At 73.1% G+C, this 56,524-nt stretch carries 51 protein-coding genes, 1 pseudogene and 2 riboswitches (2 of these 54 running past the window's edge); of the genes and pseudogenes, 36 read left to right on the top strand and 16 right to left on the bottom strand.

The window, feature by feature from the left end:
• From MOV08_RS14270 to glgX, 4 genes are all read right to left on the bottom strand, one after another.
• Positions 1-1,887, bottom strand: partial view of a M4 family metallopeptidase gene (locus tag MOV08_RS14270; protein ID WP_275307681.1) — the 5' portion only. It extends 378 nt beyond the left edge of the window; the window shows 1,887 of its 2,265 coding nt (coding positions 1-1,887); its start codon is at positions 1,885-1,887; its stop codon lies off the left edge, out of view.
• Positions 1,888-2,242: 355 nt separating this feature from the next.
• On the bottom strand, positions 2,243-4,162 hold the full coding sequence (locus MOV08_RS14265; protein WP_275307680.1) for an ABC transporter ATP-binding protein: 1,920 nt from the start codon (positions 4,160-4,162) through the stop codon (positions 2,243-2,245).
• Complete coding sequence (locus MOV08_RS14260; protein ID WP_275307679.1) at positions 4,159-6,024, bottom strand: ABC transporter ATP-binding protein; 1,866 nt, start codon at positions 6,022-6,024, stop codon at positions 4,159-4,161. The genes MOV08_RS14265 and MOV08_RS14260 overlap by 4 nt, the downstream gene beginning before the upstream one ends.
• A gap of 158 nt (positions 6,025-6,182) precedes the next feature.
• The gene (gene glgX / locus MOV08_RS14255) at positions 6,183-8,447 is read right to left on the bottom strand and encodes a glycogen debranching protein GlgX (protein ID WP_275307678.1); all 2,265 of its coding nucleotides are present in this window, start codon (positions 8,445-8,447) and stop codon (positions 6,183-6,185) included.
• Between the two features lie 314 nt (positions 8,448-8,761).
• Here glgX and MOV08_RS14250 point away from each other — a divergent pair, with 314 nt between their 5' ends.
• The 7 genes from MOV08_RS14250 to MOV08_RS14220 all read left to right on the top strand — a co-directional run bounded on the left by MOV08_RS14250 (position 8,762) and on the right by MOV08_RS14220 (position 15,676).
• Complete coding sequence (locus tag MOV08_RS14250) at positions 8,762-10,075, top strand: L,D-transpeptidase (RefSeq protein ID WP_275307677.1); 1,314 nt, start codon at positions 8,762-8,764, stop codon at positions 10,073-10,075.
• A 201-nt stretch (positions 10,076-10,276) separates the two neighbouring features.
• Complete coding sequence (locus MOV08_RS14245; protein ID WP_078875743.1) at positions 10,277-11,506, top strand: L,D-transpeptidase; 1,230 nt, start codon at positions 10,277-10,279, stop codon at positions 11,504-11,506.
• A gap of 73 nt (positions 11,507-11,579) precedes the next feature.
• Positions 11,580-12,347 (top strand): enoyl-CoA hydratase/isomerase family protein, encoded by a 768-nt coding sequence (locus MOV08_RS14240; RefSeq protein WP_039632643.1) that lies wholly within the window; start codon positions 11,580-11,582, stop codon positions 12,345-12,347.
• Positions 12,348-12,622: 275 nt separating this feature from the next.
• Positions 12,623-13,162, top strand: coding sequence for an ATP-binding protein (locus MOV08_RS14235; protein ID WP_275298592.1), 540 nt, complete (start codon positions 12,623-12,625; stop codon positions 13,160-13,162).
• Positions 13,163-13,540: 378 nt separating this feature from the next.
• Positions 13,541-13,963 (top strand): hypothetical protein, encoded by a 423-nt coding sequence (locus MOV08_RS14230; protein ID WP_039632642.1) that lies wholly within the window; start codon positions 13,541-13,543, stop codon positions 13,961-13,963.
• Between the two features lie 64 nt (positions 13,964-14,027).
• The gene (locus tag MOV08_RS14225; RefSeq protein ID WP_275307676.1) at positions 14,028-14,801 is read left to right on the top strand and encodes a DsbA family protein; all 774 of its coding nucleotides are present in this window, start codon (positions 14,028-14,030) and stop codon (positions 14,799-14,801) included.
• Positions 14,798-15,676 carry a cytochrome c biogenesis CcdA family protein gene (locus MOV08_RS14220; protein ID WP_275307675.1) on the top strand — a complete coding sequence of 293 codons (879 nt, stop codon included), beginning with the start codon at positions 14,798-14,800 and terminating at the stop codon, positions 15,674-15,676. Before MOV08_RS14225 ends, MOV08_RS14220 begins: the two co-directional genes overlap by 4 nt.
• A 17-nt stretch (positions 15,677-15,693) precedes the next feature.
• Here MOV08_RS14220 and MOV08_RS14215 read toward each other — a convergent pair whose 3' ends face one another.
• The 4 genes from MOV08_RS14215 to MOV08_RS14200 form a co-directional block, all read right to left on the bottom strand.
• Entirely contained in the window at positions 15,694-16,062 is a 369-nt protein-coding gene (locus MOV08_RS14215) for a hypothetical protein (protein ID WP_039632635.1), read from the bottom strand.
• A gap of 181 nt (positions 16,063-16,243) precedes the next feature.
• Complete coding sequence (gene nadE, locus MOV08_RS14210; RefSeq protein ID WP_039632633.1) at positions 16,244-17,074, bottom strand: ammonia-dependent NAD(+) synthetase; 831 nt, start codon at positions 17,072-17,074, stop codon at positions 16,244-16,246.
• Positions 17,075-17,172: 98 nt separating this feature from the next.
• Entirely contained in the window at positions 17,173-17,727 is a 555-nt protein-coding gene (locus MOV08_RS14205; protein WP_039632631.1) for a glycoside hydrolase family 25 protein, read from the bottom strand.
• A gap of 213 nt (positions 17,728-17,940) precedes the next feature.
• Positions 17,941-19,182, bottom strand: a complete 1,242-nt coding sequence (locus MOV08_RS14200) for a glycosyltransferase (protein WP_275307674.1) — start codon at positions 19,180-19,182, stop codon at positions 17,941-17,943.
• 248 nt (positions 19,183-19,430) lie between these two features.
• Here MOV08_RS14200 and MOV08_RS14195 point away from each other — a divergent pair, with 248 nt between their 5' ends.
• Both MOV08_RS14195 and MOV08_RS14190 read left to right on the top strand, forming a co-directional pair.
• Positions 19,431-20,177, top strand: coding sequence for a response regulator transcription factor (locus MOV08_RS14195; protein ID WP_039632627.1), 747 nt, complete (start codon positions 19,431-19,433; stop codon positions 20,175-20,177).
• 37 nt (positions 20,178-20,214) lie between these two features.
• On the top strand, positions 20,215-21,678 hold the full coding sequence (locus MOV08_RS14190; protein ID WP_052287446.1) for a sensor histidine kinase: 1,464 nt from the start codon (positions 20,215-20,217) through the stop codon (positions 21,676-21,678).
• A gap of 95 nt (positions 21,679-21,773) precedes the next feature.
• On the opposite strand, the gene MOV08_RS14185 is transcribed toward MOV08_RS14190, so the two are convergent.
• Both MOV08_RS14185 and MOV08_RS14180 read right to left on the bottom strand, forming a co-directional pair.
• Positions 21,774-22,733 (bottom strand): M56 family metallopeptidase, encoded by a 960-nt coding sequence (locus MOV08_RS14185; protein ID WP_275307673.1) that lies wholly within the window; start codon positions 22,731-22,733, stop codon positions 21,774-21,776.
• Positions 22,730-23,167, bottom strand: a complete 438-nt coding sequence (locus MOV08_RS14180) for a BlaI/MecI/CopY family transcriptional regulator (protein ID WP_039632621.1) — start codon at positions 23,165-23,167, stop codon at positions 22,730-22,732. Before MOV08_RS14180 ends, MOV08_RS14185 begins: the two co-directional genes overlap by 4 nt.
• A 115-nt stretch (positions 23,168-23,282) precedes the next feature.
• Between MOV08_RS14180 and MOV08_RS14175 the strand changes: the two genes are divergently transcribed.
• The 4 genes from MOV08_RS14175 (at position 23,283) to MOV08_RS14160 (ending at position 25,987) form a co-directional block, all read left to right on the top strand.
• A complete protein-coding gene (locus MOV08_RS14175; protein ID WP_275307672.1) occupies positions 23,283-24,011 on the top strand; it encodes a DedA family protein in 729 nt (242 codons plus the stop codon).
• Between the two features lie 105 nt (positions 24,012-24,116).
• Positions 24,117-24,776 carry a phosphatase PAP2 family protein gene (locus MOV08_RS14170; RefSeq protein WP_275307671.1) on the top strand — a complete coding sequence of 220 codons (660 nt, stop codon included), beginning with the start codon at positions 24,117-24,119 and terminating at the stop codon, positions 24,774-24,776.
• A complete protein-coding gene (locus MOV08_RS14165) occupies positions 24,773-25,537 on the top strand; it encodes a phosphatase PAP2 family protein (RefSeq protein WP_275307670.1) in 765 nt (254 codons plus the stop codon). The genes MOV08_RS14170 and MOV08_RS14165 overlap by 4 nt, the downstream gene beginning before the upstream one ends.
• A gap of 153 nt (positions 25,538-25,690) precedes the next feature.
• Positions 25,691-25,987 (top strand): hypothetical protein, encoded by a 297-nt coding sequence (locus MOV08_RS14160; protein WP_039632613.1) that lies wholly within the window; start codon positions 25,691-25,693, stop codon positions 25,985-25,987.
• A gap of 106 nt (positions 25,988-26,093) precedes the next feature.
• Here the strand turns inward: MOV08_RS14160 and MOV08_RS14155 are convergent, their stop codons facing one another.
• The 4 genes from MOV08_RS14155 to gcvT form a co-directional block, all read right to left on the bottom strand.
• Positions 26,094-27,476, bottom strand: coding sequence for an L-serine ammonia-lyase (locus MOV08_RS14155; RefSeq protein WP_039632611.1), 1,383 nt, complete (start codon positions 27,474-27,476; stop codon positions 26,094-26,096).
• A 326-nt stretch (positions 27,477-27,802) separates the two neighbouring features.
• Positions 27,803-29,062, bottom strand: coding sequence for a serine hydroxymethyltransferase (gene glyA / locus MOV08_RS14150; protein WP_275307669.1), 1,260 nt, complete (start codon positions 29,060-29,062; stop codon positions 27,803-27,805).
• 66 nt (positions 29,063-29,128) lie between these two features.
• Positions 29,129-29,506 (bottom strand): glycine cleavage system protein GcvH, encoded by a 378-nt coding sequence (gcvH, locus tag MOV08_RS14145; protein ID WP_275307668.1) that lies wholly within the window; start codon positions 29,504-29,506, stop codon positions 29,129-29,131.
• 151 nt (positions 29,507-29,657) lie between these two features.
• Positions 29,658-30,776 (bottom strand): glycine cleavage system aminomethyltransferase GcvT, encoded by a 1,119-nt coding sequence (gene gcvT / locus MOV08_RS14140; RefSeq protein ID WP_275307667.1) that lies wholly within the window; start codon positions 30,774-30,776, stop codon positions 29,658-29,660.
• Between the two features lie 33 nt (positions 30,777-30,809).
• Positions 30,810-30,927: riboswitch (glycine riboswitch) on the bottom strand.
• Positions 30,928-31,023, bottom strand: a riboswitch (glycine riboswitch).
• Between the two features lie 276 nt (positions 31,024-31,299).
• On the opposite strand from gcvT, the gene MOV08_RS14135 reads away from it, so the two are divergent.
• The 9 genes from MOV08_RS14135 (at position 31,300) to MOV08_RS14095 (ending at position 42,123) form a co-directional block, all read left to right on the top strand.
• Entirely contained in the window at positions 31,300-32,097 is a 798-nt protein-coding gene (locus MOV08_RS14135) for an AAA family ATPase (RefSeq protein ID WP_275307666.1), read from the top strand.
• Between the two features lie 124 nt (positions 32,098-32,221).
• Complete coding sequence (locus MOV08_RS14130) at positions 32,222-33,067, top strand: enhanced serine sensitivity protein SseB (RefSeq protein ID WP_078875741.1); 846 nt, start codon at positions 32,222-32,224, stop codon at positions 33,065-33,067.
• Positions 33,068-33,120: 53 nt separating this feature from the next.
• Positions 33,121-33,909 carry an enhanced serine sensitivity protein SseB C-terminal domain-containing protein gene (locus tag MOV08_RS14125; protein ID WP_039632603.1) on the top strand — a complete coding sequence of 263 codons (789 nt, stop codon included), beginning with the start codon at positions 33,121-33,123 and terminating at the stop codon, positions 33,907-33,909.
• 400 nt (positions 33,910-34,309) lie between these two features.
• Positions 34,310-35,308 (top strand): ABC transporter permease, encoded by a 999-nt coding sequence (locus tag MOV08_RS14120; RefSeq protein ID WP_039632600.1) that lies wholly within the window; start codon positions 34,310-34,312, stop codon positions 35,306-35,308.
• Between the two features lie 79 nt (positions 35,309-35,387).
• Positions 35,388-37,136, top strand: coding sequence for an ABC transporter substrate-binding protein (locus MOV08_RS14115; RefSeq protein WP_275307665.1), 1,749 nt, complete (start codon positions 35,388-35,390; stop codon positions 37,134-37,136).
• A 78-nt stretch (positions 37,137-37,214) separates the two neighbouring features.
• The gene (locus tag MOV08_RS14110) at positions 37,215-38,225 is read left to right on the top strand and encodes an ABC transporter permease (protein WP_039632596.1); all 1,011 of its coding nucleotides are present in this window, start codon (positions 37,215-37,217) and stop codon (positions 38,223-38,225) included.
• On the top strand, positions 38,222-39,346 hold the full coding sequence (locus tag MOV08_RS14105) for an ABC transporter ATP-binding protein (RefSeq protein ID WP_275307664.1): 1,125 nt from the start codon (positions 38,222-38,224) through the stop codon (positions 39,344-39,346). Before MOV08_RS14110 ends, MOV08_RS14105 begins: the two co-directional genes overlap by 4 nt.
• Positions 39,347-39,588: 242 nt before the next feature.
• Complete coding sequence (locus MOV08_RS14100; RefSeq protein ID WP_275311777.1) at positions 39,589-40,614, top strand: ABC transporter ATP-binding protein; 1,026 nt, start codon at positions 39,589-39,591, stop codon at positions 40,612-40,614.
• 99 nt (positions 40,615-40,713) lie between these two features.
• Positions 40,714-42,123, top strand: a complete 1,410-nt coding sequence (locus tag MOV08_RS14095; RefSeq protein WP_275307663.1) for a M1 family metallopeptidase — start codon at positions 40,714-40,716, stop codon at positions 42,121-42,123.
• A 4-nt stretch (positions 42,124-42,127) separates the two neighbouring features.
• Here the strand turns inward: MOV08_RS14095 and MOV08_RS14090 are convergent, their stop codons facing one another.
• Positions 42,128-42,760 carry a trimeric intracellular cation channel family protein gene (locus MOV08_RS14090; RefSeq protein ID WP_039632589.1) on the bottom strand — a complete coding sequence of 211 codons (633 nt, stop codon included), beginning with the start codon at positions 42,758-42,760 and terminating at the stop codon, positions 42,128-42,130.
• A gap of 116 nt (positions 42,761-42,876) precedes the next feature.
• Here MOV08_RS14090 and MOV08_RS14085 point away from each other — a divergent pair, with 116 nt between their 5' ends.
• Positions 42,877-43,755 (top strand): thioesterase family protein, encoded by an 879-nt coding sequence (locus tag MOV08_RS14085; RefSeq protein WP_039632587.1) that lies wholly within the window; start codon positions 42,877-42,879, stop codon positions 43,753-43,755.
• A gap of 205 nt (positions 43,756-43,960) precedes the next feature.
• A complete protein-coding gene (locus tag MOV08_RS14080; protein ID WP_275307662.1) occupies positions 43,961-45,130 on the top strand; it encodes a cysteine desulfurase family protein in 1,170 nt (389 codons plus the stop codon).
• Between the two features lie 11 nt (positions 45,131-45,141).
• On the opposite strand, the pseudogene MOV08_RS14075 reads toward MOV08_RS14080, so the two are convergent.
• Positions 45,142-45,712 (bottom strand): annotated as a pseudogene (locus MOV08_RS14075) (N-acetylmuramoyl-L-alanine amidase).
• Positions 45,713-45,849: 137 nt separating this feature from the next.
• On the opposite strand from MOV08_RS14075, the gene mnmA reads away from it, so the two are divergent.
• From mnmA to ligA, 12 genes are all read left to right on the top strand, one after another.
• Complete coding sequence (mnmA, locus tag MOV08_RS14070; RefSeq protein WP_039632583.1) at positions 45,850-46,977, top strand: tRNA 2-thiouridine(34) synthase MnmA; 1,128 nt, start codon at positions 45,850-45,852, stop codon at positions 46,975-46,977.
• 549 nt (positions 46,978-47,526) lie between these two features.
• Positions 47,527-48,117, top strand: coding sequence for a nitroreductase family protein (locus tag MOV08_RS14065; RefSeq protein WP_275307661.1), 591 nt, complete (start codon positions 47,527-47,529; stop codon positions 48,115-48,117).
• A complete protein-coding gene (gene albB, locus MOV08_RS14060; protein WP_039632579.1) occupies positions 48,077-48,394 on the top strand; it encodes an albonoursin biosynthesis protein AlbB in 318 nt (105 codons plus the stop codon). The genes MOV08_RS14065 and albB overlap by 41 nt, the downstream gene beginning before the upstream one ends.
• 35 nt (positions 48,395-48,429) lie before the next feature.
• The gene (locus tag MOV08_RS14055; RefSeq protein ID WP_078875740.1) at positions 48,430-49,149 is read left to right on the top strand and encodes a tRNA-dependent cyclodipeptide synthase; all 720 of its coding nucleotides are present in this window, start codon (positions 48,430-48,432) and stop codon (positions 49,147-49,149) included.
• Positions 49,150-49,327: 178 nt separating this feature from the next.
• On the top strand, positions 49,328-50,056 hold the full coding sequence (locus MOV08_RS14050; protein ID WP_039632575.1) for a VC0807 family protein: 729 nt from the start codon (positions 49,328-49,330) through the stop codon (positions 50,054-50,056).
• Positions 50,057-50,243: 187 nt separating this feature from the next.
• Positions 50,244-51,620 (top strand): NADP-specific glutamate dehydrogenase, encoded by a 1,377-nt coding sequence (gene gdhA / locus MOV08_RS14045; RefSeq protein ID WP_052286734.1) that lies wholly within the window; start codon positions 50,244-50,246, stop codon positions 51,618-51,620.
• A gap of 101 nt (positions 51,621-51,721) precedes the next feature.
• Positions 51,722-52,264, top strand: coding sequence for an LOG family protein (locus tag MOV08_RS14040; RefSeq protein WP_275307660.1), 543 nt, complete (start codon positions 51,722-51,724; stop codon positions 52,262-52,264).
• A gap of 34 nt (positions 52,265-52,298) precedes the next feature.
• The gene (locus MOV08_RS14035; RefSeq protein WP_039632571.1) at positions 52,299-52,988 is read left to right on the top strand and encodes an SDR family oxidoreductase; all 690 of its coding nucleotides are present in this window, start codon (positions 52,299-52,301) and stop codon (positions 52,986-52,988) included.
• Between the two features lie 100 nt (positions 52,989-53,088).
• Entirely contained in the window at positions 53,089-53,553 is a 465-nt protein-coding gene (locus MOV08_RS14030) for a MarR family winged helix-turn-helix transcriptional regulator (RefSeq protein ID WP_258018238.1), read from the top strand.
• A gap of 131 nt (positions 53,554-53,684) precedes the next feature.
• Positions 53,685-55,085 carry an MFS transporter gene (locus tag MOV08_RS14025; RefSeq protein ID WP_275307659.1) on the top strand — a complete coding sequence of 467 codons (1,401 nt, stop codon included), beginning with the start codon at positions 53,685-53,687 and terminating at the stop codon, positions 55,083-55,085.
• A gap of 90 nt (positions 55,086-55,175) precedes the next feature.
• The gene (locus tag MOV08_RS14020; protein ID WP_275307658.1) at positions 55,176-56,189 is read left to right on the top strand and encodes a methionine synthase; all 1,014 of its coding nucleotides are present in this window, start codon (positions 55,176-55,178) and stop codon (positions 56,187-56,189) included.
• Between the two features lie 30 nt (positions 56,190-56,219).
• Positions 56,220-56,524, top strand: the 5' portion of a protein-coding gene (gene ligA / locus MOV08_RS14015) for an NAD-dependent DNA ligase LigA (RefSeq protein WP_275307657.1). Its footprint extends 1,912 nt past the window's final position; 305 of the gene's 2,217 nt are visible here — the first part of the coding sequence; the start codon lies at positions 56,220-56,222; its stop codon lies off the right edge, out of view.

Genomic DNA, 56,524 nt, shown 5'->3' with positions numbered 1-56,524 from the left:
CGCGGTCCCGGTCTTCTGCGCCGCGTCGGTGACCGTCACGGTGACCGTGCTGGTGCCGGCGGTGGTCGGGGTGCCCGAGATCAGGCCGGTGGAGGCGTCGACGGACAGCCCGGCGGGCAGCCCGCTGGCCGCGTACGACAGCGAGCCGGTGGTGCCGCTGCTGGCCTTGATCTGGAGGCTGGCAGCCTGGCCGACGGTGCCGGTCTGGTTGCCCGGGTTGGTGACGGAGACCCCGCCGTCCGGGACCCGGGAGCCGACGTTGACCGCCGCCCAGGTGTTGGCGACCGTGTTGTACGAGGCGCTGCCCTGGCCGAAGAGGTCGGCCGCGGCCTGGAGGGTGGCGGTGCGGGCGCCGGCGTAGTCGGTGTTGGCGCTCATGTACTGGCTGAGCGCCTTGAACCACACCTTCTCGGCGTTGGCCCGCCCGATGCCCGGCACCGGCAGGTTGTCGTAGGTCGGGCTGTCGTAGTGGACGCCGTTGATGTCCTTGGGGCCGCTGCCCTCGGACAGCAGGTAGAAGTAGTGGTTGGCGACACCGGACGAGTAGTGGACGTCCTTGTTGCCGACGGTGCTCGACCAGTAGTCGGCCGAGGCGCCGTCCTTGGAGGGCTTGTCCATGTAGCGCAGCGGGGTGCCGTCGCCGTTGATGTTGATCTTCTCGCCGATGAGGTAGTCACCGGGGTCGGCGGGGTTGTTGGCGTAGAACTCCACGGCGGTGCCGAAGATGTCCGAGGTCGCCTCGTTGAGGCCGCCGGACTCGCCGCTGTAGGTGAGGTTGGCGGTGGCGGCGGTGACGCCGTGCGACATCTCGTGGCCGGCCACGTCCAGCGCGGTCAGCGGGGCGGCGTTGTTGCTGCCGTCGCCGTACGTCATGCAGAAGCAGCTGTCGTCCCAGAAGGCGTTGACGTAGCTGTTGCCGTAGTGCACGCGGGAGTAGGCGCCGACGCCGTCGCCGCGGATGCCGGTGCGGCCGTGCACGTTCTTGTAGTAGTCCCAGGTCTCCTGGGCGCCGTAGGCGGCGTCCACGGCGGCGGTCTGGGCGTTGCCCGGGGTGCCGTCGCCCCAGGTGTCGTCGGCGTCGGTGAACAGCGAACCGGTCCCGGACGAGCCGTGGTTGAGGTTGTAGGTCTTGTGGTTGCCGCGGGTGGTGTCGGTCATCGTGAAGTTCGGCGCGGAGCCGGAGGTCCCGATGGTGACCTTGCCGCTGTACTCGCTGTTGCCGATGCCGTTCTCGATGCCCTGGTACTGGAATATCTTCGCGCCGGTGTCGGCGTCGGTGATGACGTGCAGCTGGTTGGGCGTGCCGTCGTCCTGGAACCCGCCGACCACCGTCTCCCAGGCCAGCCGCGGGGTGCCGTCGGCGGCCCAGACCACCTTGCGCGGGGCCTGGTCGGCCGCGGTCCTCGTCGAGCCGAGGGACTTGGCGGAGGAGACCGCCTTGGCCGCGGCGGTGGCCGGGGCGACCTTCGCGGTGGTGGAGGCGACGGCGAGGGCGGCCTTGGTGGCCTTGGTGGTGCTCTTGACCGCACCGCCCTTCGCGGTGTGCACGACGAGGTCGCCGCCGAGCACCGGCAGCCCCGCGTAGGTGCGGTCGTAGCGGGTGTGCGTGGTGCCGTCGGCGTCCTGCTCGACGTCCTTGACGACCAGCTTCTCCTTGGCGCCGAGGTGCAGCCGCTGGGCGGTGGCGGCCGTGGTGGCGCCCGCCTTCCGGATCAGCTCGGCCCGCTGGGACGGGGTGAGCTTGACGGGCAGCGCACCGGCCAGGGGGGCGGCGTGCGGGGCCGGGCGGGCCGCGGGGGTGCCGTGCGGGCTGGCCGCCGCGCCGGTGCCGGTCTGGACGCCGACGGCCAGCAGTGCGGTGACCGCGACCAGCGCGCCGGTCGCCACGGCACGCCGCTGCGGGGTGGGTCTATGGGGGGTGCTTCTCACACGGACTCCTTCTGCGGGGCCGCGGCACGACGGGAGCGGCCAAGGGGGGACCGGGCGGCTGAGCGGCCGTCCGGGCAGAGCGAGGCAGAACTCGTGGAGCGTGTGTGGGGGGTTGACGAGCTGGTGGTACGGGGGCACGGCCGTCCGGAGCGGTGCTGTGGGGGTCCGGGTGGCGGTTGCCGGGAAGAGTGCCACCACTGGTGAGTGGTTGTCAGGTGCCGTTCAACTAATTGGCCGGAAAACGTCCGTTGGGCGAAATCGACGTCCGGAAACCGGACGGTCGGCCGGGTATCGGGCCGGCCCGGGCCGTCGCTCAGGACACGCTCGTCCGCCAGGCCCGGTGCAGCGCCGCATACCGGCCGCCGTCGGCGATCAGCGCGGCCGGGGCGCCGTCCTCGACGATCCGGCCGTCGGACATCACCAGCACCCGGTCCGCGGACTCCACCGTGGACAGCCGGTGCGCGATCACCAGCGCCGTCCGGCCGCGCAGCACCGCGCCCATCGCCCGCTGCACCGCCCGCTCGCCCGGTATGTCCAGCGAGCTGGTCGCCTCGTCCAGGATGAGCACCGCCGGATCGGCCAGCAACGCCCGGGCGAAGCCGACCAGTTGACGCTGGCCTGCGGAGAGCCGGCCGCCGCGCCTGCGGACGTCGGTGTCGTAGCCCTCCGGGAGCGCGACGATGAAGTCGTGCGCCCCGATCGCCCGCGCGGTCCGCTCGATCTGCGCGCGGTCGGCATCCGGATTGCCCAGCGCGATGTTGTCGGCGACCGTGCCGGAGAACAGGAACGCCTCCTGGGTGACCATCACCACCGCGCGGCGCAGCTCCGCGCCGGACAGCTCGCGCAGATCGACCCCGTCCAGCGTCACCCGGCCCTCCGTGGGGTCGTGGAAGCGGGCCAGCAGCCTGGCGAGGGTGGACTTGCCGGCCCCGGTGGCGCCGACCACCGCGACGGTGGTGCCGGCCGCCAGGGCGAGGTCGAACCGCGGCAGCACCTCGCCGCCCGTGCGGTACCCGAAGCGGACGCCGTGGAAGGCCACTTCGCGGCCGGGGCGGTCGGGGGCGGCGGGCGGCAGCGCACGCGGAGCGGTGGGCTCGGCGACCGTCGGCCGCTGGGCCAGCAGCCCGGCGATCTTCTCCAGGGAGGCGGCGGCGGACTCGTAGGCGTTCAGGAACACGCCCATCCGGTCGAGCGGGTCGTACAGCCGGCGCAGGTAGAGGGTCGCGGCGGCCAGCACACCGAGGGCGAGCCCACCGGTGACGACGCGGTAGGCGCCCCACAGCACGATCGCGGCCAGCGCGGCGTTGGCCACCGCGCGGGAGCCGACGACATAGCGCGCCATCTCCAGGATCGCGTCGCCGTTGAGCCGCCGGTGGCGGGAGTTCAGCGCGGCGAAGGCGGCGTCGTTGGCCCGCTCGCGGCGGAACGCCAGCACCGGCCGGATGCCGTTGAGGGTCTCCGCGAACCGCACGATGACCGCCGCGGTGGCGGTGGACTTGGCGAGGTACGCCCGCTGCGAGCGGTGCTGGAAGGAGCGGACCAGGAGCGCCAGCGGCACCGCCGAGAGCAGCGCCGCGGTGCCCAGGCCGACGTCCAGCCAGAACAGCAGGGCGGTGACGTACAGCGCCGCGAGGACGACCGTGACCAGTTCCTGGAGGCCCTCTTCGAGGAGTTCGCGCAGCGCCTCGACATCCGTGGTGGCGCGCGATATCAACCGGCCGGAGGTGTAGCGCTCGTGGAAGTCCAGGCCGAGGGCCTGGGAGTGCCGGAAGATCCGGCCGCGCAGGTCCAGCAGCACGTCCTGGCCGGCCCGGGCGGAGAGCCGGACGAAGGCCCACTGGAGGCCGCCGGCGGCCACCGCGCACAGCACGGCCACCGTCACCAGGACGACCAGCGGGCCGCGCCCGCCCGCCCGCAGGGCCGGCACCACCCGGTCGAGGGCGTAGGCCACCAGCAGCGGGCTGGCCTGCGCGGCGGCCTGCTGGAGCAGCAGCGCGGCGGTGGCGGCGGCCACCCGGCCGCGGTGCGGGGCCAGCAGCGACCCCAGGAGGGCCCGGGAGGCGCCCTTCGGGGTGGGCAGCAGATCCGCCTCGAAGGCGTCCGGCGCGTCGTCAGGCGGGCGCCGCCCGTCCGCGGCGGGCCGCCCGGTGCGGTGGCCGGTGCGGTGGCCGGCGTCGCCGGTGGTGTCGCTGTCCGGGCCGTCGGCCGGCCGGTCGGTCTCCGTGGTCGTCATCGCGCGCCCTCCCCCTCCTGTCGCCCGGTGCCGCCGCGCCCCGGGTCGCCGGACATCAGCGCCGCGTACTCCGCGTTCTCCCGCAGCAGTTGGTGGTGGGTGCCGACGGCGGCTATCCGGCCGCCGGACAGCAGCGCCACCCGGTCGGCCAGCAGCACCGTGGACGGCCGGTGGGCGACCACCAGCGCCGTGGTCGTCGCCAGGACGTCCCGCAGCGCCGCCTCCACCCGGGCCTCGGTGTGCACGTCGAGCGCGGAGAGCGGGTCGTCGAGGATCAGGAACCGCGGCCGGCCGACCACCGCGCGGGCCAGCGCCAACCGCTGCCGCTGCCCGCCCGACAGGCTCATCCCCTGCTCGCCGACCCCGGTGGCGGCGCCCTGCGGCAGGGCGGCCACGAACTCCTCGGCCTGCGCCACCCGCAGCGCCCGCCGCAGAGCCGCCGGGTGGTCCGCCTCCGGGCCGTCCGCCGCGCCCATCAGGACGTTCTCCGCCACCGACGCCGAGAAGAGGGTCGGCTCCTCGAAGGCCACCGCGACCAGCGCCCGCGCCTCCTCGCGGCTGAGCGTGGCCAGATCCCGGCCGCCCAGGGTGATCCGGCCCGCGGTGGGGTCGTACAGCCGCGGCACCAGCGCCGTCAGGGTGGTCTTGCCGCTGCCGGTCGCCCCGACCAGCGCCATCGTCTCCCCGGGCCGGACGTGCAGATCGACGCCCCGCAGGGTCGGTGGGGCGTCGGGGGTGGCGTCCGGATAGCGGAACTCCACCCCCTCGAAGACCAGCCCCCCGCCGCCCCGTTCGCCCTCGGCGGCGGCTGCGTCGTTCGTGCGCCGCCACGGCCCGCCCTCCTCCACCGCCGGCTCGTCCAGCACCTCGAAGTACCGGTCGGCGGCCGTCGCCGCCGCGCTGCTCATCGCCAGCAGGAAGCCGATCGAGTCCACCGGCCAGCGCAGTGCCAGCGCCATCGACAGGAAGGCGACGAGGGTGCCGGCGGACAGCTGCCCGTCGGCCACCTGGACCGTGCCGAGCACCAGCGCGGCGCCGAACGCCACCTCCGGAAGCAGGGTGTTGACGCCCCATATGGCGGCCAGCAGCCGGGCCTTGCGCAGCTCGGTGGTGCGCACCGCACGGGCCAGCTCGCGGAACGCGCGGGCCTGGCTGCGGTGCCGCCCGAAGCCCTTGATGATCCGGATGCCGAGCACCGACTCCTCGACGACCGTGGTCAGATCGCCGACCTGGTCCAGGGCCCGGCGCGCGACCCGCCCGTACTTGGCCTGGAAGACCGAGCACACCGCCATCAGCGGCAGCACCGGCGCCAGCAGCACCAGCCCCAGCAACCACTGCTGGGCCAGCAGCAGCACCCCGCCCACCGCGATCGTCACGCCGTTGACCAGCAGGAACAGCAGCGGGAAGACCAGGAACAGACGTAACAGCTGGAGGTCCGTGGTGGCCCGGGAGAGCAGCTGCCCCGACGTCCAGCGATCGTGGAAGGCCACCGGGAGCCGCTGCACATGGCGGTAGAGGGCGTCGCGCATCGCCGCCTCCACCGCCGCCGTCGGCCGCGCCACCAGCCACCGCCGCAGCCCGAACAGCAGCGCCTCGGCGACCCCGAGCAGCAGCAGATACCCGCCGCCCAGCCACACCCCGCCGGCGTCCCGGTGCGCCACCGGCCCGTCCACCAGCCACTTGAGCACCAGCGGAACGACCACCGAGAGGCAGGACGCGACCACCGCCACGCACGCGGCGGTGCACAGCCGGGCCCGCACCGGCCGCACGAACGGCCACAGGCGTAACAGCGAGCGCACCGCGGAGCGCCGCACCGCTCCGGTCCGCTCGTCACCGGACGTCGAACGCGTGGTCGTGGTCATCACCCGCGAGAGTACGGCGCACCACCGACAGTGCTCATGCGGTTTTGGCGCGAGCGTCCGGAACGGATCGGAACGGGGCGCGACGGGCCGGTAATCCCCGTTACCGACAAGAAAGATGATGGTGCATCAGATTCTGGGGATCGGCCGGACCGCGGGCGTCACCCCGGCACCGCACGGAACAGCAGCACCGTCCGCCCCGGCACCGTGAGCCCGGCGCCCGCCGCGAACGTCCCCGATTCCGGGCGGCGTTCGGCCGTCCCGTCCGGAGGCGGCTCGACCGACGTGTCCACCAGGAGCGCGTACGACCCGGCCCAGGGGAGGCCGGGCAGGACCACCGACCGGGGCTCGGCGCCGGCGTGCAGGACGGCGAGGAAGCTGTCGTCGGTGACCCGGACGCCGCGGGCGTCGCGCTGCGGGATGTCGTTGCCGGAGAGGTACATGGCCAGGGTGGCACCGGGGGCGTACCAGTCCGCCTCGGTCATCTCGGTGCCGTCCGCGCCGAACCACGCCAGATCGCGCAGGCCGCCGCGGCGCTGCGGGCGGCCGGAGAAGAACGCCCGGCGGCGCAGCACGGGGTGGGCGCGGCGCAGCGCGATCAGGCGGGCGGTGAGGGCGGCCAGGCCGCGCCAGTGGGGGTCCTCCAGCAGCGACCAGTCGAGCCAGCCGGTGGGGTTGTCCTGGCAGTAGGCGTTGTTGTTGCCGTGCTGGGTGCGGCCCATCTCGTCGCCGGCGACCAGCATCGGCACCCCGGTGGACAGCAGCAGGGTGGTCAGCAGGTTGCGGAGCTGGCGGCGGCGCAGCGCGAGGACGTCCGGGGCGTCGGTCTCGCCCTCGGCGCCGCAGTTCCAGGCCCGGTTGTCGTGGGTGCCGTCGCGGTTGTCCTCGCCGTTGGCCTCGTTGTGCTTGTGCTCGTAGCTGACCAGGTCGCGCAGGGTGAAACCGTCGTGCGCGGTGATGAAGTTGACCGAGGCGTACGGGCGCCGGCCGCCCCAGGCGTAGAGGTCGCTCGACCCGGAGAGCCGGTAGCCCAGGTCGCGGACGTCGTGCGTGGCGCCGCGCCAGAAGTCCCGGACGGTGTCCCGGTAGCGGTCGTTCCACTCCGTCCACAGGGGTGGGAAGGCGCCGACCTGATAGCCGCCGGAACCGACGTCCCACGGCTCGGCGATGAGCTTGACCCGGCGCAGCACGGGGTCCTGGGCGATCACCGCCAGGAACGGGGAGAGCATGTCCACGTCGTGCATCGAGCGGGCCAGCGCCGCCGCCAGGTCGAAGCGGAAGCCGTCCACCCCCATCTCGGTGACCCAGTAGCGCAGCGAATCGGTGATCAGGCGCAGCACGTGCGGCTGGACGACGTGCAGGGTGTTGCCGCACCCGGTGTAGTCGGCGTAGCGGCGGCGGTCCCCCTGGAGGCGGTAGTAGCCGCGGTTGTCGATGCCGCGGAGGGAGAGCGTCGGCCCCCTCTCGCCGGCCTCGGCGGTGTGGTTGTAGACGACGTCCAGGATCACCTCGATGCCGGCGTCGTGCAGCGCCCGGACCATCCGCTTGAACTCGCCGACCTGCTGGCCGCGGGTCCCGGTGGCGGCGTAGCCGGCGTGCGGCGCGAAGTAGCCGAGGGAGTTGTAGCCCCAGTAGTTGCGCAGCCCCCGGCGCACCAGGTGGTCCTCGTGCGCGAACTGGTGGACCGGCAGCAGCTCGACGGCGGTCACCCCGAGCCGGGTCAGGTGCGCCAGCGCGGCCGGGTGGGCCAGCCCGGCGTAGGTGCCGCGCAGCCGCTCCGGGATGCCCGGGTGGCGCATGGTGAAGCCCCGGACGTGCAGCTCGTAGAGGACGGAATCCGGCCAGGGCGTCTTGGGCCGCCGGTCGTCCCGCCACTCGTCCTCGCCGTCGCCCTCCTCGCCGACCACCACCCCCTTGGGGACGTACGGCGCCGAGTCGCGGTCGTCCCGCACGGTGTCGGCTATGTGCTGCTCGGGCCAGTCCCGGACGTGCCCGTAGAGCTGGGCGGGCAGCGCCGGTCCGGTGGGGCCGGCCTCGATACGGGCGCCGAAGTCGCCGTCCACGGCGCGGGCGTACGGGTCGAGCAGCAGCTTCGCCGGGTTCCAACGGGCACCGGTCCAGGGGTCCCAGCGGCCGTGCACCCGGTAGCCGTAGCGCTGTCCGGGGCGGACGCCGGGCAGGAAGCCGTGCCAGATCTCGTGGGTCAGTTCGGTGAGGGGGCAGCGGGTCTCCTGGTCCTCGTCGTCGAAGAGGCACAGTTCGACGGCCTCGGCACCGCCCGCCCACAGGGCGAAGTTGGTGCCCGCCACGCCGTCCGGCCCGGTGCGGCAGCGGGCCCCCAGGGGCGTCGGGCTGCCGGGGCGGACATCCGCGGGCGGGGCGAGCGGTTCGTCCGCCACCGCCTCCTGCTCGGGTGCGCTGGACACGTGCCGGCCTCCTGCGGCTCGGGGCTGGCGACGGCGTCCCGGGCCCGGAGGTGTCCCGGCCGGGCGCGGGGCCGCCGCCCGCGGTGCGGTGCACGATGGTGCACCGTTGTTCTGCCCGCAACCGGGCGTTGCCGCACGCTTCCCGCTGCCGTGGGCTTCCCGCCCCCGGCTCCCGGGCCGTTTCGGGCGGGGACCCGCCCCGGCCCGCGCGTCCCGCGCCACCGGCTCGCCCCGGCCCGCGAACCGGAGCGTCCATGACATTCCTCTTCGCGGCATACCGACCAACTTGCGAATCATCCGTCACAATCCGGCATATGACCGGCCATCAGTATCACCGACCAGGGGGCGACACCGGCGGCCGCAGCGCGGACCGCGCACCGGCGGGCGCCCCGGCGGCCCGCCGCGCGCCCTGTAGGACGGCGACGCCCCGGCCGTCCCGTCTGCGCCGCGCCGCCCGCGCCCTGCTGATCGCGCTCACCGGCGCGGCGACCCTGACCGGCTGCGCCGACCGGGACCTCTTCCTCGGCGGCGCCCCGCCCGCCCCCGAGGAGGCGATCCGGATCCTCCCCGGCGACGGCGCCCGCGGCGTACGGGCCAACGGCCGGCTGGAGGTCCGGGTTCCGGAGGGCCGCCTGGAGCGGGTGGAGGTCAACCGCGCCGGCGGCAACGGCCGGCAGCCGGTCGCCGGCCGGATCTCCCGGGACGGCACGATCTGGCGGCCGGTGACCGACTCCCTCGAACTCGCCTCCCGGTACACCGTCGACGCGGTCGCGGTGGACGGCGCCGGCCGCCGCACCACCCGGCACACCACCTTCAACACCTTCGCGCCCCCGCACCGCCTCATCGGCTTCTACTCGCCGGAGAGCGGCGCCACGGTCGGCACCGGCCTGATCTTCTCGCTGGTCTTCAACCGCCCGGTCCTCGACCGCGCGGCCGTCGAGCGCGCGGTCACCGTCAGCGCCCGACCCGCCGTCGAGGTCGCCCCCCACTGGTTCGGCCACCGGAGGCTGGACTTCCGGCCCCGGGAGCGCTGGCGGCCGGGCACCCGCCTCACCGTCCAGCTGCGGCTGCGCGAGGTGCGGACCGGACCGGGTGCCTACGGGATCCAGCACAAGACCCTCCACTACCAGGTGGGCCGCGACCAGGTCAGCACCGTCGACGCCGCCCGGCACACGCTGACCGTCCGCCGCGACGGCAAGGTGGTGGCCACCCTGCCGGTCACCGCGGGCAACGCCGACAACCCCACCTACAACGGGACGATGGTGATCCTGGAGCGCCACGCGGTGACCCGGATGGACGGCGACACCGTCGGCTTCGGCGCCGAGTACGACATCCCGGACGTGCCGCACGCCATGCGGCTGACCCGGTCCGGGACCTTCCTGCACGGCAACTACTGGGCCCGGCGGGAGGTCTTCGGCGGGCTCAACACCAGCCACGGCTGCGTCGGACTGCGGGACGTCCGGGGCGGCGGCCCGGACACCCCGGCCGGCTGGCTCTACCGGAACTCGATCGTCGGCGACACCGTGGAGGTCCGCAACTCCCCGGACCGCACGGTCGCCCCCGACAACGGCCTGGGCGGCTGGAACATGCCCTGGGCCGCCTGGCGGGCGGGCAGCGCGCTGCACTGAACGGACCCCCGCCGGCGCGCCCGCGGAACACCCCCGGGCGCTCGTACGCATGCCCGCGCACCCACCCGTCACTCGGGACTAAACGGTGACCTCCAGGGGGAGTTCACTGTCGGTGCGGTGTGGTTATGTAGCGGCACGCATCCGGTCGACGGCGCTCGGGAGCGGGGGACCGGGGGCCGTGCGAGGGGGAAGGGGCCAGTCGTGAACGTCCAGCCGATGGCGGGGGAGCCGGTGCGTCGGAGGCGGGCGCGCCGCGCGGGCGCACCGCTCGCGCTGCTGCTCGCTCCGCTGCTGCTGTCGGTCTCCGCCTGCGGGGGCGACGAGGGGGCCGCGTCGCCCGGGCGGACCGGGGCGGACACCGCCGCCTCGCAGGCCGCCGTGGTGATAGCGCCCCAGGACGGCGCGCGGGAGGTGGCCACCAGCGGCGCCCTGAAGGTGACCGTCCGGAAGGGGACCCTGCGGTCCGTCAAGGTCACCGACGCCAAGGGCAATGCGGTCGACGGGAAGATATCCGGCGACGGCGCCCTGTGGCGGCCCGACAGCCACCTCGGCTCCTCGACGCGGTACACCGTCGACGCGGTGGCGGTGGACGCCCGGGGCCGACAGGCCGCCGAACACGCCACGTTCACCACGCTCGTCCCGAAGAACACCTTCATCGGCCAGTACAGCCCGGAGAACGGCCAGCGGGTGGGCGTCGGGATGCCGGTCTCGATCCGCTTCAGCCGCGGCATCACCCGCCCCCGGGCCGTCGAGAAGGCCATCACGGTCACCGCGCGGCCCGCGGTCCCGATCGCCGGCCACTGGTTCGGCAACGACCGCCTCGACTTCCGCCCCCGTGCGTACTGGGCACCGGGCACCAAGGTCACCCTCCGGCTCGACCTCGACGGCGTCGAGGGCCGCCCGGGCGTCTACGGCACCCAGGCCAAGGAGGTCTCGTTCACCATCGGCCGCAGCCAGGTGAGCACCGTGGACGCCCGGACCAAGCAGATGACCGTGGTCCGCGACGGGAAGACGCTGCGGACCGTGCCGATCACCGCGGGCGCCCCGGGCACCGAGACCTACAACGGCCAGATGGTGATCAGCGAGAAGCACCCGGTGACGCGGATGAACGGGGAGACCGTCGGCTACGGCGGCGAGTACGACATCAAGGACGTCCCGCACGCCATGCGGTTGAGCACCTCCGGCACCTTCATCCACGGCAACTACTGGTCGGGCCGGGACGCGTTCGGCACCCGCAACGCCAGCCACGGCTGCGTCGGCCTCTACGACCAGCGCGGCGGCGGCGACTCCGGCACCCCGGCGGCCTGGTTCTACCGCAACTCGCTCATCGGCGACGTCGTCATCGTCAAGAACTCCCACGACCGCACCATCCAGCCCGACAACGGCTTCGGCGACTGGAACCTCTCCTGGGAGCAGTGGCGGGCGTCATAGGGGCCCGCGGTCCGGGCGGAAGGACGGTCGGGGTGGGGCGGCGCGCCGCGTTAACGCGTACTAACCTGCCCGCATGACTGTGCATCTTGAGGTCGCCGACGGCGTCGGCACCATCCGCCTGGACCGCCCGCCGATGAACGCCCTGGACGTCGCCACCCAGGACCGGCTCCGCGAACTGGCCGAGGAGGCCGGCCGCCGCGACGACGTCCGCGCCGTCGTCCTGTGGGGCGGCGAGAAGGTGTTCGCGGCCGGCGCGGACATCAAGGAAATGCAGGCCATGGACCACGCCGCCATGGTCGTCCGGTCCAAGGCCCTGCAGGACTCCTTCACCGCGGTGGCCCGGCTCCCCAAGCCGGTGGTCGCCGCGGTCACCGGCTACGCCCTCGGCGGCGGCTGCGAACTGGCGCTCTGCGCCGACTTCCGGATCGCCGCGGAGAACGCCAAGCTGGGCCAGCCGGAGATCCTGCTCGGCCTGATCCCGGGCGCCGGCGGCACCCAGCGGCTGGCCCGGCTGGTCGGCCCGTCCAAGGCCAAGGACCTGATCTTCACCGGCCGCCACGTCAAGGCCGACGAGGCGCTGGCCATCGGCCTGGTGGACCGCGTGGTCCCCGCCGACGAGGTCTACGCGCAGGCGCACGCCTGGGCGGCGCGACTGGCGTCCGGGCCGGCGCTGGCGCTGCGGGCCGCCAAGGAATCCGTCGACGCCGGTCTGGAAACCGACATCGACACCGGGTTGACGATCGAACGCAACTGGTTCGCGGGGCTGTTCGCGACCGAGGACCGGGAGATCGGGATGCGCAGCTTCGTCGAGGAAGGGCCCGGCAAGGCCAAGTTCCTCTGAGGTTCTTGGTGTTGACGGGGCGTATGGGGTTTGGCCGGTACCGCATGCCTCGTGTGGGCGAATTGCGGAAAACTCCGTTGCGCCTTAATGGGGCCTTATCGGCGACCCTCATCGCCCCGTCGTCCATGGGGAGTTACCGCAGGCCAGCGCGGTAGCGCCGCCTTCCTGCTGCCGTTGGCATATGTCCAGGGAGAGGCGTGGAGGCCCTGATTCCGGACAATGGATTCCGAAGGTTCCGCCCCCCAACGCGGCGCCGAACGGCCATCATGGAGGGCATGGCGGGCCTCGATGGAATGGAGCAGCCGCGGCCGCGGAGCGGTCCGGCCGCGCGCTGGGGGACCCCCGGCGCGGACGGGGAAGCACCCCCGGCTCCCACGGAACCGGTGCCTGCCGCCGCCGTGCCGGCCGGACTCGACCTGGTCGGCGACCCGACCCTGGGTGAGGTCAGGCTGCCCTCCCGCCCGCAGTCCGCGCGCACCGCGCGCCGGCTCACCGCCGCCATCCTCCTCAAGCAGTGGTCCCTCTCGCCGCAGCTCGCCGAGCACTCCGTGCTGCTGGTCTCGGAGTTGGTCGGCAACGCCGTGCGGCACACCGGCGCCCGGACGTTCGGGCTGCGGATACTGCGCCGCCGTGGCTGGATCCGGGTGGAGGTGCGCGATCCCTCGCGCGGCCTGCCGTGCCTGATGCCGGTCCAGCCGATGGACGTCAGCGGCCGGGGGCTCTTCCTCGTCGACAAGCTCTCGGACCGCTGGGGCGTGGACCTGCTGCCGCGCGGCAAGACGACCTGGTTCGAGGTCCGGGTCACCGACCGCTGACCGCGTCCGCGCCCGCCGCCTCGCGCACCGGCCCCGAGGACGGGACTGGGGCCCTCCCGCGGGATGCCGCGGGGTGAGCCCCAGTGCCCGGCCGTCCGCGGGCGGAAGGGGAGGCCCGCGCGACCGGCGGCGACCACTCCCCGCCGTCGGCCGGGAGTGCCTCCCACGCCGCAGGGCGGGGGGAGGGTCGCCGCGGACGACTATGGCAGGCCGGCCCGCCGTCGACCAAAGGCCGCAAAGCGGAAATGAGTGGATATACCGCCATTGGCGGAGGGGTGCTCGGGAGGTGAGCTCTGCCACCGCGGTCGCCCCGGCGCCGGCAATCCGTAGGATGGGATGTTCCGAACGACACGGACCGACGGCGACAGGGGAGGGACCATGCACCGGCTGCGCCGCTCGGCGACGCTGACCCTGCTGCTCCTCCTCGCGGTCACCTTCGGCCCGCTGCTCTGCCGGATCGGCGGCGACCAGGCATGGCTCGCCGGCCGTGCGGCGGCCGTGGCCGAGTTCTGGCGGGGCGCTCCCGCGGAGCCGGCCGCCACGTTCGCCGCGCACCCTGCCGCCACCGCCCCCATCGCGGTGGCCGACACCGCCAAGAACTGCTCCGGCCGCCATGCGCCGAGCCCCGGCGAGGCCGCCCCGCTGCCCGCCCCGCACCGCGCCGAGCCGCTCGCCCCGGACGTCACCGCCCCCGGGCCGCTCGCCGCCGACCTGCCGCACTGTTTCGCCCTGGCCCGCCCGCCCACCGGCGCCGCGCCCACCCCGGACCACACCGCGCTCCTGCCCGTACTGCGGATATAGGCCGCCCGGCCACCACCCCGGCTGCCCCGTGTCCCACATCCCTCCGTACGTCAGGAGCTTTCGCATGCCCGCTTCCGCTTCCCCTGCCCGCAAATTCGCCGCCGTCGGCGCGGTCCTCGCGCTCGTGGTGGCGGTGATCGCCATCGCCGTCGCGGTCGGCAAGGCCGTCGAGAACGACCGGGACACCCCGGCCGCCTCCCCCGGCGTCGCCTCCACCGCACCCCAGGAGAACGCCGACCAGCAGAAGCTGTACGACGAGCTGGCCACCCGCACCAGCCGCCGCACCGCCGGCGACCCGCTCGCCGTCGGCAAGCCGGACGCCCCGGTCGTCCTCGTCGAGTACGCCGACTACCAGTGCTCGTTCTGCGGTCGCTTCACCCGTGAGACCCAGCCGGCGCTGGTCAAGAAGTTCGTCGACGCCGGCACCCTGCGCATCGAGTTCCGCAACTTCCCCGTCTTCGGCGCCGACTCCGAGCGCGCCGCCCGGGCGTCCTGGGCGGCCGGCCGGCAGGGGAAGTTCTGGCAGCTGCACGACGAGCTCTACGCCAAGACCCGCAAGGGCGACGCGCTCGCCGAGGACAAGCTGGTCGAGATGGCCCGCACCGCCGGCGTGCCGGACCTGGAGAAGTTCCGCACCGACCTCAACGGCCCGGACTCCGCGGCGGCCCTGAAGAAGGACCAGGACGAGGGCTACCAGCTCGGCGTGCAGTCCACCCCGTCCTTCCTGGTCAACGGCCGCCCGATCGCCGGCGCGCAGGAGACCGCGGTCTTCGAGCAGGCCATCGAGCAGGCCGCCGCGGCAGCCGGCAAGCACGGCGGCGCGGGGGCCGGGAAGTGACCGCCGACATCGGATACCTCGCCGCGTTCCTGGGCGGCGCGCTGGCGCTGATCAGCCCGTGCAGCGCCCTGCTGCTCCCGGCGTTCTTCGCCTACTCGCTGGCCAGCCCCGGCCGGCTGCTGGCCCGCACCGGGGTCTTCTACCTCGGGCTGGCCACGACGCTGGTGCCGCTGGGCGCCGCCAGCACGGCCGCCAGCCGCCTCTTCAACGGCCACCGCGACCTGCTGATCGCGATCGGCGGCTGGGTCGTGATCGCGCTCGGCCTGGCGCAGATCCTCGGCCTGGGCTTCGCCTCCCGGCGCGCCCAGGCCGCCGCCGCCAGGATCACCCCGCGCACCGCGCTCTCCACGTTCCTGCTCGGCTGCGTCTACGGCCTGGCCGGCTTCTGCGCCGGGCCGATCCTCGGCGCGGTGCTGACCGTGACCGCGGTCAGCGGTTCCCCGGTCTACGGCGCCTCGATGCTCGCCGTCTACGCGCTGGGCATGGCGCTGCCGCTGTTCCTGCTGGCCCTGCTGTGGGACCGCTTCCGGCTCGGCACCCGCGGCTGGCTGCGCGGTCGCGAACTCGCCCTCGGCCGGCTGCGGCTGCACACCACGTCGCTGGTCTCCGGCCTCTTCTTCATCGCCATCGGCGTGCTCTTCCTGCGCTTCAACGGCACCAGTGCGCTGCCCGGGATCCTGGACGCGGACACCGAGGCCCGGCTGGAGGAGTGGGCGGCCCGCCTGGGCAACGGCGTCCCCAACGCGCTGCTGCTCGCGGTGGTCGCGCTGGTCGTCGCCGCGGTGCTGGGCCGGATCGCGCTGCGGCCGGCCCGGAAGCGGGACACCGCGGAGGAACGCCCGGGCGCCGGGCCCGAGGGCTCGGACACGGCCTAGGACCGGGCCGAGTGGGCCTACGCGCTCAGCCGGCGGTGCCAGTCCGGGTGCGGCCGGGGGCGCGGGCGGGCGTACGGGCGGACGTGCGGATGGTGCGCGTCCGCCCGGCGCCGGCGGTCGTTGCACAGCAGGCATTTGCCGTAGCCCGGCGGAAGCGGGTCTTCCGGGTCGCCGTGCAGGGGGTCCACCGCACCGTTGGGGTGCAGGGCACAGCCCGTCGGGCCGGTGGTCCGGTCGCCCAGCGAGCTGGCGGCGGTCAGCGCCTGGCGGAGGACGTCGACGAGCTGGTCGGCGTCCCGCCGGGTCGGCGCGGCGCGGAGCGCGGAGGCGAGGTCGGAGGCAGTGGTCAGCGCGGTCTGGAGTTCGTGCAGGCGGGCGTCTCCCATGTCGTGGAGAGTAGGCGGCCCCACTGACAGTTGATCTTCCGATCGCACTTCGTGGCTTCCCATGGCGGCATGCATGCCCGCGCAGGCCCACGTTTTAGCACCGGTCCGGTGACCGCTCCCTGGCCGGAGCATGACCAATGCGTGCCGGGGCGCGCCCGCGGACGGCCGCGCCCCGCCCGTCTCAGGGCGCGATCGGAAGCGCCCGCTTGTGGGCGGTGAGGCGGTAGCGCCGGGCGATCGCCTCGAAGGCGGCCTCCTCGACGGGCCGGCCCTCCAGGAAGTCGTCGATCTGGTCGTAGCTGACGCCGAGCGCGTCCTCGTCGGGCTTGCCCGGGTCGAGGGTCTCCAGGTCGGCCGTCGGGACCTTGTGGACCAGCTCGGCCGGGGCGCCCAGCGCCTGCGCCACGGCGCGCACCCGGCGCTTGGTCAGCCCGGTCAGCGGGACCACGTCGGCCGCGCCGTCGCCGAACTTGGTGAAGAAGCCGGAGACCGCCTCGGCGGCGTGGTCGGTGCCCACGACCAGGCCGTGCTCGGCGCCGGCCACCGCGTACTGGGCGATCATGCGCTGGCGGGCCTTGATGTTGCCGTGGACGAAGTCCTGGTGGCGGGCGTCCCGGAAGGTCACGCCGCCGGCCACGGCAGCGGCCAGCGCCGCGTCGCTGGCCGGGCGGACGTCGACGGTCAGCAGGCGGTCGGCGCGCAGGAACTCCACCGCCCGCTGTGCGTCCTTCTCGTCCGCCTGCTCGCCGTAGGGCAGCCGCATCGCGTAGAAGGTCGCCTCGTGGCCCTCGGCGCGGGCCCGCTCCACGGCGAGCTGGCAGAGCCGGCCCGCGGTCGTCGAGTCGACCCCGCCGCTGATGCCCAGCACCAGGGAGCGCAGACCCGTCGACGTCAGCTGCGCTGTGAGGAAGGACACCCGGCGCTCGATCTCGTGCGCGGCGTCGAATTCCGCGGGCACCTGGAGTTCGCGGGCTATCTCCTGCTGCAGGGCCTTGGCCGCCGGGTCCGTCACGGGTGCTCCTTTTGCGTTTCGTCACGCACTGTTCGCCCGCCGCGCGATCGTGTCACGCGGAGTGTCCGCCAGGCGTGTCCGGATACTGCCGGAGAATTTTATGCGGGATGCGCCCACTTCTTGAGCTCGGCCTTGCTGTCGAATGCCGCGACGTTCTTGTCCAGCGGCGAATCGGTGTACTGGTGGAGCCGCCATTTCGCCTTGATCCGCGGATGCCCGGCGGTGACGTAGTCGGCGATCCACAGTCCGTCCGCGGCATACGACGTGGTGTCGCGGTTCAGCCAGAAATCGCGGTTGCAGTAGAGCAGCACGCGGTGGGTGGGCCGCAGTTTCTTGATCTCCAGGAGGAACTGGTCCTTCTGGGCGTTGCTGGCGTAGGTGCCGGAGCCGGTGGTCTCCCAGTCGGCGGCCAGGAGGTCGCCCTGGACCGACGCGCATTGCTCCACGAAATAGCGGGCCTGGGCGGCGATGTTCCCCGGCCACAGGAAGTGGTAGAAGCCGACCACCGCACCCGCCTCCCGGGCCCGCGCCGCCTGTGCCGACTGGTGCGGGTTCACATAGGAACGGCCCTCGGTGGCCTTGATGAGAACGAAGTCCAGTCCCTTGGCCGAATATCCGGTGTTGTAGGAGCTGACATCTACGCCGTGCAGCATGAGCGGCCTCCTGCCCGTCGGACTTGCGGAATGCGAAGCGTCATCTGCTCGAAGCGGCTGCCGCCCCCTCAGCAGTTCAGCATGTTCACGATCGGAGACGCCAGATCGCCGCGCCGAAGTTCCCTATGGAACAGGCGAGTTGAGTAACGCGCGACGCGCATGGGGCGGGTGGTGCGGGTGGGGCTGTGGCCGTCGGCCCGCCCGCTGGCCGTTTCAGGCCCGCCCGGCCCGCCGGGGCAGCGTCCGCGCCCGGGACCGGGCCAGGCCCAGCGCCCTGCGCACGGACCGGGAACGGCGGGTGGCCCGCAGCTCCTCGACGAGCACCCGGTAGCGCTCGGCGAGCGGCTCAGGGCCGTGCCGGCGGGCGCTCTCCCGCGCGGCGGTGCCCATCGCCCGACGGTGCTCCGGGTCCCCGGCCAGGTCCAGCAGCGCCCCGGCCAGCGCCCGCCCGTCGTCGCACGGCACCAGCAGTCCGCCCCCGCCGCCCTGGATCAGCTCGGTGGGGCCCGGCGGCCGGCCGGTGCCGACGACCGGGACGCCGCGCCGCATCGCCTCGACCAGGGCCGGACCGGACGCCTCGGTGTCCGAGGCGGAGGCGGCGATCGAGGCCCCGGCGAACTCCGCCCCGTCTGGCGTCCGCGGCCCGGCCAACTCGGCCCGGCCGGCCAGCCCCAGCCCGTCGATCAGGTTCCGCAGCCGGGCGCGTTCCGGGCCCTCGCCGTGGATCCGCAGCCGCCATTCGGGGTCCTTGGCGCAGACCGCGGAGAACGCCGCCAGCAGGAGGTCGAAGCGCTCGCCGGGGACCAGCCGGCCGGCCGCCACGATGATCCGCGTACCGCCGTCCGCGTCCACGTCCACGCCGGTGTCGGCGTTGGCGTCCGGCGCGGGGACGACGGCCGGCACCGCCAGCACCCGCACCCCGGGCAGCGGCAGCTCCGCCCGCCAACGGGCCGCCTCCGCCTCGGTGGTGGCCACCAGCGCGTCCAACGCCCGGTAGGGGTCGGCGAGTTCGGCCCGCAGCAGGCCGCTGTGCGTGTCGTACCGCAGCGGCTCCTGGGCGATCCGCAGGGCCCGCCGGGGGCCGAAGCGGGCCAGGTAGACATTGACGCCGCTGCGGGTCCCGACGACCACGTCCGCGTCGCAGCCGCGCAGGAACTCCGCGGCCCGCAGATCGGTCAGCCGGCTGTACTGGTGGTGGTGCCGGTCGGCGATCGGGACGTCCACCGCCGGCTCGCCGAACAGCGGGTGCGCCATGTCGTCGCTGCCCACCCGGGTGTCCACCAGCGGCACCAGCCGCACCCGGGGGTCCACCGCGCACCGCGGGACCTCCCGGTGCCGCAGCATCGAGACCAGCTCCACGTCGTGGTGATCGGCGAGCGCGGCGGCGAGCGCGAGCGTGCCGCGCAGGGTGGCGCCGACGGCATACGCGTTGTGCAGCAGGAGCGTGATCTTCATGCGCCGTCTTCCGGTGGTGCGCTGTTTCCGGGGGTCGCGCCCAGGGGCCGTACCCGGGGCGCCGGGCCGTGCGGGTGACCGGCCGGGCCGGTCCCGCGGCCGGTCCCCGCGGGTGGCCCGTCCGGCACCGGCCACCGTGGCGGGACCGGGTAAGCCCCGGGCGTGCCCCGGGTGAGAGAGCGGTAAGAAACCGCCCGGCGGCCCGACCACCCGTCGGTCCTCACAGGGGCCCTTGGCAGACTTGCCGGGTGACCCACTCCGTGCTGCTCGCCGAGGACGACCGCCCCATCCGCACCGCGCTGGAACGCGCCCTGACCCTGGAGGGGTACCGGGTCACCGCCGTCGCCGACGGCATCCAGGCGCTGGCCGCCGCCCACCGCGAGCGGCCGGACGTGATCCTGCTCGACGTGATGATGCCGGGGATCGACGGCCTCCAGGTCTGCCAGGTGCTGCGCGCCGAACAGGACCGCACCCCGGTCCTGATGCTGACCGCCCGGGTCGAGACCGCCGACCGGATCGCCGGCCTGGACGCCGGGGCCGACGACTACGTCGTCAAGCCCTTCGAGGTCGAGGAGGTCTTCGCCCGGATCCGGGCGCTGCTGCGGCGCACCGCGGAGCCACCGGCGCGGGCCGGCGCCGACGGCACCGGGCCGGGCGAGCCCGGCGAGGGATACGACGCCCGGGCGGCGGAGAGCGGCGTGGTCGAGGCGGCCGACCTGCGGATCGACGGCCCCTCCCGGCGCGCCTGGCGGGGCGCGCGCGAGCTGGAGCTGACCCGCACCGAGTTCGAGCTGCTGGAGCTGCTGGTCCGCAACGCCGGCATCGTCCTGGACCACTCGACGATCTACGACCGGATATGGGGCTACGACTTCGGCCCCGGCTCCAAGAACCTCGCGGTCTACGTCGGCTATCTGCGGCGGAAGGTCGACGTGCCGGGCAGCCGGCCGCTGATCCACACGGTGCGCGGCGTCGGTTACGTCCTCCGGGAGGACTGACGTGCCCGGGCGCCGTGGCCTGCTCGCCCGGCTGCCGATGGCCCGGTGGGCCGCCCGGTGGCTGCCGGCCCGGCTGTGCGCCCGTACACCGGCCAGTCTGCGCACCTCCTTCGCGCTGGCCTTCGCCGCCGGCGCCGCCGGGGTGACCGTCCTGGTCGGCTTCCTCAGCTACGACTCGGCCGCCCGGCTGGTGCGGCTGGACGAGAAGTCGGTCTTCACCGAGGTCGTCCGGGACCTGCGGGCCCAGGTGCGGGAGCGTCCGTACTCCCCGGCCGACTACACCGCCGTCCCCGACCCCGGTGGGCCGCGCGACGAACTGGCCGGCGCCACCCGCACCGACGTCCAGGTCCTGGCCGCCGGCGGGCGGATCGTCGGGGCCGGGCACCCCGCGCTGCCGGCCGGGGACCGCGAACGGCGGGTGGCCGCCCGGCGGGACGCCGGAGGCCACGAGGAGCGGGTGGTCGTCCTCGGCGACGCGGAGTACCACATGGCCACCGTGGCGCTCGGCGGCGGGCGCGGTGCCGTCCAGGTCGCGCGGAAGCTCAGCGGCACCGAGGACCTGCTCTCCGCGCTCCAGCAGCGCACCGTGCTGCTGGCCGCCGCGGTGATCGCGCTGGCCGGCGCCGTCGGCTGGTGGCTGGCGCGCCGGATCACCGGGCGGTTGGTCCGGTTGACCACGGCCGCCGAGAGCGTCGCCGGGCACGGCCGGGTGGACGTCGTGGTGCCGGTCGCCGGCCGGGACGAGGTGGCCCGGCTCGGCCGGGCCTTCGACGACATGCTGGGCCGGCTGACCACCGCGGTGCGCGACCAGCAGCGGCTCGTCCAGGACGCCGGGCACGAGCTGCGCACCCCGCTGACCTCGCTGCGCACCAACATCTCGCTGCTCAAGCGCTTCGAGGAGCTGCCGCCGGACGCCCGCGAGGAACTGCTCGCCGACCTGGCCGGCGAGGCCCGCGAACTGACCGACCTGGTCAACGAACTGGTCGCGCTGGCGGCCGGGCAGCGCGACGACGACCCGCCGTCGGACGTCCAGCTGGCCGAGGTCGCCGGCCGCGCGGCGGCCGCGGCCCGCCGCCGCACCGGCCGCGAGATCATCGTGCGGGCCGTCCGCCCGGCGGTCGTCGAGGGCCGTCCGGCCGCCCTGCAGCGGGCGGTCGGCAACCTCCTGGAGAACGCCGCGAAGTTCGACGCCGACGGCACCGCGCCCATCGAGGTCGTGGTCACCGGCGCCCGCGTCGAGGTCCTCGACCGCGGCCCGGGCATCGCCGACTGCGACCTCACCCGGGTCTTCGACCGCTTCTACCGCGCCCCGGCCGCCCGCGGGCTGCCCGGCTCCGGGCTGGGCCTGGCCATCGTGCGGGAGATCGCGGTGGCGCACGGCGGCCGGGCCTTCGCCGCCGCCCGCCCCGGCGGCGGTGCCCGGCTGGGCTTCACGGTGGGCGACGACGACCCGGACCGGCCGCCGCAGGGAACGGCCGAGGACGCCGGCGGGGCGGTATGACAGTCGCCGCTCCCGCTGCCGGGGCCCGGCAGCGGGAGCGGCGACGGGGCAGCGACGGGGCAGCGACGACCGGCGCCCGAGGGGCGCGGCCCGGCCTAACGGCCCGGCTGCTCCCCCTGGGCCGTCTCCACGGTCTGGTGAAGGTCGGCCGCGGCGTCCACCGCGCCCGCCGCGGAGAAGGCGACGCAGGCCAGCAGGGTGGCGGCTATCAGCCGGCGGCCACCCGGCAGGGACCGGCCGCGCGGGCGGTCCGCCGCGCGGTCGGAGCCCAGCAGGGCGGCGACCCGGCGGGGGACCGGGCCGGTCGTGGCGGCCGGCGCGGCGCTCGGGCGGGGCGCCGCGGCGTGCGTGCGGGCGGCCAGCGCCGCGCGGCCGATGGCCCGGGCGGTGACCTGCCGGTCGCCCACCCGGGCGGCGGCGGACTCGTCGGCCCAGCGCTCCAGCGCGTACGCCAGCGGGGACCGCAGCTCGCGCAGCAGCGGGTGGCAGACCGCGGCCAGCTCGGCGGCCAGCAGGAAGAGGTGGTGGCGGCCCGCGAGGTGGGCGCGCTCGTGGGCGAACAGGGCCTCCCGCTCGGCGGGCGGCAGCGCCCGCAGCATCCCCGCGGTGACCACCACCCGGCCCGGCCGGCCCGGGAGGGCGTAGGCGTCGGGCGCCGCCTCCGGCAGGACGCACAGGTCGCCGGCGAGGCCGTGGGCGTCGGCGGCGCGCCGGGCGGCGCGCAGCTCGGCGCGGTGCCGCAGGGCGCGGCGGGCGACCGCGAACGCGCAGCAGGCCAGCAGCGCCCCGGCGACCGGGGCGGCCGGGACGGTCACCACCGCGTCGCCGCCCGGCAGCGCCCGCTCCAGGTGGCCGAAGGCGGCGACCGGCGGCAGCCGCAGCGCCCCGGCGGCCGTGAGCAGCCCCAGGGCCGCGGCCGTGCAGGCGGCCAGCGCGGCGGCGCAGCCCGCCAGCAGCCAGGCCGCGGCGCGCGGCGGCAGCGACTCGGCGAGCCGGCGGGCGGTCGGCACCGCCAGCAGCGGCATCACCAACGGGAGCCAGACGGCGAAGATCATGGCGTGGTCCCGGACCCGGGGTGCCGGCCGTCGACCGTGCCCGCCGCCCCCTGGGTGCCCGCCGGGTCCGCCTCGTCCAGCAGCGAGCGGAGCAGCTGCTCGTCCTCGCTGGTCAGCTCCGAGACGAAGCGGGCGAGCGCGGTGGTGCGGTCGTCCTGTTTGTCCAGCTCGCTGCGCATCCGTCGGGCGGTCAGGCCGGCGGAGTCGTGTATCGGCGAGTAGGCGAAGCCGCGGCCGGCCCGGGAGCGGGACACCGCGCCTTTGTCGTGCAGCCGGCTGAGGATGGTGGTGACGGTTGTCCGGGCGAGCCGGCCGCCCAGTTCGCCCTGCACCTCGGCAGGGGTCAGCGGTCCGTCGGCCGCCCACAGGGCCGCCAGCACGCTCGCCTCCAGCTCGCCGGCGGGGCGACGAGCCGCGGGTGATGTCTCCGACATGGAACGCCCTCCACCATTCCTTCGTCTACAGTTCTGTAGACCGTCTACTGGGCTGTAGACGGTCGGGTCGGCCCGCTGGGCGGACCCGGAACCCATTATGGGAGGGGCCACCGACATGGCCGTAGCGTCCGCGGCACTGCACGTCAGCAGCACCGTCACCCAGGCGGTCAACGTCCTCGACGCCGGCTCGCTGCTCGCCGCCTTCGGCGCGCTCGGCGTCGCCGTCGTCCTGTTCGCCGAGACCGGCCTCCTGGTCGGCTTCTTCCTGCCCGGCGACTCCCTGCTGTTCACCGCCGGCCTGCTGTGCGCGCCCGGCGTCGGCGGCGCCGTCCACCTCTCGCTGCCCCAGGTCCTGCCGGCCGCGGTCGTCGGCACCCTCATCGGCTCCCAGACCGGCTACTGGATCGGCCGGCGCGGAGGTCGCGCGCTGCTCGCCCGGGGCCGCTCCCGCAAGCTCCAGGAGGGCGCCGCCCGCGCCGAGGAGTACCTGGCGCGCTACGGCCACGCCAAGGCGATCGTGCTGGCCCGCTTCGTGCCCGTCGTCCGCACCGTGCTCAACCCGCTCGCCGGAGCGCTGAACGTGCCCGTCCGCACCTTCACCCTCTGGCAGGCCACCGGTGGCCTGATCTGGACCCTCGGTCTCACCCTCGCCGGTTACGCCCTGGGCGCCTCGGTGCCCAACGTCGACCGGTACCTGCTCCCGGTGGTCGGCCTGGTGATCCTGGTCTCGCTGGCCCCGATCGCCCTGGAAGTGCTCCGTTCCCGCAAGCGGGGCGGGTCCGGCGGGCCGGAATCGGCGCCCACCGATGGGACGGATCACGCCACCGCGCCACCGGCACCCTGAACGACCCGGCACACTTGCTGGTGCACACGGGCGGCCGGCGCACCACCACGGCCGCCCGGCACCAGCCCATGCACCACGCACCGATCCGCCAAGGAGAAAAGCCCAGTGACCGACCTCGCCTTCGGCGGAGCCTCGATCGACGGCGGCCTGTACACCTCTGTGACCGGCTTCGCCCAGCAGATGCCGAGCTTCCTCAATTCCCTGGTCTCCTACTGGACCGACCTCGGACTGGGGGTGTTCGCGCTGCTGATGCTGGCCGGCTGGTGGCGCGCCCGACAGCGGCTCGGCGGCAGCACCCGCCGCCGCCTGACCCCGGGGGAGGGGCGGCACACGGCCCCCGTGACGATGGCGATGGCGCTGGCCGTCCCGGTCATCGTGGTCCTGGCCTACGTGGCCAACGACGTGGTCAAGAGCTTCTTCCACGAGCAGCGCCCCTGCCAGACCCTCCACCATGTCGTCACCGTCGAGCCGTGCCCCGGGCTCGGCGACTGGTCCTTCCCCAGCAACCACTCGGCCATCGCGGCCTCCGCGGCCATCGCCCTGCTCCTGCTGGACCGTCGGCTCGGCGCCATCGCCGTCCCGGCCGCGCTCCTGATGGGCGCCTCCCGGGTCTGGGTCGGCGCCCACTACCCGCACGACGTCGTGGTCGGCCTGGTCGTCGGCACCCTGGTCGCCGCGGTCCTCATGCCGCTCGCCCGCCGCGCCGCACCGCTCGTCGAACGCCTTCGGGAGACCCCGCTGCGCCCGCTGGTCGCCGCGCGGTGACGCCCTCGGGGGCGCCGTCGGCACCGGTCCCCGGTCCTCGACGCGACGGCGCGCGCCCGGCCCCCGGCCGCGGCCCGCGCCTCGGTGCGCCCCCGAGCCGCCTGATCGCCACGGCGGCCCTGTGCGCCGCCCTCTTCGCCGCCGCGGCCGTCACCGTGGCCGTGCGGCACGGCGCCCCGCTCGCCCCCGAACGAGCCGCCCTCCACTGGTCCACCGCCCACCGCGGGGAGCCGCCGCGCTCCCTGGCCGGCGCCCTGACCACCACCGGCACCGGCGTCGTCCCCTATCTGATGGCGCTCCTCGCCGGCCTCCTGGCCGGCCGCGGCACCCCCGGCCGGATCCGCGCGGCGGCCTGCGCGGTGCTCGTCCTCGCCGCCGGTCAGGCCGTCCGCTACGGCCTGATGGCCCTGCTCGCCCGGCCCCGCCCGCCGCTCGCCGACTGGGCCGCCCAGGCTTCCGGCCACTCCTTCCCCTCCGGCCACGCCACCACCTCCGCCCTGGCCGCCGGCCTCCTGGCCTGGGGCGTCCTGCACCGCACCCGCCCCGGCACCGGCCGCCCCTGGTGCGCCCTGCTCGCCCTGTGGGCCGTCGGCGTCGGCCTCACCCGCGTCTACCTGGGCGTCCACTGGGCCGGCGACGTCCTGGCCGGCTGGCTGCTGGCCGCCGCCCTGCTCTCGCTCGCCCTGCTCCTCGACCCCCTGGCCGTCCCCCGTCCGCGTCCACCGGCCACCGTGGGACCTCCCCCCAGCGCTTGGCCATGATTCGCTGACGAACGCCCCAGGTCTTCGCCAAGGCCGCATGGACCCCCACCGCGGCGAGCACCACTGTCCTGGGCACCGGTGGCGCCTGTCAGCGCCCGACCGCCACCGGCGCCGCGTCCGCACCCGTACCGACGCAGCACCAGGGGGACCGCAATGAACCAGCCGACGAGCGCTCCGCCCACCACCCGCCCGACCCTCCCGGCCGCCGCCCGCCGCCGCTGCCCCGCCGCCGCGGCCGCCGACCCCACCCCGTGCGACGGCCCGCCCGACGCCGCCACCCTCATCGACCGCCACGGTCGGGAGACGGCCGGCTGCGTCCAGCACTGCGCCCGCCGCCTCCCCGGCCTCGACGGCGCCCGCGTCCACCCGTTCGTCCCCGCCGCCCGGGCCCTGGACATCTACTTCCGGGCCAGCGAACTCCCGCCGTTCGCCTGGGAGATAGGCCGCTAGGGCCTGTCGTCGACCGCGCACCGGCTCCGGCCCGCGAAAACCGCCCCGGGCGCCGCCGGGACGAGGTCTCGGCGGCGCCCGGGGCGTGGCGCGTGGGGTGCGGGGATCAGCACTCGATGATGTTCACCGCGAGGCCGCCGCGGGCGGTCTCCTTGTACTTGACGCTCATGTCGGCGCCGGTCTCCTTCATGGTCTTGATGACCTTGTCGAGGGAGACGTGGTGGCGGCCGTCGCCGCGCAGCGACATCCGGGCGGCGGTGACGGCCTTCACGGCGGCCATGCCGTTGCGCTCGATGCACGGGATCTGGACGAGGCCGCCGACCGGGTCGCAGGTCAGGCCGAGGTTGTGCTCCATGCCGATCTCGGCGGCGTTCTCGACCTGCTCGGGGCTGCCGCCGAGGACCTCGGCGAGGCCGCCGGCGGCCATCGAGCAGGCCGAGCCGACCTCGCCCTGGCAGCCGACCTCGGCGCCGGAGATCGAGGCGTTCTCCTTGAAGAGCATGCCGATGGCGCCGGCCGCGAGCAGGAAGCGGACCACGCCGTCCTCGTCGGCGCCCGGGACGAAGTTGACGTAGTAGTGCAGGACGGCGGGGATGATGCCGGCCGCGCCGTTGGTGGGGGCGGTCACCACCCGGCCGCCGGCGGCGTTCTCCTCGTTGACGGCCATGGCGTAGAGGGTGACCCACTCCATGGCGCGGGCCGGTGCGTCGCCCTCGGCGCGCAGCGCGCGGGCGGCGTTGGCGGCGCGGCGGCGGACCTTCAGGCCGCCGGGGAGGATGCCCTCGCGGGACATGCCGCGGGTGACGCAGCCCTGCATGACCTGCCAGATCTCCAGCAGGCCGGTGCGGATCTCGTCCTCCGTGCGCCACGCCTTCTCGTTCTCCAGCATCAGGGCGGAGATCGACAGGCCGGTCTCCCGGGAGAGCCGCAGCAGCTCGTCGCCGGTGCGGAAGGGGTGCGTCAGGACGGTGTCGTCGAGCTTGATCCGGTCCTCGCCGACCGCGTCCTCGTCGACGACGAAGCCGCCGCCCACCGAGTAGTAGGTCTTCTCCAGGAGGGGGGCGCCCGCCGCGTCGTAGGCGAAGAGGGTCATGCCGTTGGCGTGGTACGGCAGGGACCGGCGGCGGTGCAGGATCAGCTGGGTGGACTCGTCGAAGTCGATCTCGTGCGCGGCGCCTATCTCGGCGCCGAGGAGGCGCAGCCGGCCGCTGGTGCGGATGCGGGTCACCTCGTCGTCGGCGGTCTCGACGTCGACGGAGCGCGGCGAGTGGCCCTCCAGGCCGAGCAGCACGGCCTTGGGGGTGCCGTGGCCGTGGCCGGTGGCGCCCAGCGAGCCGAAGAGCTCGGCGCGTACGGAGACCGTCTGGGCGAGCAGACCGTCCTTCTTGAGCCGACCGGCGAACATCCGGGCGGCGCGCATGGGGCCGACGGTGTGGGAGCTGGACGGGCCGATGCCGATGGAGAAGAGGTCGAAGACGGAGATGGCCACGGGGGCTGACTCCCTTGTCTGCTCGTGGTGGACGGTGGAGCACATCGGGGCAGGACGGGGTGTTTCCGGCCCGACTGTCGAGCGTAACCCGCTCGCGGGGGATTGCCGCCGGACGGGAGGCGGCGGGCGGGGTAAGGGGAGGTGAAGCCGGACGGATCCGGACGGAGCCGGACGGCGGGCGCCGGTGCGCGCGGAGGGTGTCCGGGGCGGGGAAAAGAGGGATGCGGCCGCCGGTCGGGCCGGGGCTCGTCGGGGCGGCGGCGGGCCGGCGGACCGGTCCGCCGCCGCTGGTCACCGGGGGCCGTGGCGCCCCGGCGACCGGCCCGTCACAGCGACGGGTACAGCGGGTACTTCTCCGCCAGGGCGGTGACCCGGGCCTTGAGCGCCTCGCGGTCGTAGCTGGGCTTGAGCGCCTCGGCGATGATGTCGGCGACCTCGCGGAAGTCCTCGGCCTGGAAGCCGCGGGTGGCCAGGGCCGGGGTGCCGATCCGCAGGCCGGAGGTGACCATCGGGGGCCGCGGGTCGTTCGGGATGGCGTTGCGGTTGACGGTGATGCCGACCTCGTGGAGGCGGTCCTCGGCCTGCTGGCCGTCGAGGGCCGAGTCCCGCAGGTCGACCAGGACGAGGTGGACGTCGGTGCCGCCGGAGAGCACCGAGACGCCGTGCTCCTTGACGTCGTCCTGGATCAGGCGCTCGGCCAGGATCCTGGCGCCCTCCAGGGTGCGCTGCTGGCGCTCCTTGAACTCCTCCGACGCGGCGATCTTGAAGGACACCGCCTTGGCGGCGATCACGTGCTCCAGCGGACCGCCCTGCTGACCCGGGAAGACCGCGGAGTTGATCTTCTTGGCCAGCTCGGCGGTGGACAGGATCACACCGCCGCGGGGGCCGCCCAGCGTCTTGTGCGTGGTGGTGGTCACGACGTGGGCGTGCGGCACGGGGGAGGGGTGCAGCCCCGCGGCCACCAGGCCCGCGAAGTGCGCCATGTCGACCATCAGGTACGCGCCGACCTCGTCCGCGATCCGGCGGAAGGCGGCGAAGTCGAGCTGGCGCGGGTAGGCGGACCAGCCGGCGACGATCAGCTTGGGGCGGTGCTCCTTGGCGAGGCGCTCGACCTCTTCCATGTCGACCAGGTTGGTCTTCTCGTCGACGTGGTAGGGCACCACGTTGTAGAGCTTGCCGGAGAAGTTGATTTTCATGCCGTGGGTCAGGTGCCCACCGTGGGCGAGGCTCAGACCCAGGATGGTGTCGCCCGGCTTGATCAGCGCGAACATCGCGGCGGCGTTGGCCTGCGCGCCGGAGTGCGGCTGGACGTTGGCGGCCTCGGCGCCGAAGAGCGCCTTGATCCGGTCGATGGCGATCTGCTCGACGACGTCGACGTGCTCACAGCCGCCGTAGTAGCGGCGGCCCGGGTAGCCCTCGGCGTACTTGTTGGTCAGGACCGAGCCCTGGGCCTCCATGACGGCGACCGGGGCGAAGTTCTCCGACGCGATCATTTCGAGGGTGGACTGCTGACGGTGCAGCTCGGCGTCGACGGCGGCGGCGACGTCGGGGTCGAGCTCGTGGAGGGAGCTGTTCAGAAGCGACATGGGACTTCCTGGAGAGAGGGGGAGCGGGCGGGGCGCCGCGGCCCCGCCCGTGCGGTGGCGGGAGGGTCAGCCGGCGGCGAAGGCGGTGTACTCGTCGGCCGTGAGCAGGTCCTCCGGCTCGCCGCTGATCTTCACCTTGAACAGCCAACCACCCTCGAACGGGGCGGAGTTCACCAGCGAGGGGTCGGCGACGACGTCCTCGTTGACCTCGGTGATCTCGCCGTCCACGGGCGAGTAGAGGTCGCTGACCGACTTGGTCGACTCCAGCTCACCGCAGGACTCGCCCGCGGTGACGGTGGCCCCGACCTCGGGGAGCTGCACGAAGACGACGTCGCCGAGCGCGTTCGCCGCGTGCTCGGTGATGCCGACCGTCGAGACGCCGCCCTCGGCGTTCGACAGCCACTCGTGCTCCTTGCTGTAGCGCAGCTGCTGGGGGTTGTCCATGGCTCGATTCTCCTGTACGCGGGGGTGTGATCGTGAATTGGGGGCCCCTCCCGGCCGAAGGCTGGGGGAGGTCTTGCCCAGTGAGACACGTCGTGCCGGACGCAACAGCGCAGGTCCGCGACGGGCACCGCGGACTCGCCGGCGCCGTCGGCTACTTCTGCCGCTTGTAGAAGGGCAGCGCGACGACCTCGTACGGCTCGTGCGTGCCGCGGATGTCCACCCGGACGCCCTCCGCGCCCGGTGTGGCGTACCCGGCGTCGACGTACGCCATGGCGATCGGCTTGCCGAGGGTCGGGGAGGGCGCCCCCGACGTGACCTCGCCGATCACCGTGCCGTCGGCGTCGACGACCGGGTAGCCGGCGCGCGGCACCCGGCGCCCCTCGGCGACCAGGCCCACCAGCTTGCGCGGCGGGTTCTGCTCGGCGCGCTCCGCGGCCCCTTCGAGCGCCGCGCGCCCGACGAAGTCGCCCTCCTTCTCGAACTTCACGACCCGGCCCAGGCCCGCGTCGAAGGGGGTGAGCGCGGTCGTCAGCTCGTGCCCGTACAGCGGCATCCCCGCCTCCAGGCGCAGGGTGTCGCGGCAGGACAGTCCGCACGGGACCAGTCCGACGTCCCGGCCCGCCTCGGTCAGCGCCTCCCACACCGCGACCGCGTCGGCCGGCCGGACGAACAGCTCGAAGCCGTCCTCGCCGGTGTACCCGGTCCGGGCGATCAGCGCCTGCACGCCGGCGACCGTGCCGGGCAGGCCGGCGTAGTACTTCAGCCCGTCCAGGTCGGCGTCGGTGAGCTTCTTGAGGATGCCGGGGGACTCCGGGCCCTGCACCGCGATCAGCGCGTAGGCGTCCCGGTCGTCGCGGACCGCGGCGTCGAAGCCCGCCTGCCGCGCGGCCAGCGCGTCCAGCACCACCTGGGCGTTGGAGGCGTTGGCGACGACCATGAACTCCCGCTCGTCGAGGCGGTAGACGATCAGGTCGTCGAGGATGCCGCCGTCGGTGGCGCAGATCATCGTGTAGCGGGCCCGCCCGACCTTCAGGGCGCCGATGTTGCCGACCAGCGCGTGGTCCAGCAGCGCGCCGGCCTGCGGACCGGTGACGGTGATCTCGCCCATGTGGGAGAGGTCGAACAGGCCGGCACGGGTGCGGACCGCGACATGCTCCTCGCGTTCGCTGCTGTAGCGCAGCGGCATGTCCCAGCCGGCGAAGTCGGTCATGGTCGCGCCGAGCGCGCGGTGCGTGGCATCCAGCGCGGTACGGCGGGGGGCTTCAGTCATCGTTCCGGGCTCCCAGGCATGGGTGACATGACGGTCTCCCCATCTGTCATCGGAACCTGAGAGGTTCACCGGGAGCCCGCGAACGGGCCCGGTTTGCACCTTGGGTGGAGCCGCCCCTTCAGCCAGGCAGTGGCTCGCTTTTCAGATCTGCCTCGCCCGCGCGGTATAGGGGCCTGAGAGATTCAAGGGAGGACTTGCTCCTTCGGCGCCCCGCCGTGGCGGCCGGGGACTCTCCCGCGCGGATTCAAGCGGCCGGTATGGAGTTGGGCTGGCTGTTGCACGAGTGACCTTCCGGTGTGCCCGTGGCGGCCACATCATTACACGGGATCGCCGGATACAGGAGCCCCGGTCGGCATCCCGTCCCCGCTCACCCGCACCGCGGCCCGGTTCCGGGACCCGCCACCGGACCGCCGGATCCGGTGGCGCCGGGCGCCATCGCCTTGCTGCTCATTACCTTTTCTTGACACTCTGCGGGCAGGTCGGGTCCCGAACCCGGCCTGAGCCGACGGGGAGGGCGATCACGGTGCACAGCGAAGCGGCGTACGCGACGACGACGGGGACGGCACCCGGGCCCGCGCCCGCGCCGGCCGGGCCCCGGGCGGCGCGCCGGCCGCGCCCCACCGCCCGCCCCGACCGGGTCCGGATCACCGACCTCCGCGACGGCGCCCGCGCCCCCCGCACCGCGCTCCACTTCGCGCCCGGCGACCTGATCGTGGTCTCCGGCCTGCCCGGCAGCGGCAAGAGCACCCTGATGCAGCGGGTGCTGCCGACGCTCGACGGCCGCGGCGACCCGGTGTACCGCATCGACTCCCAGGACAGCCGGGAGCGTTGGGAGCGGGGCCGGCTGCGGCACCTGCCGTACGCGCTCTACCGCCCGCTGGTCCGGGCCGCGCACTATCGCGCCCTGCGCCGGGCGCTGCGCTCCGGCGGCAGCGTGGTGGTGCACGACTGCGGGACGCTGGCGTGGGTGCGCCGTTGGCTCGCCCGGACGGCCCGGCGCGACGGCCGGGGCCTGCACCTGGTGCTGCTCGACGTGCCGCCCGGGACGGCGCTGGGCGGCCAACGGGCGCGCGGCCGCGGGGTGTCGCGGTACGCCTTCGCCCGACACCGCCGGGCGGTGCGCCGGCTGGTCGCCCGCGCCGAGGAGGCCCGGCTGCCCGCGGGCTTCCGCTCCGCGGTGCTGCTGGACCGGTCCGCCGCCGGGTTCCTGGAGCGCGTCACGTTCACCGCCCGCGCCGGGGCCGTCCGCGCCCGCCCCGGTGGCGCGCCCGCCGCGGACGCCACCGGCTTCGGGGAGCGGCCCTCGGGGCCCGTCCGGTAGATCACGGCGGGGCCCGGTCCACCGGAGGGGCCCTGGCCCGTTAGGGTCTGACCCACCGGGCGGGCCCGTGGACCCGCCCCCAGGGTCAGGGGCCGGGCAGCGCGGCCAGTAATGGGTGGGTGAGATGAACTATCCGGACAATTACCCGCAGCACGGTGGTCCGGTGCCGGGGCACGTCCCGGACGCGGGGATACCGCAGTTGGCCTGGCCGGCCAACGAGCTGGAGGAGGTGCTGGCCGCGTCGGTCGGGCACCCCGAGGCCGGCGGCCGGATCGTCGAGGTGCTCGGCCGCAGCCGGGTGTGGGTGCCGCTGCCCGACGGCGGCGGCCCGGAGAGCGCCGGCCTCGGCACGGCCGGCCTGGACCTGCCGACCGTCGAGGTCGGCGGCGCCGCCTACGTCCCGGTCTTCAGCTCCGAGCAGGAGTTCCTGCGGGTCGTCGGGCCGCACATGTCGTTCACCGTCGCGCCCGCCCGGGAGTTCGCCCGCGGGCTGCCGCCGCTGCTGGGCATCGCGGTCAACCCGGACGGCACCGTCGGCGTCCCGCTGCCACCGCCCGCGGTGGCCGAAATGTGTCGTGCCGGACGGACCGAACTGGACGGCCCGCAGGGCGGCGGCGCCCGGGTGCGGCTCTTCGAACCGGACTGGCAGGACGAGCCGGTGGACTTCCTGGCCGCCGCCGGCCTGGCGTTCTCCGAGGCCGGCTTCGTGCTGACCGCCCGCCGCGCGCTGGCCAGCGTCGAGGGCGACACGCCGGCGCTCTTCGTCGGGGTGCAGGTGGAGGTCGCCCCGGAGCGGCTGCACGACGGCGGCGCCCGCGACGAGGTGCTGACCGCGCTGGGGCGGGCGCTGGGCCAGGTGCCGGTGCCCTGGCCGGTCCAGCTCGTCCTGCTCGACATCGCCCAGGGCGACCCGGTCGCCGACTGGATGCTGGAGCGCGTGCGGCCCTTCTACACCCGGGACCACTCGTAAGCTGGTGGAACGACGGGCGGGCGCAGGCCCTGCCGGGAGAAGGGACGGACCACGTGAGCGCCGGTGCGCATCAGGGAGCGGCGGCCGACCAGGTCGAGCAGATGCTGCGACAGGTCTCGCCCGGGCGCTATGACGCCTACGAGGCGCTGCTGGGCGCCCTCGCGTACGGGCAGGTCTGGATGCTCCTGTGGCACGGCCGGGCCGGACAACCCGACGCGCAGTACGGCAACATGGAGGTCGACGGGCTGGGGTACGCCCCCTGCGTGACCTCCGCGGCCGAACTCGCCGCCTCCGGGTGGACCCGCGACCACGAACTCGTCAGCGGCCCCGAGATCGCCGCCTCGCTCTTCCCCGACCGCTGGGGGCTGTGGCTGAATCCGCACGCCCCCGGCGGCGGCGTCGGCATCCCCTGGCTCGATCTGCGCCGGATCGCCGCCGGCCTCGACCGGCTGCCCGCCGGACCGCTGCGGATCTCCGAACCGGTCATCGACATCCCGCAGTTCTACGCCCTGCTTGCGCAGAACGCCCACCGGACGCCCCCCGTGCGGTCGTTGCGCCGGGCTTGGGTGCAACCCGCCCTCGGTGCCCCGTATCTGGCGATCGGGCTGGATCTGTACGACACCGGGCAGCCGTCGGTGGACGCCGCGCGGATGATGATCCAGCAGTCGATGGGCGCCGTGCCGGACGGTCTGCCGGTCTCCACGGTCGCCATGAACGACGAGTACGACCCGGTCGGGATGTGGATGCGGGCGTGCGCCCGTCCGTTCTTCGACCGCGACGGCTACGCCCAGCCGCCGGTTCCCGGACCCACCTACGGTTACGGCTACCCGCGCCCCTATTGACGCCGACGGGTGCTCCCCCGGCTGCCGCTCTTGGCCTGAATTCCCCCTTTCCGTACGACCGTTGATGCCCCTTTCGGCCGCCTCGCGCACCGCTGAGTCCGCCCTGGTGTTCGTATAACGGAAAGCCGCGGACCACATCACAGTTACGCATCCATTCACCGTCAGGGCTGGTGAGTGATCGCGACTCGGATGAAGACTCCCGGCATCGAGGACCTCGGTCCTTTGTACGAGCGCCATCCCCCACCGACGTCACGCACGCTTCCGACACGTCCGCAGCGCCAACTCCCGTGCGACCTGGCGGAGATGGCGGCAGGGGGACACACCAGTGAGGTAGAAACCAGGCCGCTACCGCGGCGGGCACAGGTCGGCCACCGTCGGCCGGGAGGGGTTCTGATCCACCGTGACCGCACCGATCGAGACCACCGGGGCCGCTGCACAGGCGCAGCCGGAAGCGGTGCTGGAAGGCGTGGAGAGCAAGCGGATCGAAGGGCGCTCGCTCGGCCAGATCGCCTGGCTGCGCTTCCGCCGCGACAAGGTCGCGATGGCGGGTGCCATCGTTGTCATCCTGCTCATCCTGACCGCCGCGCTCTCCCGGCCCCTACAGCACCTGTTCGGCCTGGACCCGAACCAGCCGCACCAGGACCTGATCGACACCAACACCACGCTTCCCAAGGGCGACTTCGGCGGCATGAGCGCCGACCACCTCCTGGGCGTGGACCCCAAGTTCGGCCGCGACCTGCTCTCCCGGATCCTGGAGGGCTCCTGGGTTTCGCTGCTGGTGGCCTTCGGCGCCACGCTGCTGTCGGTGGCCATCGGCACCGTCCTCGGCGTCGTCGCCGGCTTCTACCGCGGCCGGGTGGACGCGTTCATCAGCCGCCTGATGGACGTCTTCCTGGCCTTCCCGCTGCTGCTCTTCGCCATCGCGATCTCCGCGGCGCTGCAGGGCGGAGCCTTCGGCCTGGACGGTCTGCCGCTGCACATCTCGGTGCTGATCTTCGTGATCGGCTTCTTCAACTGGCCCTACATGGGCCGGATCGTGCGGGCCCAGACCCTGTCGCTGCGGGAGCGGGAGTTCGTGGCCGCCGCCCGCGGCCTGGGTGCCCGCGGGCCGTTCATCCTCTTCCGGGAACTCCTGCCCAACCTGGTGGGGCCGGTCATCGTCTACTCGACGCTGCTGATCCCCTCCAACATCCTCTTCGAGGCGGCGCTGAGCTTCCTGGGCGTCGGTATCCAGCCACCCCAGTCATCCTGGGGCGGCACGCTCACCCAGGCGGTCAAGTACTACGAGGTCGACCCCCAGTACATGATCGTCCCCGGTCTCGCGATCTTCGTCACCGTGCTCGCGTTCAACCTGCTCGGTGACGGTCTGAGGGACGCGCTGGACCCGCGCAGCCGCTGATCCGGCTGCCCGCCCGGCACCTCACTTCCAGCCGTTTCGATCTGACGTTTCTCGACGAACGAAGGGGACACCGAGCATCATGCGAAGGTCACTTCCGGTCGCGACTGTCGCGGCCATCACCTGTGCGGGCCTTTTGCTGGCCGGCTGCGGCGGAAAGGGCTCCTCCGGCAGTTCGGCCGGGGCCAACGCCGCCACCAAGGGCGTCGTCAACGCCTCGGACGAGAAGGGGGGCACCCTCACCTACGCGATGAGCGACGCCCCCGAGTCCTTCGACCCGGGCAACACCTACTACGCCTTCGTCTACAACTTCAGCCGCCTGTACGCGCGTTCGCTCACCACCTTCAAGCCCGGTCCCGGCACCCAGGGCAAGGACCTGGTCCCGGACCTCGCCGAGTCGTTGGGCAAGCCCAGCGACGGCGGCAAGACCTGGACGTACAAGCTGCGCAAGGGCGTCAAGTTCGAGGACGGCAACCTCGTCACCTCCCAGGACGTCAAGTACGCGGTGGAGCGCAGCAACTTCGCCCGCGACATCCTCTCCCTGGGCCCGAACTACTTCCAGCAGTTCCTGGTGGACAACGACGGCGGCTACAAGGGCCCCTACAAGGACAAGAGCAAGGAAGGGCTCAAGTCCATAGAGACGCCCGACGCGCAGACGATCGTCTTCCACCTGAAGAAGCCGTTCGCGGAGTTCGACCAGCTGGTCAGCGCCCCGCAGACCGCCCCGGTCCCGCAGGCCAAGGACAAGGGCGCGGACTACACCAAGTCCGTGGTCTCCACCGGTTCGTACAAGTTCGAGAGCTACCAGGAGGGCAAGAAGCTCACCCTGGTCCGCAACCCGCAGTGGTCCGCCGCGAACGACCCGCTGCGCAAGCAGCTGCCGGACAAGATCGTCCTCAACCTCAAAGTCGCCCAGTCGACCATCGACAAGGACCTCCAGTCCGGCAACACCCAGGTCGACATGGCCGGACGCGGCGTGGACGGCCAGACCCAGGCCCAGCTGCTGACCGACCCCACGCAGAAGGCCAACACCGACAACGCGCTCGGTCAGCGCCTGGTCTACACCGCCATCAACACCAAGGTGGCGCCGTTCGACAACGTCGAGTGCCGCAAGGCCGTCGAGTACGCCATCGACAAGAAGGCCGTGCAGACCGCGCAAGGTGGCCCGATCCGCGGTGAGCTCGCCTCCACGGTCCTGCCGACGGACATCGCCGGCTACCAGAAGTACGACCTGTACCCGCAGAAGTACAACGGCGACAACCTGGACCTGACCGAGGCCAAGGCGCACTGGAAGAAGTGCGGCGCCGGCAACGTCTCCACCACCATCCTGGCCCGCAACGACCGCCAGGACGAGATCGACGCGGCCACCTCGGTGATCGGCTCGCTGAAGAAGATCGGCATCAACGCCAAGCTCCAGCAGTACCCGACCAGCAAGTACTTCTCGGACTACGCCGGCGTGCCGGCGTTCGACAAGTCCAACAACGTCGGCCTGATGATGATGCAGTGGAGCGCCGACTTCCCGACCGGCTACGGCTTCCTCCAGCAGATCCTGCACGGCAAGGCGATCAGCCAGTCCGGTAACTCCAACCTGTCGCAGCTGGACGACCCGGAGATCAACAACCTGCTCGACAGCGCCATCGCCAACACCGACAAGGCCGCCCGCGAGAAGGCGTACGGGGACATCGACCGGAAGGCGATGGAGCAGGCGGCGATCGTCCCGCTGACCTACTTCAAGGTCCTGCTCTACCGCTCGCCCAAGGCCACCAACGTGGTGTCCACCTCGGCCTACAGCGGTGAGTACGACTACCTCAACATCGGCGTCAAGAAGTAGCAGCCCTGGAAGGCAGGTGAAGGCATTGGTGTCCGCGGGCCGGTCGCTCCCGGCCCGCGGCACCGGCGCCGCATCCCCGTGTTCTCGTACATCATCCGCAGGTTGATCAGCGCAGTGATCCTGCTGCTGATCGTCAGCGCGGTCACCTTCGGCATCTTCTTCCTGCTGCCGAAGCTGGCCGGGCAGAGCACCGACCAGCTTGCCCAGCAGTACATCGGAAAGGCCCCCACGGCCGCGGACATCGCCGCGGTGAAGAAGAACCTGGGCCTGGACAAGCCCGTGTACGAGCAGTACTGGGACTTCCTCAAGGGCATCTTCGTCGGCGTCGACTACAAGTTCGGCCCGGAGGCGGCCACGTGCCATGTGCCGTGCTTCGGTTACTCCTTCAAGACCCACATCGAGGTCTGGCCGGAGATCCAGTCCCGGCTCCCGGTGACCCTGTCGCTGGCCGCCGGCGCGGCGGTGCTGTGGGTGCTGTCCGGCGTCGCCACCGGCGTGCTCTCCGCACTCCGCCCCGGTTCGCTCTTCGACCGGATGGCGATGGGCGTGGCGCTGGCCGGCGTCTCGCTCCCGATGTTCTTCACCGGCGCGCTGGCGCTGGCCCTGTTCACCTACCAGTGGCCGGTCTTCCAACGCAGTGACTACGTACCGCTGTTGGACGATCCGGCGGGCTGGGCGCAGACCATGGTCCTGCCCTGGGTCACCCTGGCCTTCCTCTACTCGGCGCTCTACGCCCGGCTCACCCGGGCGGGCATGCTGGAGACGCTGAGCGAGGACTACATCCGCACCGCCCGCGCCAAGGGCCTGCGGGAGCGCCGGGTGGTGATCCGGCACGGACTGCGGGCCGCGCTCACCCCGATCATCACCGTCTTCGGCATGGACCTGGGCCTGCTGCTCGGTGGTGCGCTCATCACCGAACAGGTCTTCTCGCTCAAGGGGGTCGGCGCCTTCGCGGTCGACTCCATCAACGCCAACGACCTGCCCAACATTCTCGGCGTCACCCTGCTCGCCGCGTTCTTCATCGTCATGTGCAACCTGGTGGTGGACGTTCTGTACGCCGCCGTCGACCCGCGGGTGAGGCTCTCATGACCGACTCTTCCGAGGACAAGACCACGGAGGCCGGGCGGCCCGCCGCCGAGCCCGCCCCCGCCCCCGCGCCCACGGCCAAGGCCCCCTCCGCCTTCCTCGACGTGCGGGACCTGAAGGTGCACTTCCCCACCGACGACGGCCTGGTGAAGTCCGTCGACGGGCTGACCTTCAGCCTGGAGAAGGGCAAGACGCTCGGTATCGTCGGCGAGTCCGGCTCCGGCAAGTCGGTGACCTCACTGGCGATCATGGGCCTGCACCGGGCCTCCCGCCAGCAGCGCAGCAAGGTGCGGATGTCCGGCGAAATCTGGTTGGACGGCAAGGAGTTGGTCGCCGCCGACCCGGACGAGGTGCGCCGGCTGCGCGGCCGCGAGATGGCGATGATCTTCCAGGATCCGCTGTCCGCGCTGCACCCCTTCTACACGGTCGGCCAGCAGATCGTGGAGGCGTACCGGGTCCACCACGACGTCGACAGGAAGACCGCCCGCAAGCGCGCCGTGGAGATGCTCGACCGGGTCGGCATCCCGCAGCCGGACAAGCGGGTGGACGACCATCCGCACCAGTTCTCCGGCGGTATGCGCCAACGCGCCATGATCGCCATGGCGCTGGTCAACAACCCCGAGCTGCTGATCGCGGACGAGCCGACCACCGCCCTGGACGTCACCGTCCAGGCGCAGATCCTGGACCTGATCCGCGATCTGCAGAAGGAGTTCGGCTCGGCCGTCATCATCATCACCCACGACCTGGGCGTGGTCGCCGAGCTCGCCGACGACCTGCTGGTGATGTACGGCGGCCGGTGCGTGGAGCGGGGCCCCTCGGACGAGGTGTTCGCCACCCCGCAGCACCCTTACACCTGGGGCCTGCTCGGCTCCATGCCGCGGATCGACCGTGACCAGACCGACCGGCTCATCCCGGTCAAGGGCTCGCCGCCCAGCCTGATCAACGTGCCGTCCGGCTGTGCCTTCAACCCCCGTTGCCCGTACGCGGACGTCCCCAAGGACAACGTCACCCGCACGGTGCGCCCCGAACTGCAGCAGGTCGACGGCCGGCACTTCTCCGCCTGCCACCTGCCGCGGGAGGAGCGGGAGCGTATCTGGACCGAAGAGATTGCGCCGAAGCTTTGACCGAGAAGACTGAGAAGACTGAGAAGCCTGAGGCGACCGCGAAGCCCGAGCAGGCCGAGCGGGTCGAGAGCGCGGAGCAGACCGAGCAGGCCGGGGGCGCCGAGCAGGCCGAGCCGGCCGGGAACGCCGAGAGCGCCGAGAAGGCGGTGAACACGGAGAAGGCCGCGAAGCCCGAGAAGCCCGCGGCGACCCCTGAGGTCGGGCGTGCCGAGCGCTCCGGGCGCGCCGCCCAGGACGAGCCGCTGCTGCGGGTCCGCGGCCTGGTCCGGCACTTCCCGATCACCAAGGGCCTGCTCAAGCGCAGGGTCGGCGCCGTCCAGGCGGTCGACGGGATCGACTTCGACGTCTTCCCCGGGGAGACGCTGGGCGTCGTCGGCGAGTCCGGCTGCGGCAAGTCGACGATGGGCCGGCTGATCACCCGGCTCGACGAACCGACCGGCGGCTCGGTCGAGTTCGAGGGCCAGGACATCACCCACCTGTCCCCGGGCCGGCTGCGCCCGCTGCGCCGCGACATCCAGATGATCTTCCAGGACCCGTACGGTTCGCTGAACCCGCGGCACACCATCGGCGGGATCGTCTCCACCCCCTTCCGGCTCCAGGGCGTCGAGCCCGAGGGCGGGGTCAAGAAGGAGGTGCAGCGGCTGCTGGAGCTGGTGGGCCTGAGCCCGGAGCACTACAACCGTTATCCGCACGAGTTCTCCGGCGGTCAGCGCCAGCGCATCGGCATCGCCCGGGCGCTGGCCCTCAAGCCGAAGCTGGTGGTCGCCGACGAGCCGGTCTCCGCCCTCGACGTCTCCATCCAGGCCCAGGTCGTCAACCTCATGGACGACCTCCAGGAGGAGCTGGGCCTGACCTACGTGATCATCGCGCACGACCTCTCGGTCATCCGGCACGTCTCGGACCGGATCGCGGTGATGTACCTCGGCAAGATCGTCGAACTGGCCGACCGGGACTCCCTCTACGCCTCGCCCCGGCACCCGTACACCAAGGCGCTGCTCTCGGCCGTGCCGGTGCCCGACCCCAAGCGGCGCACCCAGCGCGGCCGGATCCTGCTCAAGGGCGACGTCCCCTCGCCGATCAACCCGCCGTCCGGCTGCCGGTTCCGCACCCGCTGCTGGAAGGCGACCGAGGAGTGCACCACCACCGAGCCGCCGCTGATCCAGTTGCGGACCGGGCACCAGGTGGCCTGCCACCACCCCGAAGACGAGTCGGACAACTCCGGTGCGGTGACCGAAAGTTCGGACGGTAAGGCATCAACCGGGCAGTAACGCCCGACGACTTGGCAAAGTCGCTGGTGAAGACGGACGGGAGAGTGCAGAGTCGGCGCGGTTGTTCATCACGCATCCGCGTACTCGAAGGGACGGCTCATGGCACTCTCCCGTTCTGCGCGTCGCTCCTCCCGTTGGCTCGCCCTGGCCACCGCGGTGGCCTCGGCCGCCACCATCGCCGCGGCCCCCGCGGCCACGCCGGGCGCCCCCGGCATCGGTGACCCCTACTTCCCCGGGTTGGGCAACGGGGGCTACCGGCCCCTCCACTACGACCTCGGCGTCAGCTACCACCCCGACTCCGGCCGGCTGGACGGCAGGACCACGCTGACCGCCCGGGCCACCCAGGACCTCTCCTCGTTCGACCTGGACCTCCAGAAGCTGACCGTCGACCAGGTCCGGGTCGACGGCCGCCCCGCCCGCTTCTCCAGAACCGGCGACGAACTCGTCATCCGGCCCGGCCGCCCGCTCGCCCGCGGCGAGCGTTTCGCGGTCACCGTCGTCTACCACGGCGTCCCCCAGCCGCTCAGCGGCCCGATCGTCTTCGGTTCGCAGTACGGCTGGATGAAGACCAAGGACGGCGTCTTCGTGGCCTGCGAGCCCAACGCCGCCTCGACGTGGTTCCCCTCCAGCGACCACCCGGACGAGAAGGCCACCTACGACATCCGCATCGACGCCCCCAAGGGCCTGACCGGGGTCTCCAACGGGCGGCTGGTGGGCTCCGGCGAGCACGGCGACCGGGCGTGGTTCCACTGGCGCGAGAACCGCCCGATGGCGCCGTACCTGGCCACCGCCACCATCGGGAAGTTCGACGTGCGCACCGGCACCACCCCCGGCGGCACCCCGATCTACGTCGCCACCGACCCGACCCTGCCGACCGGCAAGGTCGACGTCTACGGCGTCACCGCGGCGGCCACCGACTACTGGTCGAAGGTCTTCGGGCCGTACCCCTTCGAGGAGACCGGCGCGATCGTGGACGACATGCCGCAGGCCGGCTTCTCCCTGGAGGTGCAGTCCAAGCCGGCCTACTCCGCCGTCCGCAACGAGACCACCATCGTCCACGAGCTGGCCCACCAGTGGTTCGGCGACTCGGTCTCGGTCCGGCAGTGGAAGGACATCTGGCTCAACGAGGGCTTCGCCACCTATGCCCAGTGGCTGTGGGCCGAGCACAAGGGCACCGCCACCGCCCACGACGCCTTCCGCAAGGCGTACCAGGGGATACCCGCCGACGACGCCTTCTGGAAGATCAAGGTCTCCGACCCGCAGCGGGACACCATGTTCTCCGACGCGGTCTACGAGCGCGGCGCGATGACCCTCCAGGCGCTCCGCGAACGCATCGGCGACCGGGCGTTCTTCCGCCTGCTGCCGGCCTGGACCGCCCGGCACCGCTACGGCAACGCGGACACCGCCGACTTCGTCGCGCTGGCCGAGAAGATCTCCGGGCAGCGCCTGGGCGACCTCTTCCACACCTGGCTGGACACCCAGAGCCGCCCCGCGCTGTCGGAGCGGTGACCGGCTAGCCGGCGTCCTCGCGCCCCCGGCCGCGCAGCTGCTGCGGCCGGGGCAGGTGCAGCCCCAGATAGAGCGCGCCCATCCGGAGTGCGAACACCAACCCCGCCGAGACCACCGCGGCGGGGTTGGCCCCGGCCCCGAGGCGGTCCATCAGGAGATAGCAGCAGGCGCCGGCCAGCGCCGCGATGGCGTAGACGTCCTCGCGCAGCAGCAGCGGCGGGAACTCCCCGCACAGCACATCGCGGATGACCTCGCCGGCCACGCCGGTCAGCACCGCCAGGATGATCACCGCGAGCGGGGTGGCGCCCGCCGAGATCGCCGCCCGGGCCCCTATCACCGTGACCACGGACAGTCCGATCGCGTCCACCACCAGCAGCGACTTCCGCGGCAGCGACCAGAAACGCAGATAGACGATGGTGCCCACGCCGACGCAGATGATCACCGTCAGCAGTACCCAGTCGTGCGTCCAGTACAGCGGCCGCCGGTCCAGGATCAGATCGCGCAGGGTGCCGCCGGAGATGGACGCGGCGAAGGCGAGGACGAGGCCGCCGAACGGGTCCATGTTGGCGCGGTAGGCCGCCAGCACGCCGCTCGCGGCGAAGGCCGCGACGCCGATCAGGTAGAGCACATGAAGCATGCGGTCATGATGACAGCCGCGGAAGCGGCGGCTCCGGCCGCGTTCCCCGTCCGTCGCCGTTCCGTTCCTTGAAATTGACACTACCGGTCGGTAATAAAGCCGTGTAGCGTGCCGACATGGCATCGGTGACCGTAGGAAACAGCGAGTTCGACCGCGACACCGCGGTCACCCGGAGCGCCCCGGGCGTCTACGACGCGCACCTCTCCGAGGGCTGGACGATCATCAACGCCGTCAACGGCGGCTACCTCCTCGCTCTCATGGGCCGCGCCCTGGGCGACGCCCTGCCGCACCCGGACCCGCTCACCGTCACCGCGCACTACCTGACGGCCTCGGTGCCCGGCCCCGCCGTCGTCCGCACCGAGGTGATCCGCACCGGCCGCACCCTCTCCACCGGCGCCGCCACCCTCGTCCAGTACGCCGACGACGGCAGCGAGGTCGAGCGGATGCGGGTGCTGGCCACCTACGGCGACCTCGCAGCCCTCCCCGACGACGTCCGCACCACCGCCAAGCCCCCGGCCATCCCGCCCTACGAGCACTGCCTGGGCACCTCCCCCACGCCTGAACGGCGCGGGGGGACCCCCATGGCCCCCGACGGCCGCCCGGCGATCCCCGGCAGCACCGCGATCGCCGGACGTCTGGACCTCCGGCTCGACCCGGCGACCGTGGGCTGGGCGGTCGGCGCCCCGTCCGGCAAGGGCGAGATGCGTGGCTGGTTCGGCCTGGCCGACGGCCGCGACCCCGACCCGCTCTCCCTCCTGCTGACCGTCGACGCGCTGCCGCCCACCGCCTTCGAGCTGGGCCTGCGCGGCTGGGTCCCCACCGTCGAGCTGACCTGTCACGTCCGCCACCGCCCGGCCCCCGGCCCGCTGCGGGTCGCCATCACCACCCGCAATCTGGCCGGCGGCTTCCTGGAGGAGGACGCCGAGGTCTGGGACTCCGAGGACCGCCTGGTCGCCCAGTCCCGCCAGCTGGCCCGCACGATCCTGGTGCAGTAGCCGCGCCGCCCGGCGAACTCCCGCACCGTCGGGGGTGGTTGGCCCGGCGCCTCCTGTGCATGTCGCAGGGGTGGACCGGGCGGCCCGCAGGGCCGACGGGACGGGGCACCGCGGAGCCGCCGCGGCCCGATCAGGTCGTGCGCCCTGCGGAATGCGCCCCCGCGCGGGGTACGCGCCCCGGGGTGGCTCGTAGAATCAGCGCACCATGGTTTACCTCGACCACGCCGCCACCACCCCGATGCTCCCGGAGGCGGTGCAGGCGATGACCGCCCAGCTGACCGTCACGGGCAACGCGTCCTCCCTGCACGCCGCCGGCCGGCGGGCCCGGCGTACCGTCGAGGAGGCGCGGGAGTCGCTCGCCGCCTCCCTGGGCGCGCGGCCCAGCGAAGTCGTCTTCACGGCGGGCGGCACGGAGGCCGACAACCTCGCGGTGAAGGGGCTGTACTGGTCCCGCCGGGCCGCCGACCCGGCCCGCACCCGGATCCTCGTCAGCCCCGTCGAGCACCACGCCGTCCTGGACGCCGTCGAGTGGCTCGCCGAGCAGGAGGGCGCCACCGTCGACTGGCTGCCGGTCGACCAGTACGGCCGGGTGCACGCCGAGGCGCTGCGCGAGGCGATCGCCCGCAACCCCGCCGACGTCGCGCTGGCCACCGTGATGTGGGCCAACAACGAGATCGGCACCGTCCAGCCGATCCGCGAACTGGCCGAGGTGGCACGGGAGTTCGCGATCCCGCTGCATGCCGACGCGGTCCAGGCGGTCGGCCAGCTGGACGTCGACTTCGCCGCCTCCGGACTGGCCGCGATGACCGTCTCCGGCCACAAGATCGGTGGCCCGTACGGCATCGGCGCGCTGCTGCTGGGCCGGGAGCACGCCCCCGTGCCCGTGCTGCACGGCGGCGGCCAGGAACGCCACGTCCGCTCCGGCACCCTCGACACCCCCGCGATCGCCGCGTTCGCCGCGGCCGGCCGGCACGCCGTGGCGCACCGGGAGGAGTTCGCCCGCGAGATCGGCGCGCTCCGCGACGACCTGATCAAGGCGGTGCAGGCGGCCGCCCCCGACGCCGTCCTGGGCGGCGACCCGGACCCGGCCGGCCGCCTCCCGGCCAACGCCCACTTCACGTTCCCCGGCTGCGAGGGCGACTCCCTGCTGCTCCTCCTGGACGCCCAGGGCATCGCCTGCTCCACCGGCTCCGCCTGCACCGCCGGCGTCGCCCAGCCCAGCCACGTCCTGCTGGCCACCGGGATGTCCCAGGACCTCGCCCGGGGCACCCTCCGCTTCTCGCTCGGCCACACCTCCACCGCGAAGGACGTGGCGGCCCTCGCGGAGGTCATCGGCCCGGTGGTGGAGCGCGCCCGGGGCGCGGGGCTGAGCTAGGTCGTGCCCGGCTACGCCCGGCCCGCGGGGCGGCGCAGCTCCGCCCGGACCAGCGCCAGATAGCGGACCCAGTCCCAGTGCGGCCCGGGGTCGGTGTGGTCCGTCCCCGGGACCTCGATGTGACCGACGACGTGCTCCCGGTCGGCCGGGAAGTCGTACCGGCGGCAGATGCCGGCCGTCAGCCGGGCCGACGCCGCGTACATGTCCGGGGTGAAGGACTCCGGCCGGTCCACGAATCCGGCGTGCTCGATGCCCACGCTGCGCTCGTTGTAGCCGCGGTTCCCGGCGTGGAACGCCAGGGCGGTTGGCCTGTCGGTAGTTCGCCGGGGAGGCGGCCGACCGCCCCCAAGTTCTCGGCTTCGCTCGAACAGGGAGGTACCCCCTCGCACCGGCGAAGTCGACCTCGCCCTCCTTCCAGGGGCGGCCGTTCCCCGGCAGCTGCGCCCACCAGTACGCCAGCTCCTCGCGGGCCACGACCGCCGCCGCCCCCGCGGCCACCGCGGCACCGCCGCCGAGCAGCAGCCCCCGGCGCCGGGTGAGCCGCCTCCCGGCGCGCTTCCCGTCGTCCGCCGCCCCGTCCACCGTGCCCGGGGACGTCGACTCCGCGTCCCGCGCGTCGTCCGCCGCCGTGTCCTGAACGCCCTGCACGCCCTCCACCTCTCCCACGCCTCCACAACGCTTTCCGGGCGCCGTCCGGTTCCGTCTACTCTGGAGGGGCTATGACTGATGCCGCCGCCCCCCGCCGCCTCCGCGTCCTCGCCGCCATGTCCGGCGGGGTCGATTCCGCCGTCGCCGCGGCCCGCGCCGCCGAGGCGGGCCACGACGTCACCGGCGTCCACCTCGCGCTGTCCGAGAACCCCAAGTCCTTCCGCACCGGGGCCCGCGGCTGCTGCACCATCGAGGACTCGCACGACGCCCGCCGTGCCGCCGACGTCATCGGCATCCCCTTCTACGTCTGGGACCTCGCCGAACGCTTCCGCGAGGACGTCGTCGAGGACTTCATCGCCGAGTACGAGGCCGGCCGCACCCCGAACCCGTGCCTGCGCTGCAACGAGAAGATCAAGTTCGCCGCCCTCCTGGACAAGGCGCTCGCCCTCGGCTTCGACGCGGTGTGCACCGGCCACTACGCCCAGGTGATCCTCCGCGAGGACGGCTCCCGCGAGCTGCACCGCGCCACCGACATGGCCAAGGACCAGTCCTACGTCCTCGGCGTGCTCGACGACCGCCAGCTGGCGCACGCCATGTTCCCGCTCGGCGACACCCCCACCACCAAGACCGAGATCCGCGAAGAGGCCGCCCGGCGCGGCCTGTTCGTCGCCAAGAAGCCCGACAGCCACGACATCTGCTTCATCGCCGACGGCGACACCCAGGGCTTCCTCGCCAAGCGACTGGGCAGCGCCGAGGGCGACATCGTCGACGAGTCCGGCACGAAGCTCGGTACCCACGAGGGCGCCTACGGCTTCACGATCGGCCAGCGCAAGGGGCTGCGCATCGGCACCCCGGCCGCGGACGGCAAGCCGCGCTACGTCCTGGACATCTCCCCGGTGAACAACACCGTCACCGTCGGCCCCGTCGAGTCCCTGGACGTGACCGCGCTCACGGCCATCAAGCCGCGCTGGTGCGGCCGCCCGCCGGCCGACGGCCCGGCCGTCTACACCGCCCAACTGCGCGCCCACGGCGGCGAGACCGAGGTCACCGCCGAGGTGGTCGGCGAGGAGCTGCGGGTCTCCTTCACCGAGCCCGTGCGGGGCGTCGCCCCGGGTCAGGCCGTGGTCCTGTACGACGGGACCCGCGTGGTGGGTTCGGCCACCATCGCCACCACCCGCCGGGCCGCTTCGGTGGCCTGAGAAGGGCCGACTCGGCCGGACCGTCCGCGACACGCCGGACGCGGCTGAGACATCTGACACACCAGAGGCGTCTGAGGCTCGTGTGGCGTGTAAGGCTGTCCGAAAGTGAGCGCACGCACCGTGTCACAACGACCCGTCCGGGCCGGGCCCGTCCCTTCGGGGGCAGGCCCGGCCCGGTTTTTGCCACCCCGAAAACCGGTGGGAAGGTTTCCGATTTTGTTGCGTCGGTGGCGTGAATTCGGTACTGCCGAACGCTTAAATTCACGTCGCCGTGACGAACGCTCTCCCAACCCCCCTTGTCCGGCCAGATCGTGAGCTGGTACACCTAGTCCGAAAAATTGTTCCGCCGAACTGAATCGAACTCAGTCACCGGTCAGCCGGGCAGGCCGGTCGTGAATCCGGCCCCAGGGCAATCGATGCGCTTTTGCCTGCCGCCGGACCCGGCCGTGCCCGTGGATCCGTCCCGACGGGCGAGAACCGGTGAGGCGCCACCCATCAGATTCGCCGCACCGCGGCGGGTGTGAGGTGCGCCCAAAAAGAAAGGGATTGATGTTGGCTCACAGTTCATCTGAATCGCCGCCGGAATCCTTGCCGGACGCGTGGACGGTCCTCAAGACCCGTACCGCCGTCCGTAATTATGCGAAAGAGCCGGTCGACGACGCGCTGATCGAGCAGCTGTTGGAGGCCATGCTCGCCGCGCCGACCGCCTCCAACCGGCAGGCGTGGTCGTTCACGGTGGTGCGCAGGCCCGCCGCGGTCCGCCGGCTGCGCGCGTTCTCGCCCGGGGTGCTGGGAACCCCCGCCTTCTTCGTCGTGGCCTGCGTCGACCGCAGCCTGACCGACAACCTCTCCCCGAAGCTCTCGCAGAAGATCTACGACACCAGCAAGCTCTGTGTCGCCATGGCGGTGGAGAACCTGCTGCTCGCGGCGCACGCGGCCGGCCTGGGCGGATGCCCGGTGGGCAGTTTCAGGTCCGAGATCGTCAAAAGCATGCTCGGTATCCCGGAACGCATCGAGCCGATGCTCGTGGTCCCGATCGGCCGTCCCGCGACAGCCCTCGTCCCCTCCCAGCGCCGCGCCAAGAATGAGGTCGTCAACTATGAATCCTGGGGAAACCGTGCTGCCGCCCCAACTGCGTGAGGAGATCGCGCTCCTCGCCGTTTATCTGCTCAGCAGCGGTCGCGGACTCCTGGAGGAGCCGGCCGACTACGGAATTTACCGCTGTACCGACGGGGCCCGTCGGGCGCTCCAACTCCTCGACGAACACGGCGGGAGCACGGCACGGCTGACCGCTGTGCGCGAGCGTCTCGACGAGGTCATGTTCGCGCCGATGGGCGAGGACCGGGACATGGGCGCGATTCTGGACGACCTGTGTCGCCAAATGGCAGACGCTCTTCCGGAAATAGAAACCCCCTGACGCTGTCCGGGGCAACCCCAAAAGGACTTCTTAGCATGCTTGCAGGCTTAGTTCCCGCGCCGGACCACGGAATGCGGGAAGAAATACTTGGCGACCGCGGCCGAATGATCCGGCAACGCGGTGAGCACGCCCTCATCGGAATCAGTGCGGGCAACAGTTATTTCAGCCAGAAGAACACCATCATGCTGCTGCAATGGGCCGGGCAGCGTTTCGAGCGCACCGATGTCGTCTATGTCGACACCCACATCGACGAGATGCTGATCGCCGACGGCCGCAGCGCGCAGGAGGCCGAGCGATCGGTCAAACGCACGCTCAAGGATCTGCGGCGCAGACTCCGGCGCTCGCTGGAGAGCGTGGGCGACCACGCCGAGCGGTTCCGTGTCCGGTCCCTGTCCGAGCTCCAGGAGACCCCTGAGTACCGAGCCGTACGCGAGCGCACCGACCGGGCCTTCGAGGAGGACGCCGAATTCGCCACCGCCTGCGAGGACATGGTGCGGGCCGTGGTGATGAACCGGCCCGGTGACAGCGTCGGCCTCTCCGCGGAACACCTGCGGGCCGGTCTGAACTACGTGCTGGCCGAGGCCCCGCTCTTCGCGGACTCGCCCGGCGTCTTCTCCGTCCCCTCCTCGGTGCTCTGCTACCACATCGACACCCCGATCACCGCGTTCCTGTCCCGGCGCGAGACCGGCTTCCGGGCGGCCGAGGGGCAGGCGTACGTCGTCGTCAGGCCGCAGGAGCTGGCCGACGCGGCCTAGTCGAGAGGCGTCCGCAGGCGGATCTCCCTTCCCCGTCCGCTCCCGGTGCCGGCGCCGGCACCGGGAATGACAAATGTCATGGGGAGGACAGGACACTTGCTCCTGATGCGGAACGGGGTCCCTCGGCGAGGATGAGGGCGTAGGAAGACAGCACACGTCGCACGCCGGGGGACCCGTCATGACTCAAGCCGCCACCGCCACCGCCACCACGAGCCAGGGCAGGGCGCTCCTGCAGAGCCTGACGCCGCTGCTCGTGGACGCCGCGATCCCGCTCGGCTCGTACTTCCTCCTCGCCGAGGGCTTCGGCATGAGCACGGTCGCCGCGCTGGCCTGGAGCAGCGTGGTCCCGGCGCTGCGCACGATCTGGGGCCTGGCCCGGGAGCGGAAGGTCAACGGCCTCGCGCTGCTGATCCTCGTCGTCAACGTGGTGGGGTTGGCGACGAGCACCCTGACCGGCGATGCCCGGCTGATGATGGCCAAGGACAGCGGCGTCAGCAGCGTCGTCGGGATCGCGATCCTGCTCTCGGTGCGCGGCCGGCGGCCGCTGATGACCGCCGGGCTCCGGCCCTGGGTGACCAAGGGCGGCCCCGAGGGGAACGCCGCATGGGACCGGCTGTGGGCGCGCAGCGCGCGGTTCCGGCAACTGGAGCGGCGGTTCTCGGCGGTCTGGGGGAGCGCCCTGCTGATCGAGTGCGTGGTCAAGGTCGTCGGTGCGTACGCCCTGCCGGTGCACATCATGGTGTGGCTGGGCACGGTGCTGACGGTGGTGGCGATCCTGCTGGCCATGGTGGTCGCGGGCGGCAGCTGCGCCGAGCCGATGGAGCAGATGGTCAAGGCCGAGGTCCGGGCCGCCGGCGAGGCCGGCGCGGCGGGGAACGCCGAGCCGGCGCCGGCCGCCGCGGCCTGAGACCGCACGGCGCGGGAGTTGGGGAAATCGCGTACAGGATTGGCGCGTCGAGCACCCCCGCCCTCGATGGGCCGGTCCCCGGCGCATAGGGTCGGCGATGCGACGGGACATCGGAGCCCCGCGTCGACGGTTCAACGGCGATCCGGACGGCACGCGGCTTTCGTCGGCCACGAAGGGAACGGAAGTCATGCCGACTGTTCACACGGGGGTCACGCAGAGCGGTCTCACCGCCGAGCTGGCTTCCCTGCACGCCGAGCTCGTCCGTCGGAATCCCGGTGAAGCGGAGTTCCACCAGGCGGCCCTGGAGGTCCTCGAAACGCTGGCACCGGTGCTCACCGCCCGGCCGGAGTTCGCGGACGCCAAGGTCCTGGAGCGGCTGGTCGAACCGGAGCGGCAGATCATGTTCCGCGTGCCCTGGCAGGACGACTCCGGCAAGATCCGGGTCAACCGCGGCTTCCGGGTGGAGTTCAACAGCGCGCTCGGCCCGTACAAGGGCGGCCTGCGGTTCCATGCGTCCGTCAACCTCGGCATCGTGAAGTTCCTCGGCTTCGAGCAGATCTTCAAGAACGCCCTGACCGGGCTGAACATCGGCGGCGGCAAGGGCGGCAGCGACTTCGACCCGCACGGCAGGTCGGACGCCGAGGTGATGCGCTTCTGCCAGTCCTTCATGACCGAGCTGCACCGTCACCTGGGGGAGCACACCGACGTGCCGGCCGGCGACATCGGCGTCGGCGGCCGGGAGATCGGCTACCTCTTCGGCCAGTACCGGCGGATCACCAACCGCTGGGAGGCCGGCGTCCTGACCGGCAAGGGCCTGGCGTGGGGCGGCTCCAAGGCCCGTACGGAGGCCACCGGTTACGGCAATGTGCTGTTCACCGAGGAGATGCTCAAGCAGCGCGGCGAGGAGCTGGACGGCCAGCAGGTGGTGGTCTCCGGGTCCGGCAACGTCGCCATCTACACCATCGAGAAGGCCCAGGCGCTCGGCGCCAACGTCCTGACCGTCTCGGACTCCGGCGGCTACGTCGTCGACGAGAAGGGCATCGACCTGGCGCTGCTCAAGCAGATCAAGGAGGTCGAGCGCGGCCGGGTCGGCGACTACGCGCAGCGGCGCGGCAGTTCGGCCAAGTACGTCGCCGGCGGGAGCGTGTGGGACGTCGCCTGTGACGTGGCCCTGCCGTCGGCCACCCAGAACGAGCTCGACGCGGACGCCGCCCGGATCCTGGTCCGCAACGGCGTCAAGGCGGTCTCCGAGGGCGCCAACATGCCCACCACCCCGGAGGCGGTGGCGCTGCTGAAGGAGGCCGGCGTGGCCTTCGGCCCGGGCAAGGCCGCCAACGCCGGCGGGGTGGCGACCAGCGCGCTGGAGATGCGGCAGAACTCCGCCCGCGAGGCGTGGTCGTTCGAGCGCGCGGAGGGCGAACTCGCCGCCATCATGCGGGGGATCCACGACACCTGCCACCAGACCGCCGAGCGCTTCGGGCGGCCCGGTGACTACGTGGCCGGCGCCAACATCGCCGGCTTCGAGCGGGTCGCGGACGCGATGCTGGACCAGGGCCTGATCTAGACGCCCCGCCGGGCCCGGCCGCGGAACCGCTCCGCGGCCGGGCCCGGTGTCCTTCCCCGCGCCCCGTCGGGCGGCCGCCGCGTGCCCGTAGGCTGAACGGCATGAATATCTGCGTCTTCTGTTCCGCCGCCGACCTCGATGACCGCTATGTGGTGCCCGCCCGTGAATTCGCCGAATCGATCGGCCGGGGCGGACATGCCCTGGTCTGGGGCGGTTCGGACACCGGACTGATGAAGGTCATGGCGGACGGCGTCCAGGAGGCCGGCGGGAAACTGCTCGGGGTCTCCGTGGAGTTCCTGGCGGACAAGACGCGCGCCAACGCGGACGAGATGGTCGTCACCAAGGACCTCGCCGAGCGCAAGGCGCAGCTGCTGGCGCGGGCCGACGCCATCGTCGTCATGGTGGGCGGCACCGGCACGCTGGACGAGGCGACCGAGATCCTGGAGCTGCGCAAGCACGGGATGCACAGCAAGCCGGTGGTGCTGCTGAACACCGCCGGTTTCTACGACGGGCTCAAGGCCCAGTTCGAGCGGATGGAGGCGGAGGGCTTCCTGCCCGTTCCCCTCTCCGAGCTGGTGTTCTTCGCCGAGGACGGTGCGGGCGCGCTGGCCCACCTGGAGGCGTGGGCGGGCGCCGCGGGCTGACCCGCTCCCGGGGGCACGCCGTAGGATCGCCTCCATGGGTACGCACTTGATCACGGGCGCCGGATCGGGCATCGGAGCGGCGGTCGCGCGGCGGCTCGCCGAGCGCGGTGAGGAGCTGTGGCTGCTGGCGCGCGACGTCGGCCGGGCCAAGGAGTTGGCGGAACGGTTCCCCGGGGCGCACACCCTCGTCGGTGACCTCGCCACCCCCGAGAAGCTCGACTGGGCGCTCGGGCACCAACGGCTGCCGGAGCGGCTCGACTCGATCCAGCACATCGCGGGCGTCATCGAGCTGGGTGCGGTCGGCGACCTGCCGGCCAAGGCGTGGCAGCGGCAGCTGGCGGTCAACCTCGTCGCGCCCGCCGAGATCACCCGGCTGCTGCTGCCGCTGGTCCGGATCGCCAAGGGTGACGTGGTCTTCGTCAACTCCGGTGCCGGGCTCACCGCGAACCCCAACTGGGGCGGGTACGCCGCGAGCAAGCACGGCCTGAAGGCGCTGGCCGACGCGCTGCGCGCGGAGGAGCACGACAACGGCGTCCGGGTCACCTCGATCTACCCGGGGCGCACCGCCACGCCCATGCAGGAGAGCACCCACCGCCAGGAGGGCAAGGCGTACGACGCGTCCCGGTGGATCGACCCGGAGTCGGTGGCCACGGCCATCCTCACCGCGATCGACCTGCCGCGGGACGCGGAGATCAAGGACCTGGTGGTCCGGCCGGGCCGCTGACCGCGGCCGGCCCCGGGGCTCCCGGGGCCGCCCGGCGGTCCGTCCGCCCCGACCGGACGTCGCCCCCGTGCCTCGCGCGGGGGCGACGTACGCTTCAGGGGTGACCACGTCAAGGGCGACCACCGAAGCGAAGACCACCGCCGCGGCGGGGTGCGGGTTCCGGGAGATCAGGGGGCTGGTCACCGAGCTGAGCCGCCGCCTGGACGCCCACCAGCGCAGCCGGATCGCGGAGCTGGACCTGACGCCGACGCAGGCGAAGGCGCTGGAGGAGCTGGGCGAGCCCAAGACCGCGCGGGAGTTGGCCGCGGTGCTGTGCTGCGAGCCGCCGAACGTCACCTATGTCATCTCCAAGCTGGAGAAGCAGGGGATGGTGGTCCGCCGCCCGCACCCGGCGGACGGGCGCGCCAAGCAGCTGGTGCTGACCGAGGCCGGTCGGGAGCTGCGGCTGGACCTGCTGCGGCGGATGGGCACAGAGTCCCCGCTGGACCACCTCTCCCACGAGCAGCGCAGCGCGCTCCGCGACGAACTCCTCAGAGCGCTGGGCCGCGCTACGGACGCGGCCTAGAGCGCGTCCGCCGTCCTGCCGAAGGCCCCCGGCATCGTCCCGGGGGCCTTCGGCGTTTCTTGGTATCGCTTCGATAAAGTTATAGCTGTAACCATCGCCCGCGATGGATAGATACAGCTATAACTAAATCCATGATCACTGAGAACGCGGCGCCGCGCGCGACGGCGAGCACCCCCACCCGTCCCGCACCCGCCGGCGGAGCCGCCCAACTCGTCGTCCTGGCCCTGGGGTTCGTGATGGCGAGCCTGGACACCGGCATCATGAACGTCGCCGCGCACGACCTCCAGGCCCGGCTCGGGCTGACCATGTCCGGCCTCACCTGGGTCGTCGACGGCTACGTCCTCGCCTTCGCCGCACTGCTGCTGCTCGCCGGCTCGCTCGCCAAGCGGTTCGGCGCCCGGCGGATCTACCTCGTCGGGCTGGCCGTCTTCACCGCCGCGTCCCTGCTGGGCGCCGCGGCGCCGGGCGGCGGCGCCCTGGTGGCGGCCCGCTTCGCCCAAGGGGCGGGCGCCGCGCTCTTCATGCCCAGCTCGCTGTCGCTGCTGATGAACGCCTTCCCGGAGTCGGCCCGTCGGGCGAAGGTGCTCGGCGTCTGGTCCGCGATCGTCTCCACCTCCGTCGGCCTGGCACCGACCGTCGGCGGCCTGCTCGTCGGCACCCTCGGCTGGCGCAGCATCTTCCTGGTCAACCTCCCCATCGGGATCGCCGGACTGCTGCTCACCCGCCGGGTGATCGCCGCCGTCCCGGGCACCGGCGCCCCGCTCGGCGGCACCGGCCACGTCCTCGGCCTGCTCGCCCTCGGCTCGCTCAGCTACGCCCTCATCGAGGGGCCCGCCGCCGGCTGGGCCGCCCCCGGCGTCCTGGCGGCGTTCGCGGTGGCCGTGCTCGCCGCCGCCGGCTTCGTGGTCCGGGAACGCACCGCCCGCACCCCGGTCCTGCCCGTCACCCTCTTCGCCGACAGCCGCTTCTCCGCCGCCAACGCGGTCGGCTTCCTCTTCAACTTCGCCTTCTACGGGGCGCTGTTCGTCCTCGGGCTCTTCCTCCAGACGGGCCGCGGCGCCGACGCGGTGACCGCGGGTCTGCAGATGCTCCCGGCCGTCCTCGTCATCCCGATCGGCAACGTGCTCTACACGCGGATCGCGCCGCGCACCGGCAACCAGGCCGCGCTCACCGTCTCCCTGGCCCTCTCCGCCGCCGGCTACCTCCTGCTCTTCCTGGTCCTCTCGCCGACCCTGCCGTACGGGGTGATCGCGGCGGTGCTGGCCGTCACCAACATCGGCAGCGGGATCAGCTCCCCGGCGATGACCGGCGTCCTGATGGAGGCCGCGGGCCGCGAGCACGCCGACATCGGCAGCGCGACCCTCAACGCCAACCGCCAGGTCGGCTCGCTGGTCGGCATCGCCGGCATGGGCGCGATCCTGACCGGCGCGGGCGACGCCTACCAGGGCACCGGATACGCCTTCGCGCTGACCGCGGTGGCCCTGGCGGCCGCGGCGGCGGTCGGCTGGTTGGGCGTCCGCGGCCGGCGCTGACCCGGGCGCGGCGTTCGCGCCGGGCGTACGGAGGTGGGCCGGGTGGGGCTGGGGCGGCCCGCCCGGCCCACCGCCGCATACCCTTCCGGGGTGAGCGAGAACACCAGGCACAAGTGGGCCGCGGGCGCGGCGACCGGCATCGGATCGATGCCGGGCGGCGACGCGCGCGAAGCGGCGAAGACCGTCACCGGATCGCTGGAGGACTTCCCCCATCTGCCCGAGCTCCCGGCCCGGGGGCCCGGCGCCGACATGATCGGCCGCACCCTGGGCCTGCTCGTCGAGCTCTACGCCCATGTGGAGCCCAGCGGCTGGCGGATCAGCGACCGGCCCGGCCGCGACACCCGCCGGGCCCGCTCCTGGCTCGGCGAGGACCTCGACGCCCTGGAGGAGTTCACCCAGGGATACGGGGGACCGCTGAAGGTCTCCGCGGTCGGCCCGTGGACCCTGGCCGCCGCCCTGGAGCTGCGCAACGGCGAGGCGGCGCTCGGCGACCCCGGGGCCTGCCGGGACCTCACCGAGTCGCTCGCCGAGGGACTGCGCGGCCATCTCGCCGAGGTTCGACGGCGGATGCCGGGCGCCGAAATCGTCCTCCAGCTCGACGAGCCGTCGCTGACCGCGGTGCTCCAGGGGCGGGTGAGGACCGCGAGCGGCTACCGCACCCACCGGGCCGTGGACCGCGCGGTCGTCGAGGGCGCGCTGCGCGACCTGGTCGGGGCGGCGGACGGCGCACCGGTCGTGGTCCATTCCTGCGCGCCCGAGGTGCCGTTCGCACTGCTGCGGCGGGCCGGTGCGACCGGCATCTCGTTCGATGCCGCGCTGCTCACCGAGCGTGAGGACGAGGCGCTCGGCGAGGCGGTGGAGGCCGGCACCGCGCTGTTCGCGGGCGTGGTGCCGGGCGTGGACGGTCGATTGTCAGACCCTGCCGGTAGCGTCATGGGTGTCCGGACGCTGTGGCGCAGGCTGGGGCTGGCACCGGGACTTCTCGCGGAGTCCGTGGTGGTCACCCCGTCGTGCGGTCTGGCGGGCGCCTCGCCCGCCTACGCCCGCGCGGCGCTCGCCCACTGCGTCCGGGCGGCGAGGTCACTCGCAGACAACCCTGAGTGACCGCCCTCAAGGACACGGGAGGACAAGACGGTGGCTGGCGAACAGCACGCGGCGGCATCCGAGGTGCCCGCCGCGGCACGGGAGAAGCACGCGCAGCTCGCTGAGCAGATCGAGGAGCACCGCTTCCGGTACTACGTGAAGGACGCCCCGGTCGTCAGCGACGCGGAGTTCGACAGGCTGCTGCGCGCCCTGGAGGCCCTGGAGGAGACCCATCCCGAGCTGCGCACCCCGGACTCCCCGACCCAGAAGGTCGCCGGGTCGTACGCCACGGAGTTCACCGAGGTCGCGCACCGCGAGCGGATGCTCTCGTTGGACAACGCCTTCGACGACGAGGA

The organism is Streptomyces yunnanensis (genome assembly GCF_029011865.1).
GTDB classification, from domain to species: Bacteria; Actinomycetota; Actinomycetes; order Streptomycetales; family Streptomycetaceae; genus Streptomyces; species Streptomyces yunnanensis.
Note: the sequence above shows the minus strand (reverse complement) of the source record. Positions and strands in the feature narration are given on the sequence as shown.

Bases quoted from the DNA above. Each gene is read 5' to 3' on its own strand.
- MOV08_RS14265 (WP_275307680.1), bottom strand. From the start codon at position 4,162: ATGACGACCACGGAGACCGACCGGCCGGCCGACGGCCCGGACAGCGAC.
- MOV08_RS14260 (WP_275307679.1), bottom strand. From the start codon at position 6,024: ATGACCACGACCACGCGTTCGACGTCCGGTGACGAGCGGACCGGAGCG.
- MOV08_RS14250 (WP_275307677.1), top strand. From the start codon at position 8,762: ATGACCGGCCATCAGTATCACCGACCAGGGGGCGACACCGGCGGCCGC.
- MOV08_RS14240 (WP_039632643.1), top strand. From the start codon at position 11,580: ATGACTGTGCATCTTGAGGTCGCCGACGGCGTCGGCACCATCCGCCTG.
- MOV08_RS14235 (WP_275298592.1), top strand. From the start codon at position 12,623: ATGGCGGGCCTCGATGGAATGGAGCAGCCGCGGCCGCGGAGCGGTCCG.
- MOV08_RS14230 (WP_039632642.1), top strand. From the start codon at position 13,541: ATGCACCGGCTGCGCCGCTCGGCGACGCTGACCCTGCTGCTCCTCCTC.
- MOV08_RS14225 (WP_275307676.1), top strand. From the start codon at position 14,028: ATGCCCGCTTCCGCTTCCCCTGCCCGCAAATTCGCCGCCGTCGGCGCG.
- MOV08_RS14215 (WP_039632635.1), bottom strand. From the start codon at position 16,062: ATGGGAGACGCCCGCCTGCACGAACTCCAGACCGCGCTGACCACTGCC.
- MOV08_RS14205 (WP_039632631.1), bottom strand. From the start codon at position 17,727: ATGCTGCACGGCGTAGATGTCAGCTCCTACAACACCGGATATTCGGCC.
- MOV08_RS14200 (WP_275307674.1), bottom strand. From the start codon at position 19,182: ATGAAGATCACGCTCCTGCTGCACAACGCGTATGCCGTCGGCGCCACC.
- MOV08_RS14190 (WP_052287446.1), top strand. From the start codon at position 20,215: ATGGCCCGGTGGGCCGCCCGGTGGCTGCCGGCCCGGCTGTGCGCCCGT.
- MOV08_RS14185 (WP_275307673.1), bottom strand. From the start codon at position 22,733: ATGATCTTCGCCGTCTGGCTCCCGTTGGTGATGCCGCTGCTGGCGGTG.
- MOV08_RS14180 (WP_039632621.1), bottom strand. From the start codon at position 23,167: ATGTCGGAGACATCACCCGCGGCTCGTCGCCCCGCCGGCGAGCTGGAG.
- MOV08_RS14175 (WP_275307672.1), top strand. From the start codon at position 23,283: ATGGCCGTAGCGTCCGCGGCACTGCACGTCAGCAGCACCGTCACCCAG.
- MOV08_RS14160 (WP_039632613.1), top strand. From the start codon at position 25,691: ATGAACCAGCCGACGAGCGCTCCGCCCACCACCCGCCCGACCCTCCCG.
- glyA (WP_275307669.1), bottom strand. From the start codon at position 29,062: ATGTCGCTTCTGAACAGCTCCCTCCACGAGCTCGACCCCGACGTCGCC.
- gcvH (WP_275307668.1), bottom strand. From the start codon at position 29,506: ATGGACAACCCCCAGCAGCTGCGCTACAGCAAGGAGCACGAGTGGCTG.
- gcvT (WP_275307667.1), bottom strand. From the start codon at position 30,776: ATGACTGAAGCCCCCCGCCGTACCGCGCTGGATGCCACGCACCGCGCG.
- MOV08_RS14130 (WP_078875741.1), top strand. From the start codon at position 32,222: ATGAACTATCCGGACAATTACCCGCAGCACGGTGGTCCGGTGCCGGGG.
- MOV08_RS14115 (WP_275307665.1), top strand. From the start codon at position 35,388: ATGCGAAGGTCACTTCCGGTCGCGACTGTCGCGGCCATCACCTGTGCG.
- MOV08_RS14105 (WP_275307664.1), top strand. From the start codon at position 38,222: ATGACCGACTCTTCCGAGGACAAGACCACGGAGGCCGGGCGGCCCGCC.
- MOV08_RS14095 (WP_275307663.1), top strand. From the start codon at position 40,714: ATGGCACTCTCCCGTTCTGCGCGTCGCTCCTCCCGTTGGCTCGCCCTG.
- MOV08_RS14090 (WP_039632589.1), bottom strand. From the start codon at position 42,760: ATGCTTCATGTGCTCTACCTGATCGGCGTCGCGGCCTTCGCCGCGAGC.
- MOV08_RS14085 (WP_039632587.1), top strand. From the start codon at position 42,877: ATGGCATCGGTGACCGTAGGAAACAGCGAGTTCGACCGCGACACCGCG.
- MOV08_RS14080 (WP_275307662.1), top strand. From the start codon at position 43,961: ATGGTTTACCTCGACCACGCCGCCACCACCCCGATGCTCCCGGAGGCG.
- mnmA (WP_039632583.1), top strand. From the start codon at position 45,850: ATGACTGATGCCGCCGCCCCCCGCCGCCTCCGCGTCCTCGCCGCCATG.
- MOV08_RS14065 (WP_275307661.1), top strand. From the start codon at position 47,527: ATGTTGGCTCACAGTTCATCTGAATCGCCGCCGGAATCCTTGCCGGAC.
- albB (WP_039632579.1), top strand. From the start codon at position 48,077: ATGAATCCTGGGGAAACCGTGCTGCCGCCCCAACTGCGTGAGGAGATC.
- MOV08_RS14055 (WP_078875740.1), top strand. From the start codon at position 48,430: ATGCTTGCAGGCTTAGTTCCCGCGCCGGACCACGGAATGCGGGAAGAA.
- MOV08_RS14050 (WP_039632575.1), top strand. From the start codon at position 49,328: ATGACTCAAGCCGCCACCGCCACCGCCACCACGAGCCAGGGCAGGGCG.
- gdhA (WP_052286734.1), top strand. From the start codon at position 50,244: ATGCCGACTGTTCACACGGGGGTCACGCAGAGCGGTCTCACCGCCGAG.
- MOV08_RS14040 (WP_275307660.1), top strand. From the start codon at position 51,722: ATGAATATCTGCGTCTTCTGTTCCGCCGCCGACCTCGATGACCGCTAT.
- MOV08_RS14035 (WP_039632571.1), top strand. From the start codon at position 52,299: ATGGGTACGCACTTGATCACGGGCGCCGGATCGGGCATCGGAGCGGCG.
- MOV08_RS14025 (WP_275307659.1), top strand. From the start codon at position 53,685: ATGATCACTGAGAACGCGGCGCCGCGCGCGACGGCGAGCACCCCCACC.